The following is a 55,096-nucleotide window of genomic DNA, read 5'->3' on the forward strand; positions in this document are numbered from 1 at the left end:
GAACAGGAGGGCCAGTCCATGTGGATTGGCCCTCCTTTCGTCGCTGTAGGCTTGGCCGATGACCGCAAAGCGCAACTTCGACCAGTCGTCGAAGCTCAAGAACGTCCTGTACGAGATCCGCGGAAACGCCCTCGTCGAGGCGGCGCGTTTGGAGGCGGAGGGTCACAAGATCCTCAAGCTGAACACCGGGAACCCGGCGATCTTCGGTTTCGATGCCCCCCACCAGATCGTTCACGACATGCTGGCGGCGCTGCCGACGGCACACGGATACAGCGACAGCAAGGGCATCATCTCCGCCCGACGCGCCGTCGTTAGTCGCTATGAGCAGATCGAGGGCTTCCCGCGATTCGATCCCGACGACGTCTATCTCGGAAACGGGGTCTCCGAGCTCATCACGATGACGATGCAGGCTCTTCTGGATGAGGGCGATGAAGTGCTCATCCCCGCACCGGACTACCCGCTGTGGACGGCGATGACCAGTCTCGCCGGCGGCACTCCCGTGCACTACGTGTGCGACGAGGACGACCAGTGGCAGCCCGATCTGGAGGATATCCGCTCGAAGATCACCCCGCGGACCAAAGCCCTCGTCATCATCAACCCGAACAACCCCACCGGCGTGGTCTACTCGCGCGAGATCCTCGAGGGGCTGGTGCAGATCGCCAGGGAGCATCAGCTGCTGCTGCTCTCGGATGAGATCTACGACCGCATCCTGTTCGACGGCGCGGTGCACATCCCCACGGCGACGCTCGCCCCCGATCTGCTGTGCCTGACCTTCAACGGATTGTCCAAGACCTATCGCGTCGCCGGATACCGATCAGGCTGGATGCTCATCACCGGGCCGCAGGATCATGCCAAGGGCTTCCTCGAGGGGATCACGCTCCTTGCCTCGACTCGGCTGTGCCCGAACGTCCCCGCCCAGCACGCGGTGCAGGCGGCGCTCTCCGGGGTGCAGTCGATCGACGCCCTGATCGCTCCGACCGGGCGTCTGCACGAGCAGCGGGACATCGCCTGGGAAGGTCTCGAATCGATCCCCGGAGTGTCCTGCGTCAAGCCCCAGGGCGCGTTGTACGCGTTCCCTCGGCTCGACCCGAACGTGCATGAGATCCGGGATGACGCTCGCCTCGTCTACGACCTCCTGGTCTCGGAGCACATCCTCCTGGTGCAGGGCACGGGGTTCAACTGGGCGACGCCGGATCACCTCCGACTGGTCACCCTTCCCGAGCCCCGAGTGCTGAGCGAAGCCGTCGAAAGACTGGGGAACTTCCTCGCGAGCTACCGGCAGTGACGTCCTCGTCCTCGGCAGGGGACAGTGTGGTGGCGAGTCTCCGCACAGCCGCGACGAACGCCGACCGCGGTGCGACGTCGGTGATCGGTCGAGCATGGAGCAGGGCCGCATCCGCGGCGCGCTGATCGAAAGGGAGGAACGTGACGTCGGTGATGCCCGCGAACCTCTCGAGTGTGCGACGGACCTGACCGCGGGCATCGATGCCGAGCGGACCGGGTCTGACCTGGTTGACGACCACGACGACGGGCGTGGGCGATGTCAGTCGCCGCAGCTCCGCGTGATCACGGAGGAACCTGCTGATGCCCAACGGGTCGGCGGAGGCGAGCGCGACGATCACGTCTGCCTCACTCAAGGTCGTCGACGTCGCGGCGTGCCGGCGAGGGCCCGTCAGATCGTACGTGACCTCGTCGTCCGCATCGAAGGCTCCGGCCACATCGACGACGGTCTCCTCGACCCACTCTCGGCAGGCGCCCAGCGTTGCCCGCAGCCGTGACGATGCCAGCTCGGGCCAACGGTTCGGCCGGTTGATTCCCGGCAGAACCTCGATGTCGACGCCGCCGGCACTCACGCTCGCCGCGAGCCTGGTCAGCTCCGCCGCGTCCAGTGCACCGCGCTCCGCACGGCGACAGGCGGCGGCGACCCCCGGAGCGTCGTCGCTCAGTCCGAGAAGCAGGGCGAGCGACGGGGCGACGGTGTCGGCGTCGACCAGACCGGTGCGCCGTCCGGTTCGGGCCAATTCCACGGCGAGTTGGATCGCGACCGTGGATCGTCCGGGAGCGCCATGGGAGCCCCAGACAGCGATCACGCGATGCGGGGCGCGGATCTGCGGGCGGGCGCCGGCGTCGTCCTCGATGCTCAACGCCGCTGCTATCTCCCACCCGGCTGCGTCGGGCCGTAGGGAACCGGACAGGCCGAGGCGACCGAGCAGGCGACTGTCCGCGCCGCCGAGAGCGAGAATCCGCACCCCGGCGCGATCACACGTCGAGATCAGCTCGCTCGTCAGGATCGACCGCGTGGCCGGGACGATGATCGCCTCGGTGCCTGCGGGCATCTCGACGGCGGAGGTGTTCGGGGGAAGGGTGGCGAGGACGTGGATGCCTTCGAGCTCGAGTTCGGCTGTCAGCTCGTTCGCGCGGGGTTGCGGGATCGCGACGACGACCGCGGTCACGAGCCGGCCCCGACCGGCACCACCGACAGCGCGGAACCCCCCGTCAACGCGGCGAGGACATCCGCCACATCGGCCCGATCGATCACGATCTCGAGCCTGGTTCCGGTGTCGGCGAGCATGCCGTCCGCTTCGAGCACGTCATGGACGATCACATCCGTGACGAGGATGCGCGGCGCGTCGTAGGCGCGCCCGTCGTCGATCGCCGGCGCCTGCCAGAGCTCGACGACCGTGCCGGTCTGCACGCCCTCCGGGATACCCGTGCTGCTCTCGATGACGATCGTCGTGGTTCGGCTCCGCTCCGCATCGGTCAGAGCGGAGAGCGGCACGATCTCGCCTTCGGGGAGGGTGCGTGCCGCGATCCGACCGGACTCGACGTCACCCGGGCCGAGGTAGTCGTCGGCCAATGCGCCCAGACCCACCTCCACCACCTCGAAGTCACCGGAGGCCAGCGCCTCTCCCTGCGTGATCGTCCGGTTGGCCCGGAGGACCGGTTCCGCATGGTCGGACGCGGCGACGATGAGCCAGACCCCGGTGATGGAGAGTGCGACCAGGATGATGCCGACGAGAAAACGGACGTCACCCCAGAAGGCGCGCCGAGGGCGAGAGAGGGAAGCCATGGCGCAATGGTCACAGAAATCCTCCCGCTGCCGCGCGAGTTATCCACAGCCCGTGGCCGTCCCGCGACCGAGCGGACGGGTGGGGGAGAATGGGGACATGGCCGCCTCTTCCGCACGCTCGCTGCGATTTCTCGCGCCTGCGCAGGTGGCCGAACTGCTGAGTATCGGTGTGGACGAGGTGATCGCACTCGTCCACGAGGGACGACTCCGTGGTGCGCAACTGGGCTCACCACCGCGGTGGCGCGTGGAGGAGTCCAGCCTGGAGGACTATCTGGCCGAGGAGTCCGAGAACTCCCGTCGGATGGCGCTGTGGAGACAATCGCAGACGGCGAGCTTCCCCGAGGTCTGGGGGACTTCCTCGGCTCACCGCAGTTGATCGCCGGGAGCCCGCACCGCGATCAGCGATGAGAACGGGATGATGCGGAATCCGTTCACCGCGCCTTCGAAGCGCGCCTGTCCCGGATCGTGGGCGGCGAGGTCGAGGTGGTCAGCCGCCGCGCGATCGATCGTGCCGTGGAGGTCGTCGCCCTGGCGGGTGCTGACGTGGACCGGCACGCGACGCCGAGCGAGGCCTCGCAGTACGAAACCGAACGTCATCCGCTCGCGAAGCGCGGGTCCGGACTGAGCGGGACCCTCGAGGCTCGCCAGGAGAGTGCCGTGATCTGTCGCGACGCCGGCGATCGCGTGGAGCGGGATGAGCAGGGACGCGGATACCACGTGCACGCTTCCGGTGCCGCGCGAGGCGACGGCGATCCAATCCGCTCCGAGCGTCTGGAGCGTGACCGGGAGCCGTCGACCGTTCATGAGGTCGACCGTCGCGTCGGCATTCGCGCTGCAGAGCACTCGCAACCGGGCACGCAGGTCCAATCCCGCGATGCGCAGCCGCTCCGATTCGGCGTCGAGCATCGCGCGCTCCGCCTCCCACCCCGAAGCCAGTTGGCCTTCGAGGTCTTCGAACAGACGGTCCCAGTGCATCCGTCAGAGCGTAGGCGACCTCCGCGCGGGACGTACGAGTTATCCACATTCTTCCTCCGTCGTCGCTCGCAGGCGGGAGACGCGGTGCTGTACTGACGACTCGCAGACCTCCCCGACCGAGAGTTCGACATGACGCCGCACGAGTACTTCGCACCCCAGCCGACACCGACCATCGAACTGCCGGACCCCGCTCCGCTGCTGCGCAGTCTCACTCACGGCGTGCTCGAAGCGCTCGCCGGGGTAAGGGAGGTCGATCAGCTCGCCCGGTGGTTCAGCGAGGACGCATTCCGGAGCCTGGTCACCCGGGTGAACCTGTCGGCGAGAGCACGCAGCGCGCGCGGCGTCGCTCCGGCGCGCCCGACGTTCGAGATCCGGGCGCTGCGGGTGGCTGAGCCACTCGACGGGGTGATCGAGGCCGTCGTCGTCGTGGCCGGCCCTGGGCGCACCCGTGCCGTGGCCGTCAGGCTGGAGGGGATCGATCGTCGCTGGCGCGCGACCTCCCTGGCGATTCTCTGAGGAATCTGACCGTAGGCTGGTCAGGTGTCAACCCTCAGTGATCTCGCCCAAGCCCAGGGCCGCCTGACCGACAGCGATGTCGAATGGCTCCACCGTCTCGCCGGCGACGGACAGCTCCTGGCCGACCTCGCGTCCGCCGACATCGTGATCTGGATCCAGACGGATGATGGCTCGTTCATCGCGGTGGCCCATGCTCGGCCGAGTGGCGCCGCGACCCTGTTCTATCGCGACATCGTCGGCGAACGGGTTCGCCCGCAGTGGCGCACGCAGGTGCAGGGCGCCTTCGAATCGGCGGAGATCGTCGACTCCTCATCGCCCGACTGGTTCGAGGAGACCCCGACGCGGGTGCGCGCCGTGCCGATCGTGAGTCAGCGGCGGGGGGCCGAGGCTCCGGCCACCGTCATCGGAGTCGTCACCCGACACACAAATCTGGGCGAGGTGCGCACGCCGTCACGCCAGCAGATCACCTTCGACGAGTGCGCCAACGACCTGTTCCGGATGATCGCCGACGGCAGCTTCCCGGATCTCACGGCGCCGACCTCGCCGCGACGCGGAGCCCCGCGGGCCTCGGACGGTCTGATCCGCATCGACGTCGACGGGATCACCACGTTCGCCAGCCCCAACGCTCTCTCGGCCTTCAACCGGATGGGATTCGATGACGAGCTCGAGGGGGAGTCCCTCGCCGAGGTCACGACTCGGCTCGTCCCGCCGTCCCGGCAGGTCGACGAGTCCCTCCCCGTCGTCGTCACCGGACGCGCGCCGTGGCGCACCGACATCGAGGCGCGAGGCGTCACGGTGTCGTTGCGTGCGATCCCGCTGAAGGACCACGGGACGCGCATCGGCGCGATCGTTCTCTGCCGCGACGTGTCGGAGCTGCGCCATCAGGAGCAGGAGCTCATCACCAAGGATGCGACGATCCGTGAGATCCATCACCGGGTGAAGAACAACCTGCAGACCGTGGCTTCGCTTCTGCGGATCCAGGCTCGACGCACCCATTCCGACGAAGCCAGGGACGCGCTCACGCAGGCCATGCGGCGGGTGGACGCGATCGCCGTGGTGCACGACACCCTGGCACAGGGTCTCACGCAGAAGGTCGATTTCGACGAGGTCTTCCACCGCGTGCTCAAGCTCGTCGCAGAGGTCGCCTCCGCCCCGAACACGCGGGCGCGCACGCAGTCGACGGGACGTTTCGGAGTGCTTCCGAGCGAGTACGCGACACCCCTCGCGCTCGCCCTCACGGAGGTCGTGACCAACGCCGTCGAGCATGGGCTGGCCGGGCAGGAGGGCGTCGTCACGATCGACGCCAAGCGCACGGAGGAGAATCTGCGCGTGACGGTGCGCGATACCGGACTCGGCCTGCCGGAAGGGCGGATCGGTCAGGGACTCGGCACCCAGATCATCCGCACGCTCATCCAGGGTGAGCTCGGCGGCACGATCGAATGGCACGGGAGCGACGGCGAGGGCACCGAGGTGGTCATCGACATTCCGCTGCGCTGGCTCGATCGGTGAGCGATCCCGCCCCCGAGCAGACGGAAGCGGCCTGAGAGTCGTTCTCAGGCCGCTTCCGGAAGTTCAGGAGGCGCGACGCGCGCGAGCGGCGCGACGCTTCAGGGCGCGGCGCTCATCCTCGGAGAGGCCGCCCCAGACGCCGGAGTCCTGACTGGTCTCGAGCGCGTACTGCAGGCAGATCTCGGTGACCGTGCACGTGGCGCAGACAGTCTTCGCCTTCTCGATCTGATCGACGGCCGGGCCGGTGTTCCCCACGGGGAAGAACAGCTCGGGGTCGACAGTCAGGCAGGCGGCCTTATCGCGCCAGTCCATGGGGGCTCCTCGGTGTGGATTTCAAGAGATGCCGCGAAGCGACCTCTCGGATTCGGGTAGCTGTTCGGGTTCGGCTACCCTTTTGAGATGCGGACGGATGCCCGCGAATTGTGATGCGAGTGTGAAAGCTCGCCCCACGCCGCTGTGGGAGCACATGACTTTCTCTATTCTGTTACATGAATACCCCGAAATCAAGGGTTTTCTTCACGCATCGAACCCCGGGAGACACCGTGCGCGCACCTCGACTGGCCTCGGCCGCAGCAGCGGTGCTCGCGCTGGAGGGGATCGCGCTCGTCGTCTTCGCGATCATCGAGCTGACGGGCCTCGGCGCGGGTGATGCCGCTTCCCTGCCGACGGCGCTGGCGCTCATCGTGCTCACGCTGATCGGGGCGGCCGCGCTCTTCGCCTTCGCCGTCGGCGCCCGCGCCGGGCGCTCCTGGGCTCGTTCCGGGGGAGTGGTGTTCCAGGTACTGGCCGTGGCCCTCGCGCTCGCGTCGCTCACGCTGCAGCCCGTCTCCTGGGCCTTCACCCTCGGCGTCGGTCTCCCCGGGCTCGTCGGGTTCGCTCTGCTGATCTCGAGCGCACGACGTGAAGGCGAGCGCCGCGAAGCGGACTGATCCACTGCGGTCGCGCGTGGTTCCGCGAATGCGGAAGGGAGGCTCAGGCGTCGATGCCGAGCTGCTTGCGCAGCCGCGCGACGTGCCCGGTGGCCTTCACGTTGTACTGAGCGAGAGCGATCTCTCCGTCTTCGTCGACGACGAACGTGGAGCGGATGACTCCTTCGACGACCTTGCCGTAGTTCATCTTCTCGCCCCATGCTCCGTAGGCGGAGTGGACCGCGTGGTCGGGGTCGCTGAGGAGCGGGAAGGTGAGCGCATCGCGCTCGCGGAACTTCGCGAGGGTTGCCGGCTCATCGCGCGAGATGCCGATGACCCGATAGCCCGCGCCCTGGAGGGACGAGATGCTGTCGCGGAAGTCGCACGCCTCGGTCGTGCACCCGGGGGTCATCGCAGCCGGGTAGAAGTAGAGCACGGTTTTCTGGCCGCGCAGATCCGCGAGTCGGACGGTCTTCCCGTCCTGGTCGAGGAGGGAGAAGTCGGGGGCTGCGGTTCCGGGTTCCAGGCGCTGAGTCACCCGTCCAGCCTATCGGCCGGGGGCCTGCTCCGCCTTGTCGGCGAAGGTCTGGAGCAGCCGCTGCAGCGAGTCCAGTCGCGCCCGGCCGGTCTCCCCGAGCTCGCCCCGCTCGGCAGCCTCGATGAGGGCGCAGTCGGGGGCGTCGGCCAGATGAGTGCAGCCCCGCGGGCAGTTCTTCGCGATCACGGCGAGTTCCGTGAACGCCGCGAGGATATTGGCCGGATCGACGTGTCCGAGTCCGAAGGAGCGCACGCCGGGGGTGTCGATGACCCACCCCGTTCCGCGGTCGCCTTCGTACCGCAGCGAGACGGTCGACGAAGAGGTGTGCCGCCCGCGTCCGGTGACCTGGTTCACGTGTCCGGTGGCCCGCAGAGCCGAGGGCACGAGGGCGTTGACGAGCGTCGACTTGCCCACTCCGGAGTGTCCGACGAAGACCGTGGAGTGTCCGACGAGCGCGTCGCCGATCTCATCGAGGGGCATCTCGTCCTGTGCGCTGGTGAAGACGCGCAGGTCGAGGCCGTCGAAGTGGGTGAGGAACTCGGTCGGATCGGCGATGTCGGTCTTCGTCACGACGAGCAGCGGCCGGATGCCCGCATCGAGTGCTGCGACGAGGTAGCGGTCGACGAGGCGGGCGCGCGGCTCGGGGTCGGCGGCCGCGACGACGACGAGCATCTGATCGGCGTTCGCGACGATCACCCGCTCCACCTGGTCGGTGTCGTCGGCGCTGCGGCGCAGGAGGGAGGTGCGCTCCACGATGCCGACGATCCGCGCCAGCGTGCCCTCGTCTCCGGACGTGTCGCCGACCACGCGTGCCTGATCACCGGTCACGATCGGCATTCGCCGAAGCTCCCGGGCTCGGGTCGTGGTGATCATGCGCTCGTCGTCGGTGTCTTCGCCGAGGAGCACCGAATAGCGACCGCGGTCGACGCCGAGCACCCGACCCACCTGGGCGTCCTCATGCGCAGGGCGCCGCTTCGTCCGGGGACGGTTCGCCTTGGGATTGGGGCGCGTCCGGATGCTGCTCTCGTCAAAATCCTCGAAGTCGTCTTCGAGGTCGTCCGCGTCGTCGAGCCAGCTCATCCGTCAGCCCTGCAGCATCCGCTCCCAGAGCGTCGTGAACTCCGGGAGCGTCTTCGCGGTCGTGCCGATGTCGTCGATCTCGACGCCGGGAACCCGCAGGCCGATGAGAGCGCCCGTCGTGGCCATCCGGTGATCGTGGTGCGCTTTCCAGACGCCGCCGTGCAGAGTGCGCGGGATGATGCGGAGTCCGTCCGGCAGCTCCTCGGCCTCGCCGCCGAGCTCGCGAAGGTTCCCGATCAGCGCGGCGATCCGGTCGGTCTCGTGCAGGCGGATGTGTCCGATGCCGCGGATCGTCGTCGGAGACTCCGCGAATGCGGCCAGACCGACCAGGGTCGGGGTGAGCTCGCTCGCGGCGGAGAGATCGAGGTCGAGGCCGCGGATGCCGGAGCCTGCGCGCACCGTGAGGGTGCCGCCGTGGCGGCCGACGTGCGCCCCCGTGGCCTGGAGGATGTCCGGCAGCAGGGCGCCGGGCTGGGTGGAGTGCGCGGGCCATCCGGTGACCGACACCGACCCGCCGGTGACGAGTGCCGCCGCGAGGAACGGTGCGGCGTTGGAGAGATCCGGTTCGATCGCGATCTCCTTCGCACGGGGGACACCGGCTTCGACGAGCCACTCGCCGACAGCGGGGCGCTCGATGCGGATGCCGCGCCGGCTCAGGGCCTCGATGGTCATGTCGATGTGCGGAAGGCTCGGCAGGTGCTCGCCCGTGTGGACGAGGTGCAGCCCGACGTCGAATCGGGGGGCCGCGAGCAGGAGTCCGGAGACGAACTGGCTCGACGCCGATGCGTCGATCTCGACGCGTCCACCGCGGATGCGGCCGTGACCGCGGATCGTGAACGGGAGCGCCCAGGTGCCTTCGTCGTCGATGTCGACACCGAGATCCCGGAGTGCGCTGATCAGCCCGCCCATCGGTCGGTGCAGGGCCGTCTCGTGCGCGGTGAGGTGCACGTCGTGCTCGGCGAGGCCGGCGAGGGGAGCGATGAAGCGCATCACGGTGCCGGCCTGGCCGCAGTCCACCGTCATGCCGCCCTTGAGCTTGGACGGGGTGACGACGAGGTCTGGGCCGAACTCGTTGCCGGCGTCCACCTCCTCGATGCCGACGCCCAGCGCGCGCAGGGCGTCGACCATCCGCGCGGAGTCGTCGGAGTGCAGCGGGGCGATCAATCGTCCGGGGCCGTCGGCGATCGCCGCGATGATCAGCTCGCGGTTGGTCAGCGACTTCGAACCCGGGATCGTCAGCTCGGCGTGCACGGGCGCGCCGATCGTGGGCGCAGGATAGGCGCCCTGCACACGGGAGGGGGAATACCTGTTGGCGCTCATCGGTTCTCACCTTAGTAAACGCAGGGACTTTCGTCGTGAAAGACGGGGCACCCGATACGAAGGAGAGAGAATGCCGGCGACGTTGGAGCGCGAGGTGATCGACATCCGCGGCCTAGACTGGCCCGTGATGGATGACACCGCAACCGCAGACACCGTCGGCGACCCTCGGCGCGAGTTCGAGGAGCAGGCGATCCCCTTCATGGATCAGCTCTACGCCGCCGCGATGCGCATGACGCGCAACCCGGCCGACGCCGCCGACCTCGTGCAGGAGACCTTCGTCAAGGCCTACGGCTCGTGGGCCACGTTCTCGCAGGGGACGAACCTCAAGGCGTGGTTGTACCGCATCCTCACGAACACGTACATCAACATCTATCGCAAGCGGCAGCGCGAGCCGTTCCAGGGCACGATCGACGAGCTCGAGGACTGGCAGCTCGGCGGGGCCGAGTCGACGACCGCATCGCACAGCCGCTCGGCGGAGGCGGAGGCGATCGACCGCATGCCGGCGTCGGTCGTGAAGGACGCGCTCCAGGCCGTGCCCGAGGACTTCCGCCTCGCGGTGTACCTCGCCGACGTCGAGGGCTTCGCGTACCAGGAGATCGCCGACATCATGAAGACGCCCATCGGCACCGTGATGAGCCGCCTGCACCGTGGCAGGCGGATGCTTCGGGAGCTGTTGGCCGACTACGCCGCCGAGCGGGGCATCGCCGCGGCTGAGACGAGGAGCAAGAAATGAGCGACTGCGGCTGCGACAAAGCCCGTCAGGATCTGGAAGAGTACCTCCGCAACGAGGTGTGCAACACCGAGCACACCGAGATCCGCGAGCATCTCGAGAACTGCCCGTCCTGCCGGGACGAGGCTCTCGTCGCCACCACTCTCACCGAAGTGATCGCCCGCGCCTGCAAGGAGACCGCTCCGGAGGAGCTGCGCGACCAGGTGTTCGCGCGTCTTCGCGCGGTCCAGGCGGCCCAGCACTGAGCGTCCGTCGGAGGCCGTCGGTAGTGTGGAGCGATGAGCTTCATCGATGCGCGCGACGTCCCCGCCGACACCACCTCGACTGAACGACTGGCCTCCGCCGGCCTCGAATACCGCGTCGTCGATCTGAGCGACGATGCGAGTGCGAGTTCGTTCGCGCGTGCCGTCGACCGGGGGTTCCTCGGGGCCGACCCGAATGATGACACGCTCGCCCAGGTACGCAAGACCTTCGCCGCCCGCCGCAACATCGGCGTGTACGAGCAGAACGCGCCGGCAGCGACCCTGCCCGTGGCCACCACCAACGGCTGGGTGACCCCGCTGACTCTTCCGGGCGGTGGCGAGATCGCGATGTGGGCGATCAGCGTCGTCACGGTTTCGGCGACGCACCGGCGCCGTGGTATCGCCAGAGCCCTGCTCGAGGGCGAACTGCGGGCCGCCGCATCCGCCGGCGTGCCCGTGGCGGGGCTGACCGTTTCCGAGGCGACCATCTACGGCCGGTACGGGTTCGGTTCCGCGATCCCGGTCGCGCGGTTGACGGTGGACACGCGACGTGCGGGCTGGGGCGGATCGGCTCCTTCCGGGCGTCTCGAATACGTCGATCGTGATGCACTGGCAGCCGACCTCGGCGCCGTGCACGAGCGGGCCCGCCGCGGGGTCTCCGGGCGGATCCCCGGCTGGCAGGGCCGGTGGGAGGGGTATGCCGGCGTTGCACCCACCCCGGACCGTGATCAGGCCCGTGGAGTGCGCTACCTCGACGACGACGGGGTGCTGCGCGGCGTCATGGCGTACGCGGTCGGCGAAGCCGGTGGGACCTTCCGATTCCGGATGGATGTGCGCCTGCTCGCTGCCGAGACGGCCGAGGCTCGCACTGCGCTGTGGCGCTTCGCGCTGCAGCACGATCTTGTGGACGAGGTGGTGGCCGACCTGCGTCCGGTCGATGACCCGCTGCCTTGGCTGGTGCACGACACCCGTGGCGTGAAGCAGGAGGTGCACGACCATGGGTGGCTGCGCATCCTCGACCTTCCGGCCGCCTTGACGGCGCGACGCTATTCCGCTCCGCTCGACACCGTTCTCCGGGTGGAGGATTCCCTGGGCTTCGCGGATGGGAGCTGGCGGCTGCGTGTCGACGAGTCCGGGGCTGCGACGGTCGAGGAGGCAGAGGGCAGTGACACCATCGACATCACGCTGGATGTCTCCGCCCTCTCGGCGCTGTACGCCGGTGGCGTCCGCGCGACATCGCTGCATGGAGCGGATCGGCTGACGGGTGATCCGGCGGCCGTCGAGGCGCTCGATCGCGCGCTGATCGCCTTCCCGGCGCCGTCGCTCGATATCTGGTACTGAGACCACCCTGCCGCGACTGTCGTGTCGCTCATCGAGCACGTGCACCTGGGCCGTCGCCCGGATCAGGATCAGGGCTTCGGCGCGCTCGTGTTGCACGCGGCCGGAGCGGATGCGGCGGCGCTGGAGCGGGCTCGCGCGGAGCTGAGCTCGGATGTGCGGCTGGTCCCGACGTCGCTGGTCATCGGATAGCCCTCCCGCCCATCCGCGGCGGAGACGGGAACGGGCGCCACGACCGAAGTCGTGGCGCCCGTTGTCCGTGCGGTGGGTCAGCCGAGCGTCACCGCCGCGCGGATCAGCGCAGCCTGCTCTGCGGCGTGGACCTTCGAAGACCCGGTCGCCGGCGACGCTGATGCCGAGCGCGCGATCGGACGGAACGAGCGGTCGCCGGGGACATCGGCGAAGGCGAGGGCCAGGAACGGCCAGGCACCCTGGTTCTCCGGCTCTTCCTGCACCCACACCAGCTCGGCGTTCGGGTAGGAGTCCGTGATGGACTTGAGCGCGTCGATCGGTGTCGGGTAGAGCTGCTCGAGACGGACCAGCGCGACCTCGGGGTTCGGGTTCTTCTCGAGCTCCGCGCGCAGGTCCCAGTGCACCTTGCCGGAGTGCACGAGAACGCGCTTGACGGCGGAGCGGTCGAGACCGCGGTCGTCGTCGATCACCGGCTCGAAGCGACCCTGAGTGAACGCCTCGACCGGGCTCGTCGCGCCGCGCAGACGCAGCATGGCCTTCGGGGTGAAGACGATGAGCGGCTTGCGCGGACGGGCGTACGCCTGCCGACGCAGCAGGTGGAAGTACGACGCCGGGGTCGACGGACGAGCGACGATCATGTTCTCCTGAGCGCACAGCTGCAGGAAGCGCTCGATGCGAGCGGACGAGTGGTCCGGCCCCTGACCTTCATAGCCGTGGGGGAGGAGCAGGGTCACGCTGGACTGCTGTCCCCACTTCTGCTCTGCCGCGGAGATGTACTCGTCGATGACCGACTGGGCGCCGTTGACGAAGTCGCCGAACTGCGCCTCCCAGAGCACGAGCGCTTCGGGCGCCTCCACCGAGTAGCCGTACTCGAAGCCGAGGGCGGCGTACTCGCTGAGCAGCGAGTCATAGACGAAGAATCGTCCCTGGGCGTCGGAGAGGTTCGAGAGCGGGAGCCACTCCTGACCGTTCGCACGGTCGTGCAGGGTCGCGTGCCGCTGCACGAAGGTGCCGCGTCGCGCATCTTGACCGGCGAGGCGCACAGGCGTCCCCTCCACCAGCAGCGAACCGAACGCGAGCAGCTCGCCGAAGCCCCAGTCGATGCCGCCGTTGCGGCTCATGTCGAGGCGCTTCTCGAGCAGCTGCTGGATCTTCGGGTGCACGGTGAAGCCCTCGGGCTTGTTCACGAATGCGTCGCCGATCAGCTGGATGACCTCGTTCGGCACGCCGGTGATCTCGGGCGCACCGACCTGGTCCTCGATCGGTGGGAGGTCGGGAGCGATCGGCATGGCACCGGTCTCGGCTGCATGCGTCTCGGCGAACGCGATCTCCAGGCGGTTCTGGAAGTCGGCCTTCGCCTCGTCGTACTCCTGTTCGGTGATGTCACCGCGGCCGACGAGCGACTCCGTGTACAGGCGGCGGACGGACCGCTTCGCCTGGATCAGGTCGGTCATCAGCGGCTGCGTCATCGAGGGGTCGTCGCCCTCGTTGTGGCCGCGTCGGCGGTAGCAGACGAGGTCGATCACGACGTCGCGATGGAAGCGTTCGCGGTACTCGAATGCGAGCTGTGCGACGTGGATGACGGCCTCGGGGTCGTCGCCGTTCACGTGGAACACCGGCGCCTGGATGGTCTTGGCGACATCGGTCGAGTAGATCGATGTGCGGCCGTCGTTCGGAGTGGTCGTGAAGCCGACCTGGTTGTTGACGACGACGTGGATCGTGCCTCCGGTGCGGTAACCGCGGAGCTGGGACATCTGCAGCGTCTCGACCACGACGCCCTGTCCTGCGAAGGCCGCGTCGCCGTGGACGAGGATGGGGAGCCACTCGAAGGTTCCGATGGGCTTGCGGTCCTGCTTCGCCCGGACGATGCCCTCGAGCACGCCGTCGACGGTCTCGAGGTGGGACGGGTTCGCGGCGAGGTAGACCGGAAGCTCGGACTGGTCGTCGGCGACGAACGTGCCCTCGGTGCCGAGGTGGTACTTCACGTCGCCGGAGCCGCGCTGGTTCCCCGGTGTCTGCGTGCCCTCGAACTCGCGGAAGACCTGACCGTAGGTCTTACCCGCGATGTTGGTGAGCACGTTCAGGCGACCGCGGTGGGCCATGCCGATCGCGGCACCCTCGAGTCCGGCCGTCGCCGCACCCTGCAGGATCTCGTCGAGCAGGGGGATCAGCGACTCGCCGCCCTCGAGCGAGAACCGCTTCTGGCCGACGAACTTGGTCTGCAGGAACGTCTCGAAGGCCTCCGCCTCGTTCAGCTTGCGGAGGACCCGCAGCTGCTCGTCGTGGCCGGGCTTCTGATACTTGACCTCGACCTTCTCCTGGAACCAACGGCGCTGCTCGGGGTCCTGGATGTGCATGTACTCGATGCCGAGCGTGCGGCAGTAGGAGTCGCGCAGGACGCCGAGGATGTCGCGGAGCTTCGCGATGCGGCGACCGCCGAAACCGCCGGTCACGAACTCGCGGTCGAGGTCCCAGAACGTGAGGCCGTGGCTCTCGATCTCGAGGTCGGGGTGCGAGCGCTGGACGTACTCGAGCGGATCGATGTCCGCCATCAGGTGGCCGCGCACGCGGAAGGAGTTGATCAGCTCCTGCACGCGGGACTGCTTGTCGACGCGCTCGGCGAGGTCGACCGCGATGTCGGGGTTCCAGCGGATCGGCGCGTAGGGGATGCGCAGCGCGGCGAAGATGTCGTCGTAGAAGCCGCGCTGGCCGATGAGCAGCTCATGCACCTTCTTGAGGAACTCGCCGGAACCGGCACCCTGGATGACGCGGTGGTCGTACGTGCTGGTGAGCGTGATGGTCTTGCCGATCGCCAGTTCGTTGAGCGTCTTGTCGCTCGCGCCCTGGAACTCGGCGGGGTATTCGAGGGCGCCGGCCCCGATGATGCAGCCCTGGCCCTTCATCAGGCGGGGCACGGAGTGCACGGTGCCGATGCCGCCGGGGTTGGTGAGGGACACCGTGGTGCCCTGGAAGTCGGCGGCGGTGAGCTTGTTGCCGCGGGCGCGGGTGACCAGGTCTTCGTACGCGCTGAGGTACTCGGTGAAGGACAACGTGTCCGCGCGCTTGATGCTGGGCACCATGAGTGCGCGTGTGCCGTCGGGCTTGGGCAGGTCGATCGCGATGCCCAGGTTGACGTGCGCCGGTGCGACCACCGAGGGCTTGCCGTCGACCTCGGCGTAGAACACGTTCTGGCTGCGGAACTCGTCGAGCGTGCGGATCAGCGCCCAGCCGATGAGGTGCGTGAAGCTGATCTTGCCGCCGCGGGTGCGGGCCATGTGGTTGTTGATGACGATGCGGTTGTCGATCATCAGCTTCGCGGGGACCGTGCGAACGCTGGTCGCGGTCGGGACGGTGAGCGACTCGTCCATGTTCGCGGCGAGGGTCTTGGGCAGGCCGCGCAACGGGGTGACCTTGTCCTCCTCGACCGGCTCGACAGCTTCCTTCGGCTCCGCCTTCGCCGCGGGCTTGGGGGCCTGAGCGGGGATCGGAGCGGCTGCGGCGGGCTTGGCCGTCGTACGGGCCACCGGCTGGGAGCCGATCACCGGGATCGGCGCCGTGACCGGATGAGCGGACTGCGCCGCCGGATCGGAGGATGCCGCGGGAGAAGTGGAGTTGCTCGTCTCGGAGTGGTACTTCTCCAGGACCGGCCACCATTCCTTGTCGACGGAATCGCGGTTCACCTTGAACTGCTCGTAGAGCTCTTCAACGAGCCAGGAATTGGCTCCGAACCCCCCGTCGCCGCCGACGCCGGTCACCTGGTTCGACACGCTCGATCGCCCTCTTTCATCGCTGAAGCTCTGTGGTGCGGACGTCGACGCAGGATGCGTCCGGGTCCGCACACTCTCGACCAACAAGCCTAACGTGTTTCGCTGAGGGAATCGTCGAAGCCGAGCGCCCACCGCGTCGCGATCTGAGTACCGTGGAGGCATGGAGTTCTCAGGAGCGCAGCCGTCCGTCGATCTGACCTACTCGGATGTCTTCCTGGTGCCGCGCAGATCCGCGGTCACCAGCCGTCTGCAGGTCGATCTCGCCCCCCAGGACGGCACTCCCGCCACCCTCCCGCTGGTCGCGGCCAACATGAACTCCGTGACCGGTCCGCGCATCGCCGCGGTGCTCGCGCGCCGTGGCGCCCTCGGGGTGCTCCCGCAGGACCTGCCGCTGCAGGATCTGGATGCCGCGATCCGCGCGGTGAAGGCGCAGCCCGTGCTGTGGGACACGCCGCTCGTGCTCCCGCCGGAGGCTTCCGTCGCGGATGCGCTCCGTCTGCTCCCGGCGACGATCGGCCATGGGATCGTCGTCGCGCGCGGTGCGGCTCCGATCGGAGTCGAGCGTATCCTCGGCATCCTGCCGGCGACCCGACTGGCCACCGCGCTCCCCGATGCCCAGCTCGGCGATCTCGTGCACCACGGCACGCCGTCCATCGACGCGGATGACATCGGCTCGGAGCGGCACGCGTTCGACGTCATCACCGATGCGGACGTCGAGATGGTGACGGTCGTGCACCACGGACACCTCGTCGGCACGCTCAGCGCCCGCAGTGCGTTGCGATCGACGCTGTACCGACCCGCGGTCGACGGCGACGGTCGTCTGGCGGTCGCCGCGGCAGTCGGGATCAACGGCGATGTCGCAGCGAAGGCGAAGGCCCTCGCCGGGGCCGGAGTCGACGTGCTGGTCGTCGACACCGCGCACGGGCATCAGGAGGGCATGCTGCGGGCTCTGCGCGCGGTCGCGGCGCTCGATCTCGGCCTGCCGATCGTGGCCGGCAACATCGTCACCGCGGACGGTGTCCACGATCTCGTCGATGCCGGCGCCTCCATCCTCAAGGTCGGCGTCGGTCCCGGGGCGATGTGCACCACCCGGATGATGACCGCCGTCGGCCGTCCGCAGTTCTCGGCGGTGCTCGAGACCGCGCAGGCGGCCGGAGAGGCGGGCGCGCACGTCTGGGCCGACGGCGGCGTACGTTACCCGCGCGACGTCGCGCTCGCGCTCGCGGCGGGAGCGGCCTCCGTGATGGTCGGATCCTGGTTCGCGGGGACGATCGAGGCGCCCGGAGAACTGCAGCGCGACTCCGATGGGCGCCTTTTCAAGGAGTCCTGGGGCATGGCCTCGACCAAGGCGGTCCAGGCGCGGTTCGGGCGCCTCGACGCCTACGAGCGGGCGCGCAAGGAACTCTTCGCCGAGGGCATCTCCTCATCGAAGATCTACCTGGACCCGCTGCGCCCCGGCATCGAGGACCTTCTCGACATGATCACCTCGGGCGTGCGCTCGTCGTTCACGTACGCCGGCGCCTCCTCCGTGCCCGAGTTCCACGATCGCGCCCTCGTCGGCCTCCAGTCGGCCGCGGGATACGAAGAGGGAAAGGCACTGCCGGTCAGCTGGTGATCGCGAGCGCGCACCCAGTCCTCTTCTGTACAATCGTCGGCATAATGGACGACCCTCCCAGTTGTAGAACATCGCCCCACTGTCCGCCTCTCTCATCGGAGAGGAACCGCTGATGGACTACATCATGTTGGGCGTGGGGCTTCTGCTCACGGTCGGCACCGGCCTCTTCGTCGCGAGCGAGTTCGCGCTGGTGAACCTCGATCGCGCCGACCTCGAGGCCCGTCAGGCCCGAGGGGAATCGCGACTCTCGCTCACGATCAGCGCCCTCAAGCACACCTCGACGCATCTGTCGGCGGCCCAGCTCGGCATCACGCTGACGACGCTGCTCACGGGCTACACGATGGAACCGGCGCTGTCGAACCTCCTCCGCCCCACCCTCCACGCGTGGAGCATCCCGGAGGCGGCCGTCGCTCCGATCGCGACGATCGTGGCGATGCTGGTGGCCACGGTCCTCTCCATGATCCTCGGCGAGCTCGTCCCCAAGAACTTCGCGCTCGCCCTGCCGCTGGCCACGGCGAAGCTCGTCATCCCCTTCCAGATCGCGTTCACGACCGTGTTCAAGCCCGCCGTCGTGGTGCTCAACGGCAGCGCCAACGGTGTGCTGCGCAGCATGGGGATCGAGCCGAAGGAAGAGCTCTCCGGTGCCCGCAGTGCGGAGGAGCTGTCGTCGCTCGTCCGTCGCTCCGCCAACGCGGGGCTGCTGGAGGCCGACACCGCCTCCCTGCTCGACCGCACGCTGATGTTCTCGCGACTCACCGCGGCCGATGTGATGACCGCCCGCCCGAGCATGCATGCGATCGCGGCGGGCGACTCCGCCGATGACGTCATCCAGCTCGCGCGACGCACCGGTCACAGCCGCTTCCCCGTGTACGACGACGATCTGGACGACATCATGGGCGTCGTCCACCTGAAAGCCGCGATCTCGGTGCCGCGCGAGCGCCGCGCCGAGGTTCCGGTGGGGGCGTTGGCCACGGAGCCCCTGCGCGTACCGGAGACGGCGCACGTCGACGGGCTGATCGCCGAACTCCGCGCCCGCGGCTACCAGCTCGCCGTCGTCGTCGACGAGTACGGCGGCACCGCCGGCCTCGTGACCTTGGAGGACCTCGTGGAGGAGCTCGTCGGCGAGGTTTCGGACGAGCATGACCGCACGAGGGCCGGCGTGATCCGCAACCGCGAGGGGATCACTTTCCCCGGTGAGCTGCGACCGGACGAGCTCCGCCGTCGTGCGGGCGTCGAGGTGCCGGAGGGTGACGTGTACGACACCGTCGGAGGGTATGTGATGAGCGTGCTCGAGCGGGTCCCCACGGTCGGTGACGAGGTATCGCTCGACAGCGGGACGCTCCAGGTCGTCCGGATGGACGGCCGTCGTGTCGATCGCGTCCGCTATGTCCCGAGTCCGCTCGAGGGCGAAGAGGAGGCCACCCGATGAACGATTGGGGAGGACTCGCCTGGCTCGTCGTGCTCCTGGTCGCGAACGCTTTCTTCGTCGGCGGCGAGTTCGCGGTGATCTCGGCCCGTCGGTCGCAGATCGAGCCGCGCGCCGATCAGGGGTCGCGTGCGGCCAAGACCGCGCTGTACGCGATGGAGCACGCGACTCTCATGCTCGCGACGTCGCAGCTCGGCATCACCATCTGCTCGCTGCTCATCCTGAACGTGTCCGAGCCGGCGATCCACCACCTGCTCGCGGTGCCGCTGCATGCACTGGGCTGGCCGGACGGTGCCGTCGACGCGGTCTCGTTCGCGATCGCGCTGCTCATCGTCTCGTTCCTGCACGTCGTGTTCGGCGAGATGGTGCCGAAGAACCTGGCGTTCTCGGTGCCGGATCGCGCCGTGCTGATCCTGGCCCCGCCCCTCGTGTGGGTGTCGAAGGTGTTCATGCCGGTGATCTGGCTGCTCAACGCGGCGGCGAACGGCGTGCTGCGTCTGTTCCGCGTGGAGCCGAAGAACGAGGCCGCTTCGACGTTCACGCTCGATGAGGTCGCGACCATCGTGAGCCAGTCGCGCCGTGAGGGCGTGCTGATGGACACGGCGGGGACGGTCGCCGCAGCGGTCGAGTTCACCGACAAGAAGGCGCGGGATGTCGCCGTGCCGCTGGGCGACCTGGTGACGCTGCCGCAGTCGACCACACCGGACGACATCGAGAAGGCGGTCGCACGGTACGGCTTCTCGCGCTACGTGATCGTCGACGACGAATCCGTGCCGATCGGGTACGTGCACCTGAAGGACATCCTTCGCGCGTCCGAGGGGCCGGATGCGGAGGCCAAGATGATCGAGCCGCTCCCTGCCAAGCGCATCCACCACATGGTGCCGGTGCAGGAGGACACGGACCTCGAGGACGCCCTCGCGGTCATGCGCCGCGCGGGGCGTCACCTGGCCAAGGTGCGCGATTCCCAGGGGAACACGACCGCAGTGCTCTTCCTGGAGGACATCCTGGAAGAACTGGTCGGCGAGGTGCAGGACGCGACTCGTCGCATCCGCGGCCGTTGAACCACCGCACGCTGCTCCATCCCGAGAAACGAAGGCCGCCGAATCCTCAGGGAGTCGGCGGCCTTCGTCGCGTGGATCGTGCGCTCAGCGCCAGCGCGCGCGTTCGTACTGGGGCGGCCAGGCGATCTCGGTGCCGAGCTCGTGCGCGGCACGGAGCGCGAAGTGCGGGTCGCGCAGCCACTCGCGCCCGGCGAAGATCGCGTCGGCCGCGCCGTCGACGAGCACCTGCTCGGCCTGCGCGGCTGCGGTGATCAGCCCGACCGCCGAGACCGGGATGCGTCCGCCCTGGCGCACGGTCTCGGCGAGGGGGACCTGGTAGCCGGGGAACACGCTGATCTGCTGATGCGCGACCAGGCCGCCGCTGGAGACGTCGATCAGGTCGGCGCCGTGCTGCGACGCCCACTCGCCGACGACGGCCGCCTCCTCGGGCGTGAACCCGCCGTCCGCGTGGTCGGTGGCGGAGATGCGGACGAACACCGGTACCTCGTCGCCGGCGACCCCGCGGACGGAGTCCAGGACGCGCAGCAGCAGCCGGGCGCGGTTCTCCAGGGAGCCGCCGTACTCGTCGTCTCGCAGGTTCGACAGCGGGGAGAGGAACTGGTGCAGGAGATAGCCATGCGCGCCGTGGAGTTCGAGGACGTCGAAGCCGGCATCGAGCGCCCGCCGTGCAGACGCGGCGAAGGCCTCGACCACGCGGTCGATCCCTGCGAGGTCGAGGGCGACCGGCTCGTCGAAGCCGTCGAAGGCGATCGCCGACGGGGCCGTCGTCGTCCAGCCCCCGTCGGCCGACGGCACCGAGCCCCGCGCCGGAGCCCAGGGCCACCACGTCGACGCCTTGCGTCCTGCGTGGGCGAGCTGGATGCCGGCGTGCGCCCCTCGGTCGTGGATCGCCTGCACGACGGGCGCGAGGGCATCGCGTTGCTCATCGTTCCAGAGCCCGACGTCGCGCGGAGAGATCCGCCCCTCCGGGACCACTGCTGTCGCCTCCGCGATAACGAGGCCCGCGCCTCCGGAGGCGAACTGCGCGAGGTGGGCGTGGTGCCACTCCTGCACGACGCCGTCGACGGCGCTGTACATGCACATCGGCGACACCCACAGACGGTTGCGGACGGTGACGGAACGGATGCGGAGAGGGGAGAAGAGAAGACTCACCGTTCGACGCTACCTCTGCGCGGGTGCACCGCGGGCCGCCGCACTAACGTGGAGTCATGTTCCAGGTGCGGGAGTGGACACGCGGCGACACGGTGCGGTGGTTCCGTGCCCCGACCGCCGAGGACGACAAGTACGCCCGCGGGGTCGTGGCTCTGCGCACCGGATCGACAACGTATCCGGGTGCCGCCGTGCTCGGTGTGGAAGCGGCGTGGCGCGCGGGAGCGGGATTCGTGCGGTTCGTCGGCGCGGAGCGGGTCGCCGACGCGGTGCTCGCGCGACGACCGGAGACCGTCACCGGGGCGGATGTCGGACGTTCGCGCGTCGACGCCTGGGTGATCGGCTCCGGCACCGATCCGATGCACCGCAGCGAGGAGGAGACGGCCGCGCTCCGGGAGATCCTCGCCGCCACGGCTCCGGTCGTCATCGATGCCGGGGCGCTGGATCTCGCTCCCGATGCGCGGGCGCCTTTCCTGGTGACGCCGCACGCACGGGAGTTCTCCCGGTTGCAGGAACGTCTGCGCGTCACGCCGGGCGAGGACGATCGGGCGGAGGCGGCTCGCCGGGTCGCCGCGGAGATCGGCGGCGTCGTGCTGCTCAAGGGGGCGCGGACGCTGGTCGCCGCGCCCGACGGAACCGTCATCGCCGTCGAGGCGGGCACGGGGTGGCTGGCGACTGCCGGCACCGGAGACGTGCTCGCAGGCGTTCTCGGTGCGGTGATCGCGGCGAATCCCGAGGCCCCGATCGCCGAGACCGCTGCGGCGGGCGCCTGGCTCCACGGGCATGCCGCGCGGATCGCGGCGGACGTGCTCGATGGTGCGCCCGGGCATCCGATCGTCGCGATGGACGTCGCCGTCGCACTCCCGCACGCGATCGCGGACGTCCTGGCGTGACGCGTATCGCGACGACCAGGGTGCTCCTGCTGTGGTGCGTCTTCCTTCTCGTGCATGTGCTCACCGCCTTGCTGGGCTGGGTGTATCCGAGCCAGCCCATGGGTGACGTCGTCCTCGTCTACGAGCCCTGGGCGTCGTCCGCCCTCGGCGGAGGGCCGATCGTCGGAATCACCGAGACGTGGGTGTATCCGCAGCTCGCCCTCGTGCCGATGCTGCTCGCCGCCGGACTCGCCGCACCGCTCGTCCCGATGCTCGGTGTCTCGAGCGCGTACCTGGTGGGCTGGGCGGTGCTGGTCGTCATCCTGGATGCGATGGCGTTCGGCGTGCTCGTGGGGCGCTCGCCGTCTCATGCCCGACGGGTCGCCGCCTGGTTCTGGTGCGCCGCCCTGCTGCTGCTCGGACCGATCGCGCTGTACCGGATCGATGCCGTCACCGTGCCGATCGCGGTGATCGGCGGCCTCTGGCTGGTCTCGCGGCCGATGGTCGCCGCGGCATTGCTGACCGTCGGCGCGTGGATGAAGATCTGGCCCGGCGCGCTCGTCCTCGCCGCGGTGGTCGCCGTCCGGTCGCGGCTGCGGGTGCTTCTCGCCGCCGTCTTCGTCACCGGCGGGGTCGTCGCCGCGCTATTCCTGCTCGGGGCGGACACGGAGATCCTCGGGTTCTTGACGGAGCAGACCGGCCGTGGGCTGCAGATCGAGGCGGTCGCAGCCACGCCGTTCCTCTGGCTCGCTGTCACGGGAGCGGCTCGCATCGAGTACAGCTTCGAGATCCTGACCTTCCAGATCGCGGCGCCGGGAGTGGATGCGATCGCAGCGGCGTTGACGCCGCTGATGGTGGTCGCCGTTCTCGCGGTCACCGCGATCGGCGCGGTGAAGGCGGTGCGCGGTGCGTCGTTCCCACGGTTGTTCCCGCCGCTGGCGCTCACGCTGGTGACCCTGCTCATCGTCGCCAACAAGGTCGGCTCGCCGCAGTTCCAGACATGGTTGATCGCCCCGCTCATCCTCTGGATCGTGCTCGACCGGGTGAGAGCCCGCGTGCCCGCCGTCATCGTGCTCGCACTGTGCCTGCTCACCTGCCTCGTCTACCCGCTCGGCTATGACGCGCTGCTGCGGGCGGAACCGCTCGCGGTCGCGGTGCTCACCGTACGCAACATCCTTCTCCTCGTCCTGCTCGTCCTCGGTGTGCGCGCCCTCGTGCGCGTGCCCGCCACCCGTCACCGCAAAATCCAGGAGTGAACCCATGCTGATCGCCTTCTCCGTCGCCCCGAGCGGCACCCCCGCTGAGGGAGCAGAACGCACCGACGCCTCCGTGCACGACGCGGTCGCCGCGGCCGTGCGCGTGGTGCGCGAGTCGGGGCTGCCGCACCGCACCACGAGTATGTTCACCGAGATCGAGGGTCCGGATTGGGACACGGTCATGGATGTGGTCAAGCGCGCCACCGAGGCGGTCATGCCGTTCGGCTCGCGGGTCTCGCTCGTGCTCAAGGCCGACATCCGCCCCGGGTACACCGGCGAGCTCGATGCGAAGATCGAGCGTCTGGAGGCGGCGATCGAGGAGACCGGTGACTGATCCTTCCACCCCCGTGCAGATCGAGCTCCGACCGGCGCTGGCCGACGACGTCCTGTGGATCGTGGAGCTCAGGGCGCTCGTCCTCCGGGCCGATCTGGAGCGACTGGGACGCTACGACGACGTGCGCGTCCGGCAGCGTTTCCGCGACGCCTTCGAGCCGACGGAGACCCGCATCGTCGTCGTGGAGGGCACTGATGTCGGCTCGGTCGCCATCCGTCCGGAAGGCGGCTCCCGCTGGCTGGAGCACTTCTATATCGCGACGTCGCATCAGGGTCGCGGTGTCGGCAGTCGCATCCTCGCGATGGTCCTCGACGACCCCGTGCTGTACAGACTCAACGTGCTCCAGGGCAGCCCCGCGCGCAGGCTCTACGCCCGCCACGGCTTCGTCGTCGAGAGCGAGGACGAGGTGGATGTCTTCATGAGGCTCGACCGGACCGGCTCGAGGTTCGAGAACTCCGCCGGCCGCTAAGCTGATGCGGTGAATCCCTCGACTGAATCGAGGGGTGCGGCGAAGCGGGCGCTCCTCTCTCTCGCCATCGGCAGCTTCGGCATCGGCATGACCGAGTTCGTCGTCATGGGTCTGCTGCCGAACATCGCCGCCGACCTGCTGCCGTCCCTGTGGGCGACCAGCCAGGAAGAAGCGCTGAGCCAGGCCGGGTGGCTGATCTCGCTCTACGCCCTGGGCGTGGTCATCGGCGCGCCCACCATCGCCGGCTTCGTCGCACGGTATCCGCGGCACCGCGTGATGATCGTGCTGGCCCTCGCGCTGACCGTGTTCAACGCGCTCACCGTGGTCCTCCCGACGTTCGAGCTCGTCGCCGCCTCGCGGTTCCTCGCGGGACTCCCGCACGGCGCCTACTTCGGCATCGGCGCACTGGTCGCCGCCGACGTCATGGGGCCGGGCAAGCGTGCCAAGGGCGTGGCCTTCATCCTCACCGGTCTGACCGTCGCCAACGTGGTGGGCGTGCCGCTGGGGACGTTCCTCGGACAGCAGTGGGGCTGGCGCGTGGCGTTCGCCGTGGTGGCCCTCGTGTTCGCCCTCGCGACCCTCTGCATCGCCGTGTTCGTCCCCGAGCACCCCGGCGATCCCGGCCGCACGATGCGGCAGGAGCTGCGGGTGTTCCGCATTCCCCAGGTCTGGTTCACGCTGGGTGTGGGTGCGATCGGCTTCGGCGGGTTCTTCGCCGTCTACAGCTACATCGCGCCGCTGGTGACGGAGGTCGCGGGCTCACCGGAGTGGGCGGTGCCGATCGTCCTCGTGCTGATGGGCCTGGGCATGACCGCCGGCAACCTCGTCGGCGGCCACCTCGCCGACATCGACCTGCGGCGCACGCTCCTGCTCGGGCTCGCCTCGATGGGCGTCGTCTTCGCGCTCCTCGCGGTCCTGGCGTTCTGGATCGTGAGCCTGAGCGTGCTGGTGTTCGTGGTCGGATTCGTCTCCTCCGTGCTGAGCCCGACGATCCAGACGCGGCTGATGGATGTGGCGGGTGACAACCAGTCGATCGCGGCGGCGATGAATCACTCGGCGCTGAACATCGGGAACAGCCTCGGCGCGTTCCTCGGCGGCGTCGTCATCGCCGTCGGCTGGGGCTTCACCGCTCCGGCGTGGACCGGGGCCGCACTGGCCGTCGCAGGCCTGCTGATCGCTCTGCTGTCCTACCGGGTCGAGGCGCGTCCACCTGCGGCGGCGGGACTCCCCGCGTCGTAGAGTGACGGGGTGAGCGCGCCAGAGCAGTCCCTGCCCGTCGCCGGCACCGTCGTCTTGCTTCGTGCCGCGGATCCTGGCTTCGAGCTGCTGCTGATCCGTCGCCCGGATCGCGGGTCGTTCGCGGGGGCATGGGTCTTCCCCGGCGGGAAGGTCGAGCCGAGCGATCGCCGCACGGGTGATGCGGAGATCGAGGACGCGCGCCGGGCGGCGGTCCGCGAGACCTTCGAGGAGGTGGGACTCGTGGTCGACTCCCTCGAGGTGCTGTCCGAATGGCATCCGCCGATCGAGGCCCCCACGCGTATCCGCACCTGGTTCTTCCTCGCCGAGGCCCCGGCCGAGGAGCCCTCGCCCGCTGCCGACGAGGTGGCGGAGATCGCGTGGGTGCGACCGGCCGATGCCCTGGCGCGGCACGGCGCGGGAGAGTGGATGCTGTACCCGCCGACGTGGATCACCCTGAACCAGCTCTCCGCGTTCTCCGACGCCGCTTCCGCCCTGTCATCCGGTGGGACGGCGCAGCTGTTCCAGACGCGGGTGCTCGACACGGAGGCGGGCCGTGCCTTCGCATGGGAGCAGGGACGCCTCGAGGCGGGCGAGCTGCCGTGGCGGTTCGTCGCCGAGTGAGCGTCCGCTTCAGGTATCGAGGAGTCGTCGCAGGTTGGAGCCGACGGCATCCGTCTCGATGAGGAAGCCGTCGTGCCCGAAGTCGCTCGTGACCACGACGGCCTCCCCGCCGATCACGTTCGGGATGCTGCGCGCGATGCGCTGCTGTCCGTCGACCGGGAACAGGCGGTCGCTGTCGATGCCGAGGACGAGAGTGGTGGCCGTGACCGCGTGCAATGCCTCTTCGACGCCTCCGCGCCCGCGGCCGACGTCGTGGGAGTTCATGGCTTCGACGAGGGTGATGTAGCTGTTGGCGTCGAAGCGGCGCGTGAACTTGTTGCCGTGGAAGTCGAGGTACGACTCGACCGCGAAGCGTCCGCCGTGGCCGAGGGGCGACACATCCGACTGCCATGACCGCTGGAAGCGCTGGTTGAGCTCGATCGGGCTGCGGTAGTTCAGGAGCGCCATGCGCCGCGCCAGAGCGAGTCCCCGATGCGGACCGTCGCCGTCTCCGAGGTCGTAGTACTCGCCGCCCTGGAACCGCGGATCCATCCGGATCGTCTCGAGCTGCACCGTGTTCAGGGCGATCTGATCGGCTGTCGTCACCGGGGGAGACGACAGGACAGCGAGCCTTCGGACGCGTGCGGGGTGCGTGGCCGCCCATTCCAGGGCGTGCATGCCGCCCATCGAGCCGCCGATGACCGCCGCCCAGGTGTCGATGCCGAGTGCATCCGCGAGGCGCACCTGTGCGTCGACCTGGTCACGGATGGTCAGGTACGGGAAGCGCGAGGCCCATTCGTAGCCGTCCGGAGCGACGCTCGCGGGACCCGTGGAACCCTGGCAGCCGCCGAGCATGTTCGGCGCGATCACGAACCAGCGGTCCGTGTCGAGCGGGGCGCCGGGACCGGTGATGTCCTCCCACCAGCCGACGGTCGGGTGGCCTGCACCCGCGGGGCCGCGAACGTGACTGTCGCCCGTCAGCGCGTGCAGGACCAGGATGGCGTTGTCGCGCGCAGCGTTCAGCTCGCCCCACGACTCGTACGCGATGCGGATGCCGGGAAGCTCCGCACCGCTCTCGGTGGCGAAGGAGCCGAACGCCGCGAAACGCCGTCCTCCGACCGGGTCGCCGTCGCGCCAGGCGCCGGTCGCGGGTGGGCGGGCGCGGAGCAGCCGGACGTCGGCCTCCGTCACGGGTGCCGACGGCACCGTGTCCTCGGAGGTCGTCTGCCAGTCCATGCATCCATTCTCGCCTGGTCGGAGGCCGTGAAGCCGCAGGTTACGACCCGGCGCGGTGCCGATTCCGTCGCCAGGGAGGTCAGCGCACGGTGGTCGTGGTCGCGAGGTGGTCGCTGTTGCCGGCCCGCTGGGTTCCGGAGGAGACCACTTCGAGACCTCGGACGAAGACGTGATCGATCCTGGCGAGGGGGAACGCAGCCGGCCAGGTGAATCCGAGTGTGCCGTCGGTGGGCCTGACCCCGTCGGCTTCCGCACGCAGGGCGGCCAGGCCCGGATCCGTGGACGCCGCGTTGAAGTCGCCGACCGCGACGAGCGCGGACGAGGGATCGGCGGCGACCTGCTCGGCGATGCCGTTCAGCATCGTGTCGCGGTCCTGCTGCTGCCCGGGACGCACGGAGGCTGCGTGCAGGACGTAGAGGGCGACCGGCGCGGTCGGGGCCTGCACCTCGACCCGGAGCGCACGCTTCCATCCGAGGCCGAGCGTGAGCGGTTCGGCGTTCGACAGCGGATAACGACTCCAGACGGCGACGGTGCCCACACCGAACATGTGCGGATACTCGGCGGCGAGGGCGTCCCGTGCCGCGGCGAGGCTGTCGCCGTCGAGCTCGGTGAGGGCGATCACGTCGGCGCCGGTCTGTGCGAGCTCGGAAGCGGATGCCGCGGCTCCGCCGGAGTGCGCCCGGACGTTCTGACTCACGATCGTCAATTCGGATCCGGTTGTCGATCCTGCGGGGAGAGCAGGAAGGGCGGGCGCCATCGCGAGGATCCAGAGGAGCGCGGGAGCAAGGATCACGACGATCACCCGGCGCGCGAGGAACACGGCGGTGAGGAGCATCGCGAGCAGGACGAGCCCGAGCCAGGGGAGGACTGCGGCGATCGCCGTGCCCACGACGCCGGGAATCCAGCTGCACGCCACCAGGATCAGCAGGGCGATGGAGGCGACGGCGAGCCTTCGGGCGTGCGTCGTCGTGGTGCGCCGGATGTGCGGCGGTCGTTGCTCGACGTCGATCATGCGCTCCTCACGGCGGGATCCCATTCTCGACGGAGACGCCTGTGGTTCGGCCGGGTGACGTCTGTGTGCGGACGCGAAGATGCCCCGAACCGTCGGTCCGGGGCATCTCGAGGTGGTGCGTGCGAGTCAGGCCCGAGCAGCCTCCGACACGGCGCGTGCCGCGGCGAGAGCCTGATCGAGGTCGGCCTTGAGGTCGTCGACGTTCTCGATGCCGACGGAGAGGCGCACGAGACCCGGGGTCACACCGGCGGTCAGCTGCTGCTCGGGCGTCAGCTGCGCGTGGGTGGTCGACGCGGGGTGGATGACGAGCGAGCGCACATCGCCGATGTTGGCGAGGTGGCTGAACAGCGACAGGCTGTTCACGAACTCGCGACCGGCCTCGACGCCGCCCTTGAGCTCGAACGACAGCACGGCGCCGACGCCCTTGGGGGCGTACTCGTTCGCCTTGGCGTACCAGGGGGAGGAAGGAAGCCCCGAGTAGTTGACCGTCGCGACGTCGTCGCGGCCGTCGAGCCATTCGGCGATCTCCTGGGCGTTCTGCACGTGTCGCTCGATGCGCAGCGACAGGGTCTCCACGCCCTGGATGAGGTTCCAGGCGCTCTGCGGGGCGATCGCGGAGCCGAGATCGCGGAGCAGCTGCACGCGAGCCTTGATGATGTACGCGAGCGCGTCACCGACGGCTGCTGTGTAGCTCGCCCCGTGGTACGAGGGGTCGGGAACCGTGAGGCCGGGGAACTTGTCGACGTTCTTCGACCACTCGAACTTCCCGCCGTCGATGATGACCCCGCCGATCGTGGTGCCGTGGCCGCCGAGGAACTTCGTGACCGAGTGGACGACGATGTCGGCGCCGAACTCGAACGGACGGATCAGGTAGGGCGTGGCGATCGTGTTGTCGACGATCAGGGGGACGCCCGCCTCGTGTGCGATGTCGGCGACGGCGCGGATGTCGAGGATGTTGATTTGCGGATTGCCGATCGTCTCCGCGAAGAACAGCTTGGTGTTCGGACGGACCGCGCGACGCCATTCTTCGGCGTCGTCCTGGTTCTCGACGAACGTGACCTCGATGCCGAGCTTCGCGAGCGTGTACTTGAAGAGGTTGTAGGTGCCGCCGTAGATCGAGCTTGACGCGACGAAGTGGTCGCCGGCCTGGGCGATGTTAAGGACGGCGAAGGTCGAGGCGGCCTGGCCGCTGGCGAGCACCAGGGCGCCGGTGCCGCCTTCGAGTGCGGCGAGACGCTGCTCGAGCACGTCCTGCGTCGGGTTCTGGATGCGGGTGTAGATGTTGCCGAACTCCGCGAGCGCGAAGAGGTTGGCAGCATGGTCCGCGCTGTCGAACACGTACGACGTGGTCTGGTAGATCGGCGTGGCACGGGCCTTGGTGACAGGGTCGGGGGCAGCGCCCGAGTGGATCTGCTTGGTCTCGAAGCGCCAGGACTCGGGTGCGGACATGTGTTTCCCCCAGGAGTGTTCGGAAGGTCGGGTGGCGGATGCCGTTCCAGCGAGAGTACGGAACTCCGCGCCGTGTCAACAAGGAGCGGGAAATGTGACGTAACACAGCTGAGGCCCGGAATCACGGCGCGGAGAGATCCGCGACAGCCCGTGCGGGACTCTGCAATCCGCTGCGGACATCGTACGGTGGAGGCATGGTGATCAGACGTGCAGTGGTGACAGGTGCGAGCTCGGGGATCGGTGCGGCGACGGTGCGAGCACTCCGCGCCCGCGGTTGGGACGTGATCGGGGTGGCCCGCCGGGAGGACCGGCTCGCCGCGCTCGCCGCGGAGACCGGAGCGTCGGCCATCGCGTGCGATCTGACGGATTCCGCCGCCGTCGAGGCCCTCGTGGCCGAGATCGACAGGTCAGGTCCCGTGCACGCTCTCGTACAGGTGGCCGGAGGAGCCCGCGGCACCGATCGCATCGAGGACGCGTCCGTCGACGACTGGCAGTGGATGTTCGATGCGAACGTGCTGGCGAGCCAGCGTCTCGTCGCCGGTCTGCTGCCGCTGCTGCGTCGCGCCGCCGCCGTAGACGGCCACGCCGACACGGTGTTCGTCACGTCGACGGCTGCGCAGACCGCCTACGCGGGTGGCGCGGGATACAACGCCGCGAAGGCCGCCGAGGGGATGCTGGTGAAGGTTCTTCGCCAGGAGCTCAACGGCGAGCCGATCCGTGTGGTCGAGGTCGCTCCCGGCATGGTCCACACCGAGGAGTTCACGCTCAACCGTCTGGGCGGGGACGCTGTGGCCGCCGAAGCCGTTTACTCGGGAGTCGATGCGCCGCTCGTGGCCGACGATGTCGCTGATGTGATCGCCTACGCCCTGGAGTCGCCGGGGCACGTCAATCTCGACCTCATCACGATGCGCCCGGTCGCGCAGTCGGCACAGCATCTGCTCGCACGCGGACCGCTGCGGGTGCGGTCCATCGACTGACGATGGCACGGACTCTCGCCGAGCTCGCCGAGGACGGACGGATCGACGCGGGGTGGGCGAAGGCGCTGGCACCGGTGCAGGACACGATCACCGCCCTGGGCGAGCGCCTGCGTGCCGAACAGGAGTCGGGGCACGGGTACCTGCCGGCCGGTGAGAACGTGCTCCGGGCGTTCCAGCGACCGCTGTCCGACGTTCGCGTGCTGATCACCGGGCAGGATCCGTACCCCACGCCGGGGCATCCCATCGGCCTCTCGTTCGCGGTCGACCGCGATGTGCGCCCCCTGCCGCGGAGCCTGTCGAACATCTTCAAGGAGCGCGAGAGCGATCTCGGCATCCCACCCGCCCCCCACGGCGACCTCACCGCGTGGAGCGAGCAGGGCGTCCTGCTGCTCAACCGCGTCCTCACCGTCCGACCCGGCGCCGCCGCGTCCCACCGCGGCTGGGGGTGGGAGAAGGTCACCGAGCTCGCGATCCGGACGCTCGTCGCCCGCGAACAGCCTCTGGTGGCGATCCTCTGGGGGAAGGATGCCGCGAACCTGCAGCCGATGCTGGAGTCCACGCCGGTGATCGCCTCGGCGCACCCGTCTCCGCTGTCTGCCAGCCGCGGCTTCTTCGGCTCGCGCCCGTTCTCCCGCGCGAACGCTCTGCTCGAGGAACAGGGCGCCACGGCCGTCGACTGGCGGGTGGAAGGCGAAGCCGCTCCCTCTCTAAGCTGAGCGCATGCAGTTCGAACCGGGGGACCGACGTCGCGTGCTGCCGCGCCATCTGCGACCCGAGATCGCCCCCGAGATCTTCTCCTTCACGATCCGTGCCGCCCGGCCCAACGACCTGCCTCATGTACGGGAGATCTACAACCACTTCGTGAGCAACTCCGCCGTGACACTCGATGAGCGGCGCAGCAGCATTCCGTACTGGCGCGAGAAGTACGCGCTGCTGACCCGCCTGGAGCTGCCCTTCCTCGTCGCGGTGTCGCCGGCGGGGGTGGTGATCGGATACGCGCTCGCGCAGCCGTGGGCAGGCAAGAACGCCTACAAGTACACGGTCGAGGACTCGATCTATCTGGGGCCGGGGGCCGGCGGGAAGGGGCTCGGCGGAGCGCTGTTGCAGACCCTCATCGACGCCTGCGAGCAGATCGGTCTGCGCGAGATGGTCGCTGTCATCAGCGACAGCGGCGCCGAGGCATCGATCCGGCTTCACGAGAAGCTCGGCTTCGTCGAGGCGGGGCGCATGGGCCGCGTCGGGCACAAGTTCGGCCGCGACCTGGGCACCGTCTACATGCGTCGGGTGCTGCGCCCGACAGGGCGACGACGCCGGAGTCTGTTCGGCGGCCGCTGACGGGGCGGCGTGAGCCGTGTCGCGCCGTTTTCAAGGACCGGAAGCGCCGGGAATGACGGGGATCGCCGCGAGGAGCGCCTTCGTATACTCGTGGGTCGGATGCAGCAGCACGTCTGCCGTCGTTCCGCGCTCGACGATCCGGCCGTCCTTCATCACGACGACGGTATCGCACAGGTTCTGCACCACGCCGATGTCGTGCGACACGAGCACCAGGGTGAGGTCGGTGCTCCGGCGCAGCTCGATCAGCAGATCCAGGATCTGCGCGCGAACCGTCACGTCGAGCGCGGAGAGCGGCTCGTCGCCGACCAGGATCCGCGGTCGGTGCACGATCGCCCTCGCGAGCGCGACGCGCTGTCGCTGCCCACCGGAGAACTCGTGCGGGTAGCGGTCGCCCATCTCGGGTTCGAGCCCGACCTGCGCCAGCACCTCGCGAACCCGCTCCCGATGGTCGCCGGGGATGCCCAGCGCCCACAGCGGTTCACGAACGATCTGACCCGCCGTCATGCGCGGGTCGAGGGAGGCGTAGGGGTCCTGGAACACCAACCCGGTCTCGCGGCGCAGCCAGTGCAGGGACCTCGCGGAGGCGGCCGCATCCACCGGCCGCCCGTCGACGGTCACGGTGCCGGTGGTCGGCCTGTCGAGTCCGAGCAGCAGTCGCACCAGCGTCGACTTCCCGGATCCTGATTCCCCGATGATGCCGACGGATGACCCCTCGACGATGTCGAGATCGGTCGGTGCGAGTGCGGTCTGCGTCCGGGAGCGCTCGAAGGTCGAGCGCTTCGGGACGAAGAACTCCCGTCCGAGTCCACGGGCTTCGATCAGAGTCATGCGGCGCCGCCTTCCGGCCGCCAGAGCGTCGCTGTCGCATCGCGCAGCAGACCCTGGGTGATCGGAGAGCTCGGCGCGGTCAGGAGGGTCGACACGGGGGCGGCCTCCACGACCCGCCCGTGCTCGAGCACGACGCCCTCGGTCGCGACCTGCGCGAGGACGGCGAGGTCGTGGGTGATGAAGACGAGCGACATCCCCTCGTCGGCGACGAGGGAGAGCAGCAGCGAGAGGATCTCGGCCTGGATCGTGACGTCGAGCGCGGTCGTCGGCTCGTCGGCGATGAGCAGTCGCGGACGGCAGGCGAGGGCCATCGCGATCGCGACGCGCTGCCGCTGGCCGCCGGACAGCTGATGCGGGTAGCGGTCCACGATGGACTCGGGATCGGGCAGTCGTACCCGCGCCGCCTCCGCGATCGCGCGGGCTCGGGCGTCGCGACGACCGAGCCCTTCGTGGATGCGGATCGACTCCGCGATCTGACGCCCCACGGTGCGGATCGGATTCAGCGCGGTGCGCGGCTCCTGGAACACGATCCCGATGTCATCGCCGCGGAGACCGGCGAGCTCGCGATCGGGCATCCCGATCAGCTCGGTGCCGTTCCACCGGATGCTGCCGCTCGCGGTCGCACCATCGGGGAGAAGACCCAGCACGGCGAGCGCGGTGAGCGACTTGCCCGAGCCGGATTCGCCGATCAGTCCGAGTCGCGCGCCGTCCGCCACCTCGAACGAGATGCCGTCGACGACTCGACGTCCGTCGATCTCGATCACGAGGTCCTGCACGGAGAGACTCATGCGACCACCCCCGGTGTGTGGATCTCTGCGGCGCGGTGACGCAGCGTCGGGTCGGTGGCCTCACGCAGTCCGTCGCCGAGCAGGTTCAGGGCGAGCACCGTGACCGTGATCGTGAGGCCGGGCCAGATCACCGACAGCGGATGCACTCCGATGTAGCGCTGCAGATCGGCGAGCAGCAGCCCCCAGCTGGGCTCGACGACCGAGGCGCCGAACCCGAGGTACGACAGCCCGGCTTCCGCGAGAACGGCAACGGCCATCGACCAGGACAGCTGCACGATGAAGACCGGGGCGACGTTCGGAAGGAGATGGCGCACGAGGCTCTGCGTGGGCGTCAGCCCCGAAGCGCGGGCGGCGAGCACGAAGTCGCTCTGCTGCACCCGGCGCAGTTCCGGGCGGGTGACTCTCGCGATGTTGACCCCGAAGCCGATGCCCACGGCCCAGATCACGACCCACAGCGAGCCACCCCAGACGGAGGAGATCATCATCGCGATCAGCAGCACCGGGAACGCGATCAGGATGTCGACGAGCACCGCGACCGTCTCCCGCATCCATCGTGCGGTGAGTGCTCCCAAGGCTGCGAGGGCGATGCCGACCACGGTGGCCACGACACCGGCACCGACGCTGACGAAGACGGTGGTCCGCGCTCCCGCCATGAGCAGGCTCAGGATGTCGCGGCCGGTGTCGTCGGTGCCGAGGAGGTGCGGCCAGCTCGGCGGAAGCCAGCGGTCGCCGATGTTCGATGACTGCGGGTCGAACGGGGTCCAGAACAGCGACACGAGAGCGGTGACCGCGATCACCGCGACGACGACGATCCCGAAGCGTCCCGTCGGAGTGCCCCAGAGCCTGCTGAGCCAGCGCGGAGTCATGCGGCCTCCCGCTGTCGGGGGTCGATCGCACGGTGCAGCAGGTCGACGAGGAAGCCGACGACGAGGACGAAGCCGGTCAACACGAGAAGCTCGCTCTGCACTTTGATGAGGTCGCGTGTGCCGACGTCGGCGACGAGCATCCGCCCGATGCCGGGAAGGGTGAACAGCTGCTCGATCACGACCGAGCCGACGATGATCCCGGCGACCTGTAGGCCGAGCACGGTGATGATCGACAACCCGACCGCGGGGATGCCGTGCTGGATCAGCGCGCGGGTTCGCGTGAGCCCCTTCGAGGCGGCTGTGCGGACGAAGTCCTGTCCCGCCGCCTGCAGGGTCGCGCTGCGTACGAAGCGCATCAGCATCGCACCCTCGACGATGCCGATCGTCAAGGCGGGGAGGAGCAGGGATTCGATCGCCTTGCCCGGCGTGGACCATCCCGTCCGGGGGAACCCCTGTGGCGGCAGCCATCCCAGCCAGACGGAGAACACGACGATGAGCATCATCCCGGCCCAGACGACGGGGACGGCGGCCAAGGTCTGCGCCCCGACGCTGAGCGCCGTGCCTCCGCGTCGATTGCGCAGGAGGGCTGCGAGGATGCCGAAGGGAACGGCGATGAGCACCGCGATGAGGAGCGCCATGATGCCGAGCGGGACGGTGACCTGCGCCTTGAGGAACAGCTCCTCGCCGACCGATGCACCGGACAGCAGCGAGGTGCCCAGGTCTCCGCGGAAGATCCCGCCGATCCAGTCGGCGTACTGCGCGGGGAGCGGGCGGTTGAGTCCGAGCGATTCCCGCAGGGCGTCGACCTCGGCGGGCGACGCCTGCGTGCCGGCGATGAGCTGGGCGACGTCGCCGGGGAAGACGCGCAGCGTCAGGAATATGAGCACGCTCGACACGAGGAGCCCTGCGATGAGCAGGGCTCCTCGGACGAGCGCATAGCGGATCACGACGGGGTGACCGCTCGCTACTTCTCGGCGGATACGGTGACGCCGGCCAGGTTGATGCGCGAGTTGATCGAGTCCTCCGGGAAGCCCGTGACGATCGGGCTCACGGCCGTGATGGTCTCGCCGTTGTACAGCCAGTCGGCGGCGTGCTCCTCCGACACGATGCGCGCGGCCTGTGCGAGGAGTTCGGCGGACTTGTCCGGGTCGACCTCCTCCAGCGCCTTCGCGTACAGGTCCTGGACTTCGGCGTTGTCGTAGCCGAAGTAGTAGTCGGGGTTCGCGAAGTTGCCGAAGTCGCGCGGCTCGACATGCAGCACGAAGCTGAGGTCGTAGTCGTGGTTCGTGTACACGTCCTCGAGCCAGGCGGCGAACTCGACCGAGTCGACGTCGAGCGTCACGCCGACCTTCGCGAAGTCGGAGATCAGGACCTTCGGAACCGTCGTGCCGTAGAACGAGGGGATCGTGAGCGTCAGCTCCAGGTCCTCCTGGCCGGCTTCGGCGAGCAGGTCCTTGGCCTTCTCCGGATCGTAGGAGATGACGTCGGACAGGTCTTCGTAGCCCGGGTCGAGCTCAGGGATCGGTCCGTACAGGGGAGTACCCGCGCCGACGGCCTCGATGAGCGCCTCGTGGTCGATCGCGAGTCGCAGCGCTTCGCGCACGCGGACGTCGTCCAGGGGAGCCTTCTTGTTGTTGAAGGCCAGCGTGGCCTTGTCGGTCGTGCGCCCCTTGGTGAGGTCGAACTCGCCGGAGTCCTCGAGCTGCGGGGCGAGGTTCGGGTCGACCGCGGTCAGCACGTCGACGTCGCCGGCGATGGCGGCGTTGACGCCCGCGGTGAAGTCGGGGATGTACTGGAACTCGACCTGTGCCACGCCGGCCTTCTCACCCCAGTAGGCGTCGTTGCGGGCGAACGTGATGGTGCTGCCCTTGTTCCAGCGCGTGAGCGTGAACGGGCCGGTGCCGTTCTCCGCCGTCTTGAGATCGGTGGTGTCGCCGGTCTTGAACACGAGACCGGCGGGGCCGGTCAGCGCGAACAGGAAGTTCTGGTTCGGCTCGGAGAGCACGATCTCGACCGTCGTGGCGTCCGGTGCCGTGATCGACGCGACGGCGGCGAACTCGGCGTTGCCCTGCACGGTGGCATCCGTGCGCACCGTCTCGTACGAGGAGACGACGTCGGCGGACGTCAGTGGGGTGCCGTCGTGGAAGACGATCCCGTCCTCGAGGGTGAACGTGTAGGTGAGGCCGTCCGACGAGACCTCGTAGTCCGAGGCGAGGCGGCCCTCGATCTCGTTCTCCTGGGTGCGCGTGACGAGGCCCTCGTAGATGTTGTCGATGAGGATCTGCTCGAGGGCGGCGCCGCTGGTGTGCCGGATGTCGAGGTTGGTCGGCTCGAGGACGAGACCGACATGGAGGGTGGCGTCCGGGTCGGGGGCGCTCGGCGAGTTCGACGGCTCCTGGTCGGGAGCGCCGGAGCAGGCGCTGAGGATCACGGCGGTGGCCGCGAGCGCGGATATCAGCGCGAGACGTCGGGTACGTCGGAACATGGGCGTTTCCTCTCGGTGCGGCAGGTGCTGTGTGCCGTTGGATCGAGCCTAGAGATGCGTGGCGGGGTGCGGGTCGGGTGTGGCACGGAACGTCATATTCCGCGAGCCGGCGAGGTCGAGTCGATGAGTGCGGCCAGCGGCACGGGCGCTGTCTCCTGCACGTTGTGCGTCGCGTCGAGGACGACCAGCCGGGCTGCGGGCACGCGGCGCTGCAGTTCGTCGGCATCCGTCTCGCTGACGAAACCGCGTGCGGCTCGAACCAGGGTGACGGGGGCGCGCACCCCCGCCAGGTCGTCCCATCCGGTCTCGTGCAGGACGGACGGGGCCGCCGCCGAGCCGGGGTCGTGAGCGGCGAGCGCCTGAGCGGCGAGATGCGCGAAGTGGTGCTTCCATTCCACGCGCCCGTCCGCGCGCACGCGCGTGTTGAGGAAGACGCCGCGCTCGGTCTCCGGGCGCGTGCCGCCGAAGCCGAGCGACATGGCCTTGTCGACGAGTTCATCGCGGGAGGCGAAGTCCGTCGGCCCCGCATAGAACTCGCGCAGCGCGGCCGGGCCCGCCGTCACGTCGATGCCGGGCGTGATGTCGACGATGATGAGCTCGGACACGAGGTCGGGTCGAGAGGCAGCGAGAGCGGCACCGGTGAGCCCGCCGAGGGACTGGCCGACGACGATCTGAGGCTGCGTCGCCCAGGCGTCGAGCGCTGCCGCGACATCGCCGGCGAGGGTACGGGGCGTGTAGTCGACGTCGTCGCGCCAGGCGGAGTCGCCGTGTCCCGCGAGATCGATCGCGAGCAGAGGCTGCTGCAGCGCCAGGGCGGTCGTGTCCCAGGTGTGCGCGTTCAGGCCGGCGCCGTGCAGCAGGGTGACCCGGGGGGCATCGGTTCCGAATCGGAGTGCGCTCAGGGTGCGCCCATCCGCGAGGGGGAGTGTGAGGCGCTCCACTTGGGGGAGCGGGACGCCGAGCGCATCGGCCTGTGCGGGAAGATAGCTGAACTCGCTGATGTCGATCGCCACGTCCATATTCTGCGCCCTCATCGCGACGCGAGAGAAATGCGCGAGCGTAACGACAGGTATTACGCCGTAACAAGTGAACATAATGCGAGCTTTTCGAGAGCATCGCTGGTCTATCTGCATTTCGGCGGCGGGGTTGCTCTCCGGGCTACTCGGGGGCGGGGCGAATATCATGGAGACATGAGCGAGACGCGTGTGCACCTGTCCAAGACCGAGCCTGCCGCCTACCAGGCGCTCGACGCATTCTCGAAGACGGTCGGGCAGATCTGCGCAGCGAACGGCATCGACGATCGGCTCAAAGAGATCGTCATGATTCACTGCTCCCAGCTGAACGGATGCGCGTACTGCGCCCGCATCCACGTCGACCGAGCCGTCGCCGCCGGTATCGACACCGACACGCTCACGCAGATCCCCACCTGGCGGGAGAGCGGGGTCTTCAGTGAGCGGGAGCGCGCGGCGCTCGAGCTCGCAGAGGCTTTCACGTTCATCGCCGAGGACGGCATCTCCGACGAGGTGTACGACCTCGTCGGCGGGGTGTTCACCGAGAAGGAGTACGCCGCACTGAGCTGGGCGTGCGTCTCCATCAACGCGTTCAACCGGATCGTGATCGCCGGCCGGTACCCCGTGCCCGCTCGGGCACCGCAGGCGCAGGCATGACGATCCTCGACGTCGGCGGCGTCTCGAACGTCCGCGACGTCGGTGGCATCCCGGCTGCGGGCGGCCGCATCCGCTCCGGTGTCCTGCTGCGGTCGGGGCAGCTCTCCGGTGCGACGACGGACGGGATCGCGATGCTGCGCGCGAGTGTGCAGCACATCGTCGACCTTCGCGACGGTGAGGAGGTCGCGGCGGAGCCCTCTGAGATCGAAGGCCCCGACACCACGCACCTCCCTCTGTTCCTGGGCTCGGTTCGGTCGTTCTTCGAGGCGGACACCAGCCTCGACGAGCTCTACCTTCACCTGCTCGAGGAGAGCGGGGAGCGGCTGGTCGACGCCATCCGCGTCATCGCAGCGGGGGAGCGCACTCTCGTGCATTGCACGGTCGGCAAAGATCGGACCGGCGTGACCATCGCGCTCGCGCTGTCTGCGGTGGGCGCCGATCGCGAAGCCGTGATCGCCGACTACGCGCTCACCGAGTCGCAGCTGCCCGCGCAGCGATCCCAGCGGGTCGCCGAGTATCTGCGCACGCAGCACCCCGAGGCCGTGCATGCGGTGGCCCTCGCGACGCAGTCGCCGGCGCCCGTCATGCGCCGCCTGCTGGAACAGGTCGATGAGCGCTGGGGTTCGGCCGCCGGATACCTCCGTGCGAAGGGGATGACGGAAGCAGAGCTCACCGCGCTCACTGCCGCGCTCGTCGAGTCGGATTCCTGATCGCCTCGCCGGCGGATATCGCGGTCGGAAGGCAAGGTTAGGCAAGCCTTCACTTGGTGTACGATGGAGTCACCATGGACACCTCGCTCGAGACTCGCAGCACGCGCGCCGAACGTCGCGCGGCACGTCAGCGCGCGCACCACCTGGTGACGGCGGACGAGCAGTCGCTCACCGAGCTCGAGGTCTTCCTGACGACGCTCCCGCTGTGCGCCTCCGGCCGCATCTTCATCGAGGTTCCCGAGATCGCCGACATCGGTGTGATCGAGGCTCCCGGCCGGATGACCGTCACCTGGCTCGCTCGCGAGCAGCGTTCCGGTGTCCCGGGAAGCGGCCGTGCGTGCGCGCCGGGCCAGGCTCTGGCGCGGGCGACCTGTGCATGGGCCGACGAGATGATGTGCGACGACGAGATCGAGACCCGCGTCACCCTTCTCGGGGGCTACCTGGGCACGGCGGACATCGTCGAGCATCTGACCGGCTCGCTGGACGTCTCGCCCGCTCTCATCCGCACGCCGGAGCGTTTCGGTCTGCTGCCGATCGACCTCTGATTTCTCAGCGAGGGCGGCGCACGTAGTTGCCGTCTTCCAGTCCGGCCTCGATCTCGAAGCGGTTGCGCAGCGGATCGCGTCCTGCGAACAGGTAAAGCACCGGCATCAGAAAGCCGTAGCGGAGCCACTGCGCCTTGTGCACGGCCTCATGGCGGAGCACGGCGTCGGTGGGGCGCGTGTCACCGGTCAGGAAGCAGCCGCCGACGCACACGCCGCCGCGATTGAAGGTCCACTTCGGCATGCCCTGGAAGATCCAGAGCCCCGCTCGTCGTTCGACCTCTCCCGTGCTCCACAGAGAGCCCCAGACCCAGCCCACCGCGGTGCCCCAGGCGTAGCCGAGGCGACTGATCGGGGACCGCAGCAGGACGGAGGGGAGGCGGCGGTCGAAACGCCGCCCGCGGGCGAGAGCTTCCTCGGCGGCAGGACGCCACTCGTGTGCGCCGCTCATGCGACTGCTCCGACGAGCCGGAGCAGCGCGCCGAGGTCGTCCACCGCGTCTGCCGGAGATCGCGGTGCGAACCCGGCGATCGTCGCCCCTGCCAGCGGTACCTCGGAGCGCAGTGCGCGGATGGCGGTGCTCAGGGCAGCAGGGGACAGGCCGAACGGCACCGATGAGGACACCCCGGCGAAGTCGGAGGGATCGAGCACGTCCACGTCGATGTGCACCCAGACGCGTGACGCTCCGGTCGCGCGCACCGCCTCGAGCAGCGCATCGGGGCGCTCGAGGTCGGTAACCGAGAGATTGGTGAGCGGGTCGAGCTGTGCGACCTCGGCGTCGTCGAGGTTGCGGACGCCGACGGTGATCACCCGGTTCGAAGGGAGGGCGGGGGAGAGCACGAGCTGTTCCTCGCCTTCGCCGAGCAGTGCACGAAGCGCCATTCCGGAGAACGCACCGGACGGCGAGGTCTCCGGGGTGTGCATGTCGGCGTGCGCATCGCACCACACCACGGCGAGATCAGCCGTGCCGCCCGGAAGCGCATCGAGCGCGGCGACGGTGACACTGCAGTCGCCCCCGATCACGACCGTGCCGGTGTCGATGTGCCCGTGCACGAGCTCGCGCGTCTGCAGCAATGCGCTCAGCCGTCGTACCCCGGTTCCCAGCGACTCACCCGCCTCGACCGGGACGTCCAGCACGGTGGTGGCGGCACGCGGCAGATCTCCGGCGATCGCCGAGGCGCCGTCGACGAGGAGCATCGCGCGCGGCGCGGGAGAGCCCTGCCACTGCGGGATGACGAGGAATCGCACCATGGGTGCCTCCGAAACAGAAGCGCGGATGCTCCGGGCGCGCAGCCCGGAGCATCCGCTGGTCGTGTCAGTTGCCTTCGATGGCCTGACGGGGAGCGCTGCCGCCGGCCTTGAGCTCGGCGAGTCGTGCCTCGACCTCGGTCAGCTCGCCGAGGTCTTCCAGGCTCTCGAACTGCGCATCGAGGCTCGATGCCGCGAGCTCGATCTTGCCCTGAGCGATGGCCTCCTGGCGACGCACCTTGTCTTCGAAACGACCCAGCTCGCTGGTGGGGTCGAGCACGTTGATCGAGCCGACCGCGTCCTGGACCTTGGTCTGCGCCTCGGCGACCTTGGCGCGCGCGAGGAGCTCGCTGCGCTTGTTCTTGAGCTCGACGAGCTTGTCCTTCATGCCGTTGAGGCCGCTCTTGAGCTTGTCGACGATCTCGGTCTGGGCGGCGATCTGCGGCTCTGCGCCGGTCGCCTCGCGCTCGGCGCTGATCTGGCGCTGGAGGGCGATCTTGGCGAGGTTGTCGAACTTGTCGGCATCCGTGACGTCGCCGCTCTTGCGCATCTCATCGGCCTTGCGGCTGGCGGCGAGTGCCTTGTTGCCCCACTCGGTCGCCGCCTGGACGTCTTCCTCGTGGTCGCGCTCGAGGAGTCGCAGGTTGCCGATGGTCTCGGCGATCGCGGACTCGGCGTCGGCGATGCTGTTCGTGTAGTCGCGAACGAGCTGGTCGATCATCTTCTGCGGGTCTTCCGCGGAGTCCAGGAGGGAGTTGATGTTCGCGCGGACGAGGGTCGAGATACGTCCGAAGATGGACTGCTTGGTCATGCGTGGTTCCTTTCAGAGGGCGTCTTCGAGAGCTTGGCGTAAATGTCTGTGGAGCGGATCAGAAGCGTCTACCTCCCGATCGGCCGCTACGGCCGCCGCCGCGGGAGCCCCCGCCGCCGCCGAAGCCCGAGCTGCGGAATCCGCCGCCGCCGGAAGAACGCCAGCCGCTGCTGCCGCTGCGCCGCGATGAGCTGCCGCCCCCGCCACCGCCGGCGAGCAGTCCGCCGATGATTCCGCCGAGGATGTCCCCGCCGAGCCCGGAACCACCCGACGACGAGCCGGAACCGCCGAAGGGGCCGCCCCAGCCGCCCTGCTCGTAGCCGGGAGAGTTGTACGCCTGGACATCGGATTGCGCGGCGGAGGTCGCCTGGCCCGCGAGAGCGAGAGAGCGATTCGCCTCCGCCAACGCGGCGTCCGGGTCGGAGGCGCGCAGGTTCAGTGCCTGGGTCAGGCTCGCCTCTGCATTGGCGAGACGCGTCCTGGCGGTGGAGCCGACCGTGCCGCGTCGGGTCTCGATGAACTCGCGGGCCGCGCGGATCTCGGAGTTCGCCTGCGCGAGAGTCTGCTCCAGCATCTGCTGGACGCGACGCGATCGTTCCACGCTCTCGCGCCCCTGGGCTATCGCGGCATCGATCTGGGCGTTCGCCGCCGTGAGCGCCTCGAGCACGCGCTGCGGGTTCCGAGCGGAGCTCGCGAGGTCGGCCTGCGCGAGTTGGAGCTGCTGAGCGGTCGCGGAGGCAGCGGCCGCGATGGTGCCGCTCGTGTCCGGCAGCTGCTGCGCGGCCGCGAGATCTGCCTGCAGTTCGGCGACGAGCGCCTGGGACTGGGTCTCGATCGCCGACAACTCTGCGCCGAGGGTCGTCACCGCCTGGGCGAGCTGGGCCGCCTGCGCCACCGACTGTTCGGCCGTGCGGATCGCGAACGCGGCCTCTCCGGACCGACCTGCGACGATCGCCTGCGCTGCGGCCTCGATCGAGCGGTCGGCGAGGTCGGCGCGCTCCTGTGCCTGCGCCGGGTTGTCAGCGACCGTGCTGAGCGCCGCGGCGTCGTAGACGCTGGAGAGCCGGGTCAGAGCCGGCGCAGCTGATGCGAGGACGGGAGTGAGGGCCGCACGTTCGGCGCGGACCCGCTCGAGTTCCTGCGGGGCGTTCTGCTCGAGCTTGCGGAGTGCGTCGAAGGCCTCGGTGTTGTCATCGAGCACGTCGTCGATCTCGTCCGCGATCCGGATGATGCGGATGTGCCAGGCCCGGCGGTCGTGGATCGTGTCCTCGATCTCGTCGTCGAGCTTCTGCTTCAGGTCGAAGGCCTCGGCGATCTTCGCCTTCGCCACCTCGACGGCACGCGTGAACTCTTCGGTCGCTCCTTCACCGAACTGGGCGACGGCGAAGCCGAGCTCCTCCTTGCTGGAGGTGATCGCGTCGTCTGCCTGCACGAGCGCGAGTCCGGCCTGCGTCTCGACCTGCTGATCGGTGAGGGTGGAGAACGGATCGGCCGGGTCGGGCTTCTCGGGCATCGCGCCGCGCCTGCGGATCTCGGCGTTGCGGCGGGAGCGACGCACGAGGACCACGACGAGCCAGATGAGCAGACCTGCTGCAATGACGGCCACGACGATCAGTCCGATGCGGAGGGCCCCGGCACCGCCGTCGCCCTGGATCTCATCGGCTGCGAGCGTGATGGCCCCCACCCAGTCCCCGTCGGCGGCGAAGGGGACCATCTTGTCTTCGATGCTGTCGATCTGGCTGAAGCTGAGCGGGCCGTCGGAGGCTGCGGAGATGTAGAAGCTGCGCCCGTCGACGGCGATCGCCAGAAGGTACTGCTGCGATCCGAGGTTGTTCTCCTGTGCGACGGTGTCGGCCCACTCGGCGTTGTCGCTGGGGTTGGTGAAGTCGTCGACCAGCACGACGAACAGGTCGGCGCTCGAGTTGTCGGTCAGCTCCTGCAGCCGCGCTTCGACGGTCGCCTCGTCGTCGGTGCTCAGGACCTGCGCCTGATCGGTGACGTACCCGGCGTCGAGCGTGAGCGGATCGGTGGCGGATGCCGCGGAGGCGGAGAGGGCTCCTGCGGTCGCGGCCAGCAGGAGTGCGGCCAGCGCCAGCCACCGTTTCGTCATCGTCTTCCCTCCGACCGGCAGCCGAGCCCCATGTCATGAGTCTATGCACAGAGCCCGACACGCGACAGCACTCGACGCGGGTTCACCGTTCGCCCTCAGCGGAGACACATACGCTGGGAGGCATGGACGACATGTACGGCTCGGACGTGCTGGCTGCCGGCTGGCGCGATCGCGGAGCAAAGCAGGTGCCGCAGGTCGCGGCGGAGAACGATCTCGTCGTCGAGGTCGCCGACGACGGCTTCTGCGGTGCGGTCACCCGCGTGCAGGGCGGGACCGTGGAACTCGAGGACCGCCTCGGACGTCGCCGTCTCTTTCCGCTCGGCGGCGGATTCCTCATCGACGGTTCGCCGGTTCGGCTCGTCGTCCCGGCGGCGAAGACACAGGGTCCGCGGCGCACCGCATCCGGATCCTTCGTCGTCGCCGATCAGCGGGCCCGCATCGCCCTGCCGAGTCGCATCCTCGTCGAGGGCAAGCACGATGCCGAGCTGGTCGAGAAGGTCTGGGGAGCCGATCTGCGCGTCGAGGGCGTGGTGGTCGAGTTCCTCCAGGGCGTCGACATGCTCGATGAGCTGCTCGCCGCGGAACCGCCGAGTGCCACGCGCCGCTACGGCGTGCTGGTGGACCACCTCGTACCGGGATCGAAGGAGTCGCGGATCGCGGAGGCCGTCGAGCGCGGGCCGCACGGGCGTCATCTCCGTATCGTCGGCCATCCCTTCGTCGACGTGTGGCAGTGCGTCACGCCGCGTGCGCTCGGCATTCCGAAGTGGCCCGAGATCCCGCGTGGCACCGACTGGAAGACCGGGATCTGCCGGGCGTTCGGGTGGCCCCACGAGACGCAGGCCGATACCGGTCGCACCTGGCAGTACATCCTCTCCAAGGTCACGACCTACCGGGATCTCGAGCCCGCCCTGCTCGGGCGCGTGGAAGAGCTCATCGATTTCGTCACGACTCCCGCGGCCTGACGCGACATCGTCCGGCGGCGCCGGAGAGCGGCGGCGCCGACGGCTACCCTGGAATCATGCCCGAACCCCGTACCTTCCGAGACGAGCCGGTCTCGTTCGTGCGTCGCAGCGGCCGGATGTCCGACGCGCAGGAACGCGCCTTCTCCGAGCTCGGACCGCATTATCTGCTCGATGTCCCGCGGGACGTCGCGTGGACGTCGGTGCATCCCGAGGCCAGACTCGATCCGGCAGCCGAGTTCGGGCGCTCGGCCGACCTCTACGTGGAGATCGGCTCTGGTCAGGGACACGCCATCGTCGCCGCGGCCTCGTCGCGCCCCGAGGACGACTTCCTCGCCGTCGAGGTCTTCCGGGCCGGTCTTGCGCGGACGATGCTCGACGCCGACCGCGAAGGCGCCCGGAACCTCCGGGTGGTCGAAGCCAATGCCCCCGAGGTGCTGTCGTCGTACCTGCCCGAGGGCGCGGTGCGCGAGGCCTGGATCTTCTTCCCCGACCCGTGGCACAAGAAGAAGCACACCAAGCGGCGCCTGGTGCGTCCTGGATTCGGTGACATCGCGGCGAAGGCGCTGCGTGACGGCGGTCTGCTGCGTCTCGCGACCGACTGGGAGGACTACGCGCTCCAGATGCGCGACGTGCTCGACGCGGAACCGCTGTTCGAGCGCGCGTTCGAGGGGGAGTGGGCCGAGCGTTTCGACGGGCGGGTGATGACGGCCTTCGAACGCAAGGGCATCGCGAAGGGACGCGACATCCGCGACCTCGTCTACCGGCGCAGGACCCGCGCGTGACGGACGTGCGGCGCGACACCACGCTGCGGCTGGGTTTCATGCCGGCGCTGCTCGTGTGCGCGGCCGCGCCTGCGTTCTTCGTGCTGGAGATCCCGTGGCTGGGCTGGCTGCTGCTCGCGCTGGGGATCGGCGCCGCCTGGCTGATCGAGCGGATGCGGCCGGTGGAAGCGCCGATGGTGACCGTCGGGGCGAGGCAGGAGAGTGCCGCAGTGGTCGGCGCGCCCCGACCCCCGTCGCTCACGAGGGACCTCTCCCTGATCGCCGTCGGGCTGCTGATCGTGAGCATCATCCCGTTGGCGGCCGAGCTCGACAACCTCGCCATGTTGCGATTCACCCTCGCGCTGGGCGGCGCGGTCGCGGTGCCGTACGTCATCTCCCGATTCGCCTTCCGCGATCGCGCGATCAGCTTCCCGTGGCGCACGCACCGGCGATGGGGGCGGCTGCAGTGGGGCTGGCTCGTGGCGGTGCTGTTCCTCGGCTGGCTGATCCTGCCGTTCTACTTCATCAACAGCGGCGTCTATCAGAACTGGCCGGTGGTGGACACGCCGGAACTGATCGCGCGGCTCTTCATCGGCGTCGGCGCGGTCGGCATCTGGGATGAGCTCTTCTTCATCTGCACCGTGTTCGCGCTGCTGCGCCGTCATTTCCCCGATCTCGTGGCGAACCTCCTGCAGGCGATCGTGTTCGTATCGTTCCTGTGGGAACTGGGCTACCGCGAGTGGGGTCCGCTGCTGACGATCCCGTTCGCGCTGCTGCAGGGCTACATCTTCCTCCGCACTCATTCCCTCGCCTACGTCGTCACCGTGCACCTGCTCTTCGACGCCGTCGTGTTCGCGGTCCTGGTGCACGCGCACAATCCGGGCCTGCTTCCGATCTTCCTCGTCTAGCGTCACTGCCGGAGTCCGGCTTGCTCCGGGACCGCGCGGACGGGAGAATCAGCCCATGCTCATCGTCGGTCTCGTCCTCGCCGCAGCTGCCGCTGCGTTCCACGTCTTCATCTTCGCGCTCGAGTCGCTGAGGTGGACCGACCCGGAGACCAGGAAGATCTTCGGCGTCGCCAGTGAGGCGGACGCCGTCACGATGAAGCAGCTCGCTTTCAACCAGGGCTTCTACAACCTGTTCCTCGCGCTGACGACGCTGCTCGGGGTCGGTCTCGTGATCGTCGGGGCCGCGACCGTCGGGCTGACGCTGGTCTTCGCGGGGACGGGCATGATGCTCGCCGCAGCGCTCGTGCTGGTGCTCTCGGACCGGTCCAAGCTTCGTGCTGCGGCGATGCAGGGCACCCTCCCGCTGCTCGCCGTGATCTGCACCGCGATCGGCGCCGCGATCGGCTGATAGCCCTGGGGTGACATCCGGCCGCTCAGCAGTCACACTCGTTGCATGGCCGACTGGGTGCTGCACGTGGACATGGATCAGTTCATCGCGGCGGTCGAGGTGCTGCGCAGGCCGGAGCTCGCCGGTCTCCCGGTGATCGTCGGCGGTCGTGGCGATCCGACCGAGCGCGCCGTGGTCTCCACGGCCTCCTATGAGGCGCGGGCCTTCGGCATCGGTTCGGGAATGCCGCTGAAGATCGCCGCTCGGAAGGCCCCGGATGACGCCGTCTTCCTGCCGGTCGATCATGAGGCATACGCCGTCGCCTCCGGCGAGGTGATGGCCGCGCTCCGGGCGCTCCCCGAAGTGGTGCTCGAAGTGATCGGATGGGATGAGTGCTTCCTCGGAGTGACGACGGATGATCCGGAGGGCGTGGCGCGGGCGGCGCAAGAGGCGGTGCTGGCGGCGACCGACCTGCATTGCTCGGTCGGCATCGGCGACAACAAGGTGCGAGCGAAGATCGCGACCGAGTTCGGCAAACCCCGCGGGGTGTTCCGGCTCACCGAGGAGAACTGGTTCGCGGTGATGGGAGACAGGCCGACGCGGGACCTCTGGGGCGTCGGATCGAAGGTGCAGAAGCGTCTGGGGAAACACGGCATCGCGACCGTCCGTGAGCTCGCGGCTGCCGATGAGCAGATGCTCATCGCGGAGTTCGGTCCCCGGATGGGCGTCTGGTATCACGAGCTGGGTTCCGGTCACGGGCCGCGTGTGGTCGATGACACGCCCTGGGTGGCTCGCAGTCACAGTCGCGAGACGACGTTTCAGCAGAACCTCACGACGTCCGCCCAGGTGCAGTCCGCCGTCAGGGAGCTCGCCGTGCAGGCCTTCGACGACTGTGCGGCCGAAGGCAGGCCCATCATGCGCGTGCACCTCAAGGTGAGATACGCGCCCTTCGAGACGAGGACGCTCGGACGCAAACTCGCCGGTCCGACCGAGGACCGGGAGGAGTTCATCGAGGAAGCTCTCACTCTCGCAGGCGCTCTCGATCCCGATCGCGAGGTTCGTCTTCTCGGGGTGCGGGCGGAGATGTCGATGCCGGACGACGCGGACGGGCTCGAACGGACACCGGTCCGAGGCCGCATCTGAGTCCGAGCGACCGCGGCGACCACGTGCCGTCGTTCACTCCCGGATGACGGCCGCGACCGCACTCACCTCGATGAGCGCTCCCGGGACGCCCAGCCCGGCCACGAGCGCGGCGGTGACCAGGGGTGGCGCTCCTTCCCGTGCGAGTCTGGAGGCGACCGCGCCGTACGCCGCCCGCAGATCCGCATCCTGGTGGATCAGGACGGTCCAGCTGATCACGTCGTCGAGTCCTGCACCCGCGGATTCCAGAGCGATCCTGGCGTTCTCGACGGCGCGGAGCGACTGCTCGGCGGCATCCGCCGAGACGACCACGCCTTTGTCGTCGACGCCGTTCTGGCCGCCGACGTAGATCGTCGTCGCGCCGGGCGGCACGACGGCGACGTGACTGAATGCGGGACTGACGACCAGTCCCTCGGGCTGAGCGAGTGTGATCTCCATGCCCACACTCTGCACCTGGTCGGGGACATCGGGAAGGCCCTCCCGGGAGGCGTCCGCTCAGAAACGGAGCAGTACCTTGCCGACGCGTCCGGGGGTGCCGCTCGCCTGCACGGCCGCCCGGATGTCGTCGGCGTCGAACACGCCGGCGACAGGCAGGGTCAGCGTGCCGTCGGAGAGACGCTGGAAGAGCTCTCCGAACAGTGAGCCGCGCGTGGCCGAGTCCAGCTGGGGGATCACCTTGCTGCCCCAGAAGCCCCTCACGGTGGCCTGCTTGAAGATCACGTCCGAGGACGCGATCTCCATGGTCGGGGAGTCCATCGCGCCGAAGGCGACCAGGGTCCCTCCTTCCGAGAGGAGGGAGAGCACCTGCCCGGCGGCCGGGCCTCCCACCGAGTCCACGCCGGCGACGATCGGCGCGCCCCCGGTGAGGGCCGCGACCTGGTCCTGCCAGTCATCCTGGTCGGTGGCGACGACGTTGTCGATGCCCTGTTCACGGAGCTCTTCGACTCCCGCGGTCCGGCGTACCAGGCCGACGACGTTCACGCCACGCGCGTTGCCGAGCTGTGCGAGCATCCGCCCGACGGCTCCGTTGGCCGCGTTCTGCACGATCCACGCGCCTTCACCCACGCCGAGGAAGTCCAGCAGGGTGATCGTGCTGAACGGCATCGAGACGAGCTGTGCGGCTGTCTCGTCGGGAAGAGCGTCCGGCACGGGCACGAGCCCGGCGGCATCGGTCACGATGTACTCGGCCCACGCGCCGAACGTGCCGCCGGTGGCGACGCGCTGTCCGACGGCGAGGTGCTCGACGCCGGCACCGAGCTCATCGACGACACCCACTGCTTCCGTTCCGGACGGCGCGGGGAGCTCGGGCTTGAATCCATAGGTGCCGCGGACCGTCCAGAGATCGTGATTGTGGATGGGCGAGAGCACGACGCGCAGACGAACCTGACCCTCGCCGGGATCGGGAAGCGGGCGATCCTCGATGCGGAGCACCTGCTCCGGCTCGCCGAACGTGGGGTGGATGAGTGCGCGCATGGGGTTCCGTTCTGGTTGTTCTCAGTTGCCGGCGTCGGCGCGAGCGATCGCACCGAGTTCAGCGGTCATGTTCTGAAGACGATCGGTGATGTCCTGCAGCTCGGCGATGAGCCGACCGCGCCGATCATCGTCGCGGAGGCCGGCGACCTCGGCGACACGTGTGTGGATCGGAGCGACTTCGGAGCGCAGCTCCTGTCCGCGTTCCGTGAGCCGCACCGTCACGACTCGCTCGTCCGAGGTGCTGCGGGACCTCGCGACGAGGCCTGCCTGCTCGAGGCGGCGGACGAGAGGGGAGAGCGTGCCGGAGTCCAGGCGCATCAGGTCGCCGAGCGAACCCACCGTCTGCTCGCCCTCGAGCCAGAGCGCGGCGAGCACCAGGTACTGCGGATACGTCAGCCCCCACGGTGTGAGAAGCGACCGGTATGCCTGCGTGGTGGCGCGCGCAGCGGAATAGAGGGAGAAGCACACCATCTCGTCGGTCACGGCCATCCGAAGATCATCGCACACAAGTGAATTGTGCACAACCTAAATGGAGTCAGCGAGATCTCCGTACCGAGCCGGCAGCCCCACATGCGGGTCTTTGCAGAACAACCACCCATGCGGGGCGAGATCTGTGGTCGTCGTCCCGCCGCTCGCAGTACGCTCGGGCCAACCGACCACCCGGAGGCAGGTGAGTGCAGTGAGACGACCGTCGTGGCTGTTCAGCACGATCGAGGGCTACCAGCGGAAGTGGATCGTGCGCGACGTTGTCGCCGGTCTTTCCGCCGGCGCCGTGGTGATCCCGCAGGCGATGGCTTACTCGACGATCGCCAATCTGCCCGTTCAGGTCGGCCTCTACACGTGCATTCTGCCGATGGTCGTCTATGCGCTCCTGGGCGGGAGTCGGGCGATGAGCGTCTCGACCACATCGACCATCGCGACTCTGACCGCGACGACTCTCGTATCCGCGGGGGTGGCGGCAGGCGCCGATGATGCGATCGGCTCGCTCATGATGCTGACGCTGCTGGTCGGAGCGGTTCTCCTGCTCGCACGGCTGTGCCGACTCGGCTCGCTCGTCGAGAACATCAGCGGCGCCACAGTCCTCGGACTCAAGATCGGTGTCGGGGCGACGGTGGCCGTGGGGCAGCTGCCGAAACTGCTCGGTGAGAGCTACAACTTCTCCGGCCACGGGTTCTTCCGGTCGCTGGCGGCAGTGGGGGCGGCGTTCGGAAGCGTGAACTGGCCCACAGTGATTCTGTCTGTCGGCTCGATCGCCGTGCTGGTCCTGCTGAAGCGCATCGCCCCCAGGGTCCCCGCGACTCTCATCGTGGTGGCCGGGGGCATCGTCCTCGTCTGGCTCGCAGGCCTCGACCGGCTCGGGGTCAGTCTCATCGCCGAGGTCCCGAGCGGTCTGCCGGTTCCTGGAATCCCTGACTTCGCACAGACGGCTGCGCTCGTTCCCGGGGCTCTCGCGATCGCGGTCATGGCGTTTCTCGAGTCGGCGGCGGTCGCTCGGAGTCTCCGCACCGCGACGGAGCCTCAGATCGACAGCGATCAGGAGCTGCTCGCGACCGGTGCGGCGAACTCGCTCGGAGCGTTTTTCGGAACGATGCCCGCAGCCGGCGGATTCTCCCAAAGCGCGGTGAACCAGAGCGCGGGCGCCCGGTCTCAGGTCGCGACCATCGTCACGGTCGTGCTCGCGGTCCTGGTCGCGCTGTTCCTCGGACCCGTCCTCAGCCTGATGCCGGAGGCCACCCTGGCCGCGATGGTGTTCGTCGCCGTCGCGAGCCTCATCAACATCCCCGAGCTGGTCCGTTGGGCGCGCATCAGCCAGGTGGACTTCTGGATCGCGCTCTCGGTCGCGATCATCGGTCTCACCGCCGGACTGCTCCCGGCGGTCGCGATCGGCGTCGTCGTGACGTTGATCCTGGTGCTGCGTGAGGTGAACGTACCTAAGGTGCGTGAGGTGGGGCGGACGGACGGGGTGCTGGGGATCCGCCTCGAGCGGGGCCTGTACACCGCGAATGCGATGGCGAACGAACGCAGGATCCTCGAGTTGGTCGACGCGGAGCCGGTACCGATCGGAGCGCTCGTGCTCGGCATGAAGCAGCAGGAGGTCATGACGATCACAGTGCTCGACGCCCTCCAGAATCTCGACAGGGAGCTCTCCCAACGTGCGACGACGCTCCACCTGGCGGCGCTCCCGGCGCCGGCGACGGCCGTCGCCGAACGCACCCCGTGGTTCGAGGCGCTCGAATCCGCGGGCCGGGTGCACGCCTCTGTTCGGGAGGGGATGGCGGCCGCCGCCGTCGTTGCCGAGCCTGCGGCCGCGGACGACCGCGTTCACCCGGGTGAACTCGACGACGCGCGCTGACGGCTGAATCCGGGGTGCATAGGCTGGCCCTGAGAACGAGTGACTCACGTCCGTCACCGCGATCGACCAGCGGGGGAGCAGCATGCGAATCGGCATCCGGAGAGTGACGTCGATGAGGCGGCCGGGGTGGATGAGCAGCCCGGACTGACCTGGCAGTGGTCGCGATTCGGCCTCGGACTCCTTTTCGCGCTCCCCGCCATGGTGATCACTCCTTTCGCGCCGACCGTCGGTCTGGCGCTCGCTGTCGGAGTGCTCCCCGCAGCGGCGTTCCGGCTCCCTCCGCGGCGTCGAGGACGCGCGGTCATTCCGCTCATCGGCGGACTCAGCGCTGTCGGTCTGCTCCTCGGATCTCTGCTGGCGACGACTCCCGTCATCGCCGTCGTGGCCTTGTTCGGGATCGCCGTGCTCGCCTGCGTCAACGCGACACGAGGACGTCTGGCACAGCTGGTCCTGATCCTCGTCCTGCCGATGGTGGGCGTCGGACTGAGTTTTCCCTGGTCGCCGGTGGCCGTCGAACTCGGCGCCAGCATGATCGCCGGTTCGCTGTACGCCTGGTCGATCTCGCTCGTCTGGCCGGAGCGTGCGGAACCTCCACCCGCCGCCGCCCCGATCCCGCGCGGACGCGCGATGCTGATCTACGGCATCCTGCTCGGCACCGCCGCCGCTGCCGCTGCGGCGACGGGTTTCCTTCTCGGGGTCGAGCACGTCGGATGGGCGACGGCTGCTGTGCTGCTCGTCATGCGTCCCGTGCGGGGGCAGCTGATCGCTCGCAGCGTGGGGCGCGCCATCTCGGTCCTGATGGGAGCATCCGCGGCCGCCACGTTCGCGCTTCTCGTGCCGGGGGACGCCGTCATCGGGGTCGCGATCGGCCTCGCGGTGGGAGCACTGGGCGCGAGCCAGGAGAGTCGTTGGTACGTCGCTCCTGGGTTCACCACATTCGTCGCGCTGACTCTCATCCTGGTGACGTCGTCGGAGCCTCCGGGCGAGCGATTTCTCGAGCGAACGTTGGAGACCCTTCTCGGCGTCGGTCTGGCGCTGTTCTTCGGGACGGCGGTGCCATCGCTCATCTCGCTCTCAGCGCAGCGTCGCCGGTCGAGGCCGGCGTAGGCGGCCTTCGTCTGAAAAGCGCTTGAGGCGTCGCCTGCCGGGTGCAATACTGCGGAAGGACGGCCGACCTCGCGTCGAGTCCATCGGACCGGGGGGTGCCATGACCGGAGACATCAGCGACGACGACGCGGCGAGGATTCTCGTCCCCGCCGCAGTCGACGACGATGTCGTGCGGCCTCGGCTGCTCGCGCGCCTGACGGCAGCGATGGACGAGCCGTGGACCCTCACCCTCGTGACGGCTCCGGCTGGAGCAGGGAAGACGCGGTTGCTCACCCACTGGGCGCGCGCCGTCGGCTCGGATGCGGACACCGAGGTCGTCTGGGTATCGTTCCAGCGCCATGACACCGATCTCTCGCTGCTCCGCTCGGCGCTCGAGAGCATCGATGACGAACGCCTTGGTGAGAGTCTCGCGAGGGTCCCGATCTGGCCGTCGGCGGACGCGGCGAGATCGCTGGCGCGCGCGCTCCGCGGAACCGACCGCCGGATCGTGATCATCTTCGACGATGTGCACGTCATCGAGACACGGGAACACGCCGACATGCTGTGGACGTTCGTGCAAGCCGTACCCGGCAATGCGCACGTGGTGCTGTCGGGCCGTGGAACCCGGCTGATCCCGGTGGCGCGGCGCCGCATCGCCGGAATCGCGCTGGAGCTCGACAACGGGGATCTCGCCTTCACCCCCGGCGAGGTTCGGGCCTTCTTCCGCGCGAGTGGTCTCCGTGTCTCTCAGGGGGAGATCACCCTGATCCTCCAGCGCACCGAGGGATGGGCGGCGGGGCTGCGCCTGATGGTCCTGGCGGGACAGGAGCATCCGCACACGGCGGACCATCCGCTGCGAGGCGATGCGCCGGCCCTCGTGGACTATTTCCTCGAGGAGGTCTTCGCCGACCTCGATGATGAACTCAGTGCGTTCCTGCTGGAGACCTCGGTCCCCGAGGCGTTCACCCTGGAACTCGCCTACCGATTGTCCGATGGGGCACCGGCCGCCGCGTTCGTCGAGAGGCTGATCCATCTCAACGTCCTGATGGGCCGGCATGGCGACGCGCCGGTCTGGTATCACTACCACCCGCTGCTGCGGGAGTTTCTCCTCGCTCGGCTGAAGGACCGAGGGCACGCCGTCGTCGAGCATGTCGAGAAGACGGCTGCGGAGTGGTTCGCCGAGCAGCACGACGACCTGCCGGCGCTCCGTCATGCGATGCAGAGCTGCGACCCGGTCTGCATCTCTGTGATCCTCCGTCGGTGCGGGATGCAGCTCATCCTCACCGGTCACGCCGACCGCGTGATCGAGGCGATAGGCCGGATGCCGCCGCCGCTGCGGTCCGATCCGGCCGTGCAGATGCTGATCGCGGCGGCCGAACTGGCCCGGGGCGACGCATCCACGGCGGCCGCGGTGCTGGCGACCCTGCGGGATCACGACGGATCAGCGGCAAGCAGGCAGTGGCAGACGGGACTCGACCTGCACACCGCCCTGCGCCGAGGAGGCATCGCCGAAGCTCTCGATCGGCTGGGATCCGCCTTCGATGCGTTCACCGGGGAATCCCAGCTGGACACCTATGCATTCCTTCAGGCCGCGATGGGCGAACTGTATGTCGGGCGTCTCGACCGCGCCGAGCGGTACGCGCGGTCCGCCGCGGATCAGGCTCGCGCCGTCGGCGCCGTCGCGGCCGAGTTGCAGGCGTCAGCGGTCCTGAACAC

Annotated in this window: 57 protein-coding genes (1 of these 57 running past the window's edge); 32 read left to right on the forward strand and 25 right to left on the reverse strand. The window is 69.0% G+C overall.

The annotated features are described in order from the left end of the window. Positions 1–58: 58 nt before the first annotated feature. Positions 59–1,285: a pyridoxal phosphate-dependent aminotransferase gene (locus tag CQ045_RS01065; protein WP_105720852.1), complete on the forward strand. Its 1,227-nt coding sequence runs from the start codon at positions 59–61 to the stop codon at positions 1,283–1,285. Here the strand turns inward: CQ045_RS01065 and CQ045_RS01070 are convergent. Together CQ045_RS01070 and CQ045_RS01075 are read right to left on the reverse strand one after the other, a co-directional pair. Then, the gene (locus tag CQ045_RS01070) at positions 1,209–2,453 is read right to left on the reverse strand and encodes a P-loop NTPase (protein ID WP_105720853.1); all 1,245 of its coding nucleotides are present in this window, start codon (positions 2,451–2,453) and stop codon (positions 1,209–1,211) included. The two genes, CQ045_RS01065 and CQ045_RS01070, sit on opposite strands and share 77 nt — an antisense overlap. Beyond that, complete coding sequence (locus CQ045_RS01075) at positions 2,450–3,070, reverse strand: SAF domain-containing protein (protein WP_105720854.1); 621 nt, start codon at positions 3,068–3,070, stop codon at positions 2,450–2,452. Before CQ045_RS01075 ends, CQ045_RS01070 begins: the two co-directional genes overlap by 4 nt. A 97-nt stretch (positions 3,071–3,167) precedes the next feature. Between CQ045_RS01075 and CQ045_RS01080 the strand changes: the two genes are divergently transcribed. Further along, positions 3,168–3,446 (forward strand): helix-turn-helix domain-containing protein, encoded by a 279-nt coding sequence (locus CQ045_RS01080; RefSeq protein WP_105720855.1) that lies wholly within the window; start codon positions 3,168–3,170, stop codon positions 3,444–3,446. Here the strand turns inward: CQ045_RS01080 and CQ045_RS01085 are convergent. After that, entirely contained in the window at positions 3,434–4,045 is a 612-nt protein-coding gene (locus CQ045_RS01085) for a hypothetical protein (RefSeq protein ID WP_105720856.1), read from the reverse strand. The genes CQ045_RS01080 and CQ045_RS01085 overlap by 13 nt on opposite strands. A 129-nt stretch (positions 4,046–4,174) precedes the next feature. On the opposite strand from CQ045_RS01085, the gene CQ045_RS01090 reads away from it, so the two are divergent. Together CQ045_RS01090 and CQ045_RS01095 are read left to right on the forward strand one after the other, a co-directional pair. After that, positions 4,175–4,561: an Rv3235 family protein gene (locus CQ045_RS01090; RefSeq protein WP_105720857.1), complete on the forward strand. Its 387-nt coding sequence runs from the start codon at positions 4,175–4,177 to the stop codon at positions 4,559–4,561. Positions 4,562–4,585: 24 nt separating this feature from the next. Further along, positions 4,586–6,070, forward strand: coding sequence for a sensor histidine kinase (locus CQ045_RS01095; protein WP_105720858.1), 1,485 nt, complete (start codon positions 4,586–4,588; stop codon positions 6,068–6,070). Between the two features lie 63 nt (positions 6,071–6,133). Here CQ045_RS01095 and CQ045_RS01100 read toward each other — a convergent pair whose 3' ends face one another. Continuing rightward, positions 6,134–6,382, reverse strand: a complete 249-nt coding sequence (locus tag CQ045_RS01100) for a WhiB family transcriptional regulator (protein WP_017203224.1) — start codon at positions 6,380–6,382, stop codon at positions 6,134–6,136. Positions 6,383–6,612: 230 nt separating this feature from the next. Between CQ045_RS01100 and CQ045_RS01105 the strand changes: the two genes are divergently transcribed. Next, the gene (locus tag CQ045_RS01105; RefSeq protein ID WP_105720859.1) at positions 6,613–6,999 is read left to right on the forward strand and encodes a hypothetical protein; all 387 of its coding nucleotides are present in this window, start codon (positions 6,613–6,615) and stop codon (positions 6,997–6,999) included. 43 nt (positions 7,000–7,042) lie between these two features. Here the strand turns inward: CQ045_RS01105 and bcp are convergent, their stop codons facing one another. The 3 genes from bcp to aroA are packed head-to-tail and all read right to left on the reverse strand — an operon-like array spanning position 7,043 to position 9,916. Further along, positions 7,043–7,516, reverse strand: a complete 474-nt coding sequence (bcp, locus tag CQ045_RS01110) for a thioredoxin-dependent thiol peroxidase (RefSeq protein ID WP_105720860.1) — start codon at positions 7,514–7,516, stop codon at positions 7,043–7,045. Positions 7,517–7,525: 9 nt separating this feature from the next. After that, positions 7,526–8,596 (reverse strand): ribosome small subunit-dependent GTPase A, encoded by a 1,071-nt coding sequence (rsgA, locus tag CQ045_RS01115; protein WP_105720861.1) that lies wholly within the window; start codon positions 8,594–8,596, stop codon positions 7,526–7,528. Between the two features lie 3 nt (positions 8,597–8,599). After that, entirely contained in the window at positions 8,600–9,916 is a 1,317-nt protein-coding gene (gene aroA, locus CQ045_RS01120; RefSeq protein WP_105720862.1) for a 3-phosphoshikimate 1-carboxyvinyltransferase, read from the reverse strand. A gap of 70 nt (positions 9,917–9,986) precedes the next feature. Between aroA and CQ045_RS01125 the strand changes: the two genes are divergently transcribed. The 4 genes from CQ045_RS01125 to CQ045_RS18715 are packed head-to-tail and all read left to right on the forward strand — an operon-like array spanning position 9,987 to position 12,418. After that, positions 9,987–10,649, forward strand: coding sequence for a sigma-70 family RNA polymerase sigma factor (locus tag CQ045_RS01125; RefSeq protein ID WP_105720863.1), 663 nt, complete (start codon positions 9,987–9,989; stop codon positions 10,647–10,649). Then, entirely contained in the window at positions 10,646–10,891 is a 246-nt protein-coding gene (locus tag CQ045_RS01130) for a zf-HC2 domain-containing protein (protein ID WP_105720864.1), read from the forward strand. The genes CQ045_RS01125 and CQ045_RS01130 overlap by 4 nt, the downstream gene beginning before the upstream one ends. Positions 10,892–10,924: 33 nt before the next feature. Continuing rightward, on the forward strand, positions 10,925–12,229 hold the full coding sequence (locus tag CQ045_RS01135; protein WP_105720865.1) for a GNAT family N-acetyltransferase: 1,305 nt from the start codon (positions 10,925–10,927) through the stop codon (positions 12,227–12,229). Between the two features lie 21 nt (positions 12,230–12,250). Continuing rightward, positions 12,251–12,418, forward strand: a complete 168-nt coding sequence (locus tag CQ045_RS18715) for a hypothetical protein (RefSeq protein ID WP_181156397.1) — start codon at positions 12,251–12,253, stop codon at positions 12,416–12,418. A 77-nt stretch (positions 12,419–12,495) separates the two neighbouring features. On the opposite strand, the gene CQ045_RS01140 is transcribed toward CQ045_RS18715, so the two are convergent. Next, entirely contained in the window at positions 12,496–16,185 is a 3,690-nt protein-coding gene (locus tag CQ045_RS01140) for a multifunctional oxoglutarate decarboxylase/oxoglutarate dehydrogenase thiamine pyrophosphate-binding subunit/dihydrolipoyllysine-residue succinyltransferase subunit (protein ID WP_105720866.1), read from the reverse strand. A gap of 160 nt (positions 16,186–16,345) precedes the next feature. Between CQ045_RS01140 and CQ045_RS01145 the strand changes: the two genes are divergently transcribed. The 3 genes from CQ045_RS01145 (at position 16,346) to CQ045_RS01155 (ending at position 20,287) form a co-directional block, all read left to right on the forward strand. Beyond that, complete coding sequence (locus tag CQ045_RS01145; protein ID WP_105720867.1) at positions 16,346–17,800, forward strand: GuaB1 family IMP dehydrogenase-related protein; 1,455 nt, start codon at positions 16,346–16,348, stop codon at positions 17,798–17,800. Between the two features lie 112 nt (positions 17,801–17,912). Beyond that, positions 17,913–19,229, forward strand: a complete 1,317-nt coding sequence (locus CQ045_RS01150; protein WP_105720868.1) for a hemolysin family protein — start codon at positions 17,913–17,915, stop codon at positions 19,227–19,229. Further along, complete coding sequence (locus CQ045_RS01155) at positions 19,226–20,287, forward strand: hemolysin family protein (RefSeq protein WP_105720869.1); 1,062 nt, start codon at positions 19,226–19,228, stop codon at positions 20,285–20,287. Before CQ045_RS01150 ends, CQ045_RS01155 begins: the two co-directional genes overlap by 4 nt. Positions 20,288–20,371: 84 nt before the next feature. Here the strand turns inward: CQ045_RS01155 and CQ045_RS01160 are convergent, their stop codons facing one another. Continuing rightward, positions 20,372–21,439 (reverse strand): NADH:flavin oxidoreductase/NADH oxidase, encoded by a 1,068-nt coding sequence (locus tag CQ045_RS01160; RefSeq protein ID WP_105720870.1) that lies wholly within the window; start codon positions 21,437–21,439, stop codon positions 20,372–20,374. 56 nt (positions 21,440–21,495) lie between these two features. Between CQ045_RS01160 and CQ045_RS01165 the strand changes: the two genes are divergently transcribed. From CQ045_RS01165 to CQ045_RS01190, 6 genes are read left to right on the forward strand one after another with little or no spacing between them, the layout of a single operon-like run. After that, positions 21,496–22,329 carry an NAD(P)H-hydrate dehydratase gene (locus tag CQ045_RS01165; protein ID WP_105720871.1) on the forward strand — a complete coding sequence of 278 codons (834 nt, stop codon included), beginning with the start codon at positions 21,496–21,498 and terminating at the stop codon, positions 22,327–22,329. Next, positions 22,326–23,564, forward strand: coding sequence for a hypothetical protein (locus CQ045_RS01170; protein WP_181156398.1), 1,239 nt, complete (start codon positions 22,326–22,328; stop codon positions 23,562–23,564). The genes CQ045_RS01165 and CQ045_RS01170 overlap by 4 nt, the downstream gene beginning before the upstream one ends. A 4-nt stretch (positions 23,565–23,568) precedes the next feature. Next, positions 23,569–23,898 (forward strand): thiamine-binding protein, encoded by a 330-nt coding sequence (locus CQ045_RS01175; RefSeq protein WP_105720872.1) that lies wholly within the window; start codon positions 23,569–23,571, stop codon positions 23,896–23,898. Next, entirely contained in the window at positions 23,891–24,367 is a 477-nt protein-coding gene (locus CQ045_RS01180; protein ID WP_258130869.1) for a GNAT family N-acetyltransferase, read from the forward strand. The genes CQ045_RS01175 and CQ045_RS01180 overlap by 8 nt, the downstream gene beginning before the upstream one ends. A gap of 9 nt (positions 24,368–24,376) precedes the next feature. Beyond that, a complete protein-coding gene (locus CQ045_RS01185; protein WP_105720873.1) occupies positions 24,377–25,606 on the forward strand; it encodes an MFS transporter in 1,230 nt (409 codons plus the stop codon). Between the two features lie 9 nt (positions 25,607–25,615). Beyond that, entirely contained in the window at positions 25,616–26,227 is a 612-nt protein-coding gene (locus tag CQ045_RS01190) for an NUDIX domain-containing protein (RefSeq protein WP_105720874.1), read from the forward strand. A gap of 9 nt (positions 26,228–26,236) precedes the next feature. On the opposite strand, the gene CQ045_RS01195 is transcribed toward CQ045_RS01190, so the two are convergent. From CQ045_RS01195 to CQ045_RS01205, 3 genes are all read right to left on the reverse strand, one after another. After that, the gene (locus CQ045_RS01195; RefSeq protein ID WP_105720875.1) at positions 26,237–27,442 is read right to left on the reverse strand and encodes a homoserine O-acetyltransferase; all 1,206 of its coding nucleotides are present in this window, start codon (positions 27,440–27,442) and stop codon (positions 26,237–26,239) included. 79 nt (positions 27,443–27,521) lie between these two features. Next, complete coding sequence (locus tag CQ045_RS01200; protein ID WP_181156399.1) at positions 27,522–28,454, reverse strand: endonuclease/exonuclease/phosphatase family protein; 933 nt, start codon at positions 28,452–28,454, stop codon at positions 27,522–27,524. Positions 28,455–28,580: 126 nt separating this feature from the next. Next, on the reverse strand, positions 28,581–29,903 hold the full coding sequence (locus tag CQ045_RS01205; protein WP_105720877.1) for a bifunctional o-acetylhomoserine/o-acetylserine sulfhydrylase: 1,323 nt from the start codon (positions 29,901–29,903) through the stop codon (positions 28,581–28,583). Between the two features lie 194 nt (positions 29,904–30,097). Between CQ045_RS01205 and CQ045_RS01210 the strand changes: the two genes are divergently transcribed. The 3 genes from CQ045_RS01210 to CQ045_RS01220 are packed head-to-tail and all read left to right on the forward strand — an operon-like array spanning position 30,098 to position 32,215. Next, on the forward strand, positions 30,098–30,880 hold the full coding sequence (locus CQ045_RS01210; RefSeq protein ID WP_181156400.1) for an SDR family oxidoreductase: 783 nt from the start codon (positions 30,098–30,100) through the stop codon (positions 30,878–30,880). A 2-nt stretch (positions 30,881–30,882) separates the two neighbouring features. Next, a complete protein-coding gene (locus CQ045_RS01215) occupies positions 30,883–31,596 on the forward strand; it encodes a uracil-DNA glycosylase (RefSeq protein WP_105720878.1) in 714 nt (237 codons plus the stop codon). 4 nt (positions 31,597–31,600) lie between these two features. Continuing rightward, positions 31,601–32,215, forward strand: coding sequence for a GNAT family N-acetyltransferase (locus CQ045_RS01220; RefSeq protein WP_105720879.1), 615 nt, complete (start codon positions 31,601–31,603; stop codon positions 32,213–32,215). 30 nt (positions 32,216–32,245) lie between these two features. Here the strand turns inward: CQ045_RS01220 and CQ045_RS01225 are convergent, their stop codons facing one another. The 6 genes from CQ045_RS01225 to CQ045_RS01250 form a co-directional block, all read right to left on the reverse strand. Further along, positions 32,246–33,043: an ABC transporter ATP-binding protein gene (locus CQ045_RS01225; protein WP_105720880.1), complete on the reverse strand. Its 798-nt coding sequence runs from the start codon at positions 33,041–33,043 to the stop codon at positions 32,246–32,248. Next, on the reverse strand, positions 33,040–33,831 hold the full coding sequence (locus tag CQ045_RS01230) for an ABC transporter ATP-binding protein (protein ID WP_105720881.1): 792 nt from the start codon (positions 33,829–33,831) through the stop codon (positions 33,040–33,042). Before CQ045_RS01230 ends, CQ045_RS01225 begins: the two co-directional genes overlap by 4 nt. After that, positions 33,828–34,697: an ABC transporter permease gene (locus CQ045_RS01235; RefSeq protein ID WP_105720882.1), complete on the reverse strand. Its 870-nt coding sequence runs from the start codon at positions 34,695–34,697 to the stop codon at positions 33,828–33,830. Before CQ045_RS01235 ends, CQ045_RS01230 begins: the two co-directional genes overlap by 4 nt. Beyond that, positions 34,694–35,644 (reverse strand): ABC transporter permease, encoded by a 951-nt coding sequence (locus tag CQ045_RS01240; RefSeq protein WP_105720883.1) that lies wholly within the window; start codon positions 35,642–35,644, stop codon positions 34,694–34,696. Before CQ045_RS01240 ends, CQ045_RS01235 begins: the two co-directional genes overlap by 4 nt. 17 nt (positions 35,645–35,661) lie before the next feature. Next, positions 35,662–37,182 (reverse strand): ABC transporter substrate-binding protein, encoded by a 1,521-nt coding sequence (locus tag CQ045_RS01245; protein WP_105720884.1) that lies wholly within the window; start codon positions 37,180–37,182, stop codon positions 35,662–35,664. 92 nt (positions 37,183–37,274) lie between these two features. After that, positions 37,275–38,201 carry an alpha/beta fold hydrolase gene (locus CQ045_RS01250; RefSeq protein ID WP_105720885.1) on the reverse strand — a complete coding sequence of 309 codons (927 nt, stop codon included), beginning with the start codon at positions 38,199–38,201 and terminating at the stop codon, positions 37,275–37,277. Between the two features lie 171 nt (positions 38,202–38,372). Here CQ045_RS01250 and CQ045_RS01255 point away from each other — a divergent pair, with 171 nt between their 5' ends. The 3 genes from CQ045_RS01255 (at position 38,373) to CQ045_RS01265 (ending at position 40,104) form a co-directional block, all read left to right on the forward strand. Beyond that, positions 38,373–38,849: a carboxymuconolactone decarboxylase family protein gene (locus tag CQ045_RS01255; protein ID WP_105720886.1), complete on the forward strand. Its 477-nt coding sequence runs from the start codon at positions 38,373–38,375 to the stop codon at positions 38,847–38,849. Then, entirely contained in the window at positions 38,846–39,559 is a 714-nt protein-coding gene (locus CQ045_RS01260; RefSeq protein WP_105720887.1) for a tyrosine-protein phosphatase, read from the forward strand. Before CQ045_RS01255 ends, CQ045_RS01260 begins: the two co-directional genes overlap by 4 nt. Positions 39,560–39,633: 74 nt before the next feature. Next, positions 39,634–40,104, forward strand: coding sequence for an SIP domain-containing protein (locus CQ045_RS01265; protein WP_105720888.1), 471 nt, complete (start codon positions 39,634–39,636; stop codon positions 40,102–40,104). Between the two features lie 4 nt (positions 40,105–40,108). On the opposite strand, the gene CQ045_RS01270 is transcribed toward CQ045_RS01265, so the two are convergent. The 4 genes from CQ045_RS01270 to CQ045_RS01285 all read right to left on the reverse strand — a co-directional run bounded on the left by CQ045_RS01270 (position 40,109) and on the right by CQ045_RS01285 (position 44,270). Further along, the gene (locus CQ045_RS01270) at positions 40,109–40,552 is read right to left on the reverse strand and encodes a Fe-S oxidoreductase (protein WP_105720889.1); all 444 of its coding nucleotides are present in this window, start codon (positions 40,550–40,552) and stop codon (positions 40,109–40,111) included. After that, complete coding sequence (locus tag CQ045_RS01275) at positions 40,549–41,352, reverse strand: arginase family protein (RefSeq protein ID WP_105720890.1); 804 nt, start codon at positions 41,350–41,352, stop codon at positions 40,549–40,551. Before CQ045_RS01275 ends, CQ045_RS01270 begins: the two co-directional genes overlap by 4 nt. A 64-nt stretch (positions 41,353–41,416) precedes the next feature. Next, positions 41,417–42,160: a PspA/IM30 family protein gene (locus CQ045_RS01280; protein ID WP_105720891.1), complete on the reverse strand. Its 744-nt coding sequence runs from the start codon at positions 42,158–42,160 to the stop codon at positions 41,417–41,419. 58 nt (positions 42,161–42,218) lie between these two features. Beyond that, complete coding sequence (locus CQ045_RS01285; protein ID WP_105720892.1) at positions 42,219–44,270, reverse strand: TPM domain-containing protein; 2,052 nt, start codon at positions 44,268–44,270, stop codon at positions 42,219–42,221. 122 nt (positions 44,271–44,392) lie between these two features. Between CQ045_RS01285 and CQ045_RS01290 the strand changes: the two genes are divergently transcribed. The 5 genes from CQ045_RS01290 to CQ045_RS01310 are packed head-to-tail and all read left to right on the forward strand — an operon-like array spanning position 44,393 to position 48,471. Beyond that, positions 44,393–45,232, forward strand: coding sequence for a DUF3097 domain-containing protein (locus tag CQ045_RS01290; protein ID WP_105720893.1), 840 nt, complete (start codon positions 44,393–44,395; stop codon positions 45,230–45,232). A gap of 56 nt (positions 45,233–45,288) precedes the next feature. Then, positions 45,289–46,014: a tRNA (guanosine(46)-N7)-methyltransferase TrmB gene (gene trmB, locus CQ045_RS01295; protein WP_105720894.1), complete on the forward strand. Its 726-nt coding sequence runs from the start codon at positions 45,289–45,291 to the stop codon at positions 46,012–46,014. A gap of 38 nt (positions 46,015–46,052) precedes the next feature. Next, complete coding sequence (locus CQ045_RS01300) at positions 46,053–46,901, forward strand: CPBP family intramembrane glutamic endopeptidase (RefSeq protein ID WP_105721331.1); 849 nt, start codon at positions 46,053–46,055, stop codon at positions 46,899–46,901. A gap of 55 nt (positions 46,902–46,956) precedes the next feature. Beyond that, on the forward strand, positions 46,957–47,349 hold the full coding sequence (locus CQ045_RS01305) for a DUF1304 domain-containing protein (protein WP_105720895.1): 393 nt from the start codon (positions 46,957–46,959) through the stop codon (positions 47,347–47,349). A 45-nt stretch (positions 47,350–47,394) separates the two neighbouring features. Then, a complete protein-coding gene (locus CQ045_RS01310; RefSeq protein ID WP_105720896.1) occupies positions 47,395–48,471 on the forward strand; it encodes a DNA polymerase IV in 1,077 nt (358 codons plus the stop codon). Between the two features lie 33 nt (positions 48,472–48,504). On the opposite strand, the gene CQ045_RS01315 is transcribed toward CQ045_RS01310, so the two are convergent. From CQ045_RS01315 to CQ045_RS01325, 3 genes are read right to left on the reverse strand one after another with little or no spacing between them, the layout of a single operon-like run. Then, positions 48,505–48,906: a RidA family protein gene (locus CQ045_RS01315; protein ID WP_105720897.1), complete on the reverse strand. Its 402-nt coding sequence runs from the start codon at positions 48,904–48,906 to the stop codon at positions 48,505–48,507. 57 nt (positions 48,907–48,963) lie between these two features. Continuing rightward, on the reverse strand, positions 48,964–49,941 hold the full coding sequence (locus CQ045_RS01320) for a zinc-binding dehydrogenase (RefSeq protein WP_105720898.1): 978 nt from the start codon (positions 49,939–49,941) through the stop codon (positions 48,964–48,966). A 21-nt stretch (positions 49,942–49,962) separates the two neighbouring features. After that, positions 49,963–50,430: a MarR family winged helix-turn-helix transcriptional regulator gene (locus CQ045_RS01325; protein WP_181156401.1), complete on the reverse strand. Its 468-nt coding sequence runs from the start codon at positions 50,428–50,430 to the stop codon at positions 49,963–49,965. 190 nt (positions 50,431–50,620) lie between these two features. Between CQ045_RS01325 and CQ045_RS01330 the strand changes: the two genes are divergently transcribed. From CQ045_RS01330 to CQ045_RS01340, 3 genes are all read left to right on the forward strand, one after another. Beyond that, positions 50,621–52,294, forward strand: coding sequence for a SulP family inorganic anion transporter (locus CQ045_RS01330; RefSeq protein ID WP_258130873.1), 1,674 nt, complete (start codon positions 50,621–50,623; stop codon positions 52,292–52,294). A gap of 126 nt (positions 52,295–52,420) precedes the next feature. After that, a complete protein-coding gene (locus CQ045_RS01335; protein WP_258130874.1) occupies positions 52,421–53,401 on the forward strand; it encodes an FUSC family protein in 981 nt (326 codons plus the stop codon). A gap of 100 nt (positions 53,402–53,501) precedes the next feature. Continuing rightward, positions 53,502–55,096 carry the 5' portion of a LuxR C-terminal-related transcriptional regulator gene (locus CQ045_RS01340; RefSeq protein WP_105720899.1) on the forward strand. It continues 997 nt past the right edge of the window, so only the first 1,595 of its 2,592 coding nucleotides appear in the window; it begins with the start codon at positions 53,502–53,504; the stop codon falls past the right edge of the window.

The organism is Microbacterium sp. MYb66, from assembly GCF_002979435.1.
Lineage (GTDB): Bacteria > Actinomycetota > Actinomycetes > Actinomycetales > Microbacteriaceae > Microbacterium.

Bases quoted from the DNA above. Each gene is read 5' to 3' on its own strand.
- CQ045_RS01235 (WP_105720882.1), bottom strand. From the start codon at position 34,697: ATGACTCCGCGCTGGCTCAGCAGGCTCTGGGGCACTCCGACGGGACGC.
- rsgA (WP_105720861.1), bottom strand. From the start codon at position 8,596: ATGAGCTGGCTCGACGACGCGGACGACCTCGAAGACGACTTCGAGGAT.
- CQ045_RS01200 (WP_181156399.1), bottom strand. From the start codon at position 28,454: ATGATCGACGTCGAGCAACGACCGCCGCACATCCGGCGCACCACGACG.
- CQ045_RS01085 (WP_105720856.1), bottom strand. From the start codon at position 4,045: ATGCACTGGGACCGTCTGTTCGAAGACCTCGAAGGCCAACTGGCTTCG.
- CQ045_RS01080 (WP_105720855.1), top strand. From the start codon at position 3,168: ATGGCCGCCTCTTCCGCACGCTCGCTGCGATTTCTCGCGCCTGCGCAG.
- trmB (WP_105720894.1), top strand. From the start codon at position 45,289: ATGCCCGAACCCCGTACCTTCCGAGACGAGCCGGTCTCGTTCGTGCGT.
- CQ045_RS01225 (WP_105720880.1), bottom strand. From the start codon at position 33,043: ATGACTCTGATCGAAGCCCGTGGACTCGGACGGGAGTTCTTCGTCCCG.
- CQ045_RS01090 (WP_105720857.1), top strand. From the start codon at position 4,175: ATGACGCCGCACGAGTACTTCGCACCCCAGCCGACACCGACCATCGAA.
- CQ045_RS01220 (WP_105720879.1), top strand. From the start codon at position 31,601: ATGCAGTTCGAACCGGGGGACCGACGTCGCGTGCTGCCGCGCCATCTG.
- CQ045_RS01100 (WP_017203224.1), bottom strand. From the start codon at position 6,382: ATGGACTGGCGCGATAAGGCCGCCTGCCTGACTGTCGACCCCGAGCTG.
- CQ045_RS01245 (WP_105720884.1), bottom strand. From the start codon at position 37,182: ATGTTCCGACGTACCCGACGTCTCGCGCTGATATCCGCGCTCGCGGCC.
- CQ045_RS01150 (WP_105720868.1), top strand. From the start codon at position 17,913: ATGGACTACATCATGTTGGGCGTGGGGCTTCTGCTCACGGTCGGCACC.
- CQ045_RS01320 (WP_105720898.1), bottom strand. From the start codon at position 49,941: ATGCGCGCACTCATCCACCCCACGTTCGGCGAGCCGGAGCAGGTGCTC.
- CQ045_RS01075 (WP_105720854.1), bottom strand. From the start codon at position 3,070: ATGGCTTCCCTCTCTCGCCCTCGGCGCGCCTTCTGGGGTGACGTCCGT.
- CQ045_RS01265 (WP_105720888.1), top strand. From the start codon at position 39,634: ATGGACACCTCGCTCGAGACTCGCAGCACGCGCGCCGAACGTCGCGCG.
- CQ045_RS01145 (WP_105720867.1), top strand. From the start codon at position 16,346: ATGGAGTTCTCAGGAGCGCAGCCGTCCGTCGATCTGACCTACTCGGAT.
- CQ045_RS01270 (WP_105720889.1), bottom strand. From the start codon at position 40,552: ATGAGCGGCGCACACGAGTGGCGTCCTGCCGCCGAGGAAGCTCTCGCC.
- CQ045_RS01260 (WP_105720887.1), top strand. From the start codon at position 38,846: ATGACGATCCTCGACGTCGGCGGCGTCTCGAACGTCCGCGACGTCGGT.
- CQ045_RS01125 (WP_105720863.1), top strand. From the start codon at position 9,987: ATGCCGGCGACGTTGGAGCGCGAGGTGATCGACATCCGCGGCCTAGAC.
- CQ045_RS01135 (WP_105720865.1), top strand. From the start codon at position 10,925: ATGAGCTTCATCGATGCGCGCGACGTCCCCGCCGACACCACCTCGACT.
- CQ045_RS01315 (WP_105720897.1), bottom strand. From the start codon at position 48,906: ATGGAGATCACACTCGCTCAGCCCGAGGGACTGGTCGTCAGTCCCGCA.
- CQ045_RS01130 (WP_105720864.1), top strand. From the start codon at position 10,646: ATGAGCGACTGCGGCTGCGACAAAGCCCGTCAGGATCTGGAAGAGTAC.
- aroA (WP_105720862.1), bottom strand. From the start codon at position 9,916: ATGAGCGCCAACAGGTATTCCCCCTCCCGTGTGCAGGGCGCCTATCCT.
- CQ045_RS01205 (WP_105720877.1), bottom strand. From the start codon at position 29,903: ATGTCCGCACCCGAGTCCTGGCGCTTCGAGACCAAGCAGATCCACTCG.
- CQ045_RS01155 (WP_105720869.1), top strand. From the start codon at position 19,226: ATGAACGATTGGGGAGGACTCGCCTGGCTCGTCGTGCTCCTGGTCGCG.
- CQ045_RS01230 (WP_105720881.1), bottom strand. From the start codon at position 33,831: ATGAGTCTCTCCGTGCAGGACCTCGTGATCGAGATCGACGGACGTCGA.
- CQ045_RS01165 (WP_105720871.1), top strand. From the start codon at position 21,496: ATGTTCCAGGTGCGGGAGTGGACACGCGGCGACACGGTGCGGTGGTTC.
- CQ045_RS01210 (WP_181156400.1), top strand. From the start codon at position 30,098: ATGGTGATCAGACGTGCAGTGGTGACAGGTGCGAGCTCGGGGATCGGT.
- CQ045_RS01325 (WP_181156401.1), bottom strand. From the start codon at position 50,430: ATGGCCGTGACCGACGAGATGGTGTGCTTCTCCCTCTATTCCGCTGCG.
- CQ045_RS01175 (WP_105720872.1), top strand. From the start codon at position 23,569: ATGCTGATCGCCTTCTCCGTCGCCCCGAGCGGCACCCCCGCTGAGGGA.
- CQ045_RS01290 (WP_105720893.1), top strand. From the start codon at position 44,393: ATGGACGACATGTACGGCTCGGACGTGCTGGCTGCCGGCTGGCGCGAT.
- CQ045_RS01065 (WP_105720852.1), top strand. From the start codon at position 59: ATGACCGCAAAGCGCAACTTCGACCAGTCGTCGAAGCTCAAGAACGTC.
- CQ045_RS01310 (WP_105720896.1), top strand. From the start codon at position 47,395: ATGGCCGACTGGGTGCTGCACGTGGACATGGATCAGTTCATCGCGGCG.
- CQ045_RS01275 (WP_105720890.1), bottom strand. From the start codon at position 41,352: ATGGTGCGATTCCTCGTCATCCCGCAGTGGCAGGGCTCTCCCGCGCCG.
- CQ045_RS01195 (WP_105720875.1), bottom strand. From the start codon at position 27,442: ATGGACTGGCAGACGACCTCCGAGGACACGGTGCCGTCGGCACCCGTG.
- CQ045_RS01255 (WP_105720886.1), top strand. From the start codon at position 38,373: ATGAGCGAGACGCGTGTGCACCTGTCCAAGACCGAGCCTGCCGCCTAC.
- CQ045_RS01285 (WP_105720892.1), bottom strand. From the start codon at position 44,270: ATGACGAAACGGTGGCTGGCGCTGGCCGCACTCCTGCTGGCCGCGACC.
- CQ045_RS01250 (WP_105720885.1), bottom strand. From the start codon at position 38,201: ATGGACGTGGCGATCGACATCAGCGAGTTCAGCTATCTTCCCGCACAG.
- CQ045_RS01215 (WP_105720878.1), top strand. From the start codon at position 30,883: ATGGCACGGACTCTCGCCGAGCTCGCCGAGGACGGACGGATCGACGCG.
- CQ045_RS01280 (WP_105720891.1), bottom strand. From the start codon at position 42,160: ATGACCAAGCAGTCCATCTTCGGACGTATCTCGACCCTCGTCCGCGCG.
- CQ045_RS01305 (WP_105720895.1), top strand. From the start codon at position 46,957: ATGCTCATCGTCGGTCTCGTCCTCGCCGCAGCTGCCGCTGCGTTCCAC.
- CQ045_RS01300 (WP_105721331.1), top strand. From the start codon at position 46,053: ATGCCGGCGCTGCTCGTGTGCGCGGCCGCGCCTGCGTTCTTCGTGCTG.